Origin of the sequence: Stieleria magnilauensis (assembly GCA_007753675.1) — a bacterium.
Classification (GTDB): Bacteria; Planctomycetota; Planctomycetia; order Pirellulales; family Pirellulaceae; genus Stieleria; species Stieleria magnilauensis.
On the sequence record CP036432.1, the window covers coordinates 10,491,140 to 10,548,810 of the forward strand.

The 57,671-nt window shown below is 58.9% G+C and carries 30 protein-coding genes and 1 pseudogene (1 of these 31 cut by a window edge); 10 read left to right on the forward strand and 21 right to left on the reverse strand.

The window, feature by feature from the left end; translation table 11 throughout:
- Together TBK1r_RS37135 and TBK1r_RS37140 are read right to left on the reverse strand one after the other, a co-directional pair.
- On the reverse strand, positions 1-9,512 hold the 5' portion of the coding sequence (locus TBK1r_RS37135; RefSeq protein ID WP_145221386.1) for a tetratricopeptide repeat protein. 304 nt of this gene lie to the left of the window's left edge; 9,512 of the gene's 9,816 nt are visible here — the first part of the coding sequence; it begins with the start codon at positions 9,510-9,512; the stop codon falls past the left edge of the window.
- Between the two features lie 169 nt (positions 9,513-9,681).
- Positions 9,682-10,404, reverse strand: coding sequence for a hypothetical protein (locus TBK1r_RS37140; protein ID WP_419580762.1), 723 nt, complete (start codon positions 10,402-10,404; stop codon positions 9,682-9,684).
- Between the two features lie 563 nt (positions 10,405-10,967).
- Between TBK1r_RS37140 and tnpA the strand changes: the two genes are divergently transcribed.
- From tnpA to TBK1r_RS37155, 3 genes are all read left to right on the forward strand, one after another.
- Entirely contained in the window at positions 10,968-11,420 is a 453-nt protein-coding gene (gene tnpA, locus TBK1r_RS37145; RefSeq protein WP_145221392.1) for an IS200/IS605 family transposase, read from the forward strand.
- A gap of 461 nt (positions 11,421-11,881) precedes the next feature.
- On the forward strand, positions 11,882-12,325 hold the full coding sequence (locus tag TBK1r_RS37150; protein WP_145209012.1) for a helix-turn-helix domain-containing protein: 444 nt from the start codon (positions 11,882-11,884) through the stop codon (positions 12,323-12,325).
- Positions 12,322-13,017 (forward strand): IS630 family transposase, encoded by a 696-nt coding sequence (locus tag TBK1r_RS37155; protein WP_145209010.1) that lies wholly within the window; start codon positions 12,322-12,324, stop codon positions 13,015-13,017. The genes TBK1r_RS37150 and TBK1r_RS37155 overlap by 4 nt, the downstream gene beginning before the upstream one ends.
- A gap of 372 nt (positions 13,018-13,389) precedes the next feature.
- Here TBK1r_RS37155 and TBK1r_RS37160 read toward each other — a convergent pair whose 3' ends face one another.
- From TBK1r_RS37160 to TBK1r_RS37200, 9 genes are all read right to left on the reverse strand, one after another.
- Complete coding sequence (locus TBK1r_RS37160) at positions 13,390-15,858, reverse strand: hypothetical protein (protein WP_145221395.1); 2,469 nt, start codon at positions 15,856-15,858, stop codon at positions 13,390-13,392.
- A 13-nt stretch (positions 15,859-15,871) separates the two neighbouring features.
- The gene (locus TBK1r_RS37165) at positions 15,872-18,283 is read right to left on the reverse strand and encodes a hypothetical protein (protein ID WP_145221398.1); all 2,412 of its coding nucleotides are present in this window, start codon (positions 18,281-18,283) and stop codon (positions 15,872-15,874) included.
- Positions 18,284-18,362: 79 nt separating this feature from the next.
- The gene (locus TBK1r_RS37170) at positions 18,363-19,307 is read right to left on the reverse strand and encodes an ABC transporter ATP-binding protein (RefSeq protein WP_145221401.1); all 945 of its coding nucleotides are present in this window, start codon (positions 19,305-19,307) and stop codon (positions 18,363-18,365) included.
- A 38-nt stretch (positions 19,308-19,345) separates the two neighbouring features.
- Entirely contained in the window at positions 19,346-19,768 is a 423-nt protein-coding gene (locus tag TBK1r_RS37175) for a GntR family transcriptional regulator (protein WP_145221404.1), read from the reverse strand.
- A gap of 105 nt (positions 19,769-19,873) precedes the next feature.
- Positions 19,874-20,821 carry a zinc ribbon domain-containing protein gene (locus TBK1r_RS37180; RefSeq protein WP_145221407.1) on the reverse strand — a complete coding sequence of 316 codons (948 nt, stop codon included), beginning with the start codon at positions 20,819-20,821 and terminating at the stop codon, positions 19,874-19,876.
- A 37-nt stretch (positions 20,822-20,858) separates the two neighbouring features.
- Positions 20,859-22,619, reverse strand: a complete 1,761-nt coding sequence (locus TBK1r_RS37185; RefSeq protein ID WP_145221410.1) for an FMN-binding protein — start codon at positions 22,617-22,619, stop codon at positions 20,859-20,861.
- On the reverse strand, positions 22,619-23,206 hold the full coding sequence (locus TBK1r_RS37190; RefSeq protein WP_419580763.1) for a peptide chain release factor family protein: 588 nt from the start codon (positions 23,204-23,206) through the stop codon (positions 22,619-22,621). The genes TBK1r_RS37185 and TBK1r_RS37190 overlap by 1 nt, the downstream gene beginning before the upstream one ends.
- Positions 23,207-23,509: 303 nt before the next feature.
- Positions 23,510-27,868, reverse strand: coding sequence for a PVC-type heme-binding CxxCH protein (locus tag TBK1r_RS37195; protein ID WP_419580764.1), 4,359 nt, complete (start codon positions 27,866-27,868; stop codon positions 23,510-23,512).
- A 452-nt stretch (positions 27,869-28,320) separates the two neighbouring features.
- Positions 28,321-29,340 carry a glutamine synthetase beta-grasp domain-containing protein gene (locus tag TBK1r_RS37200; protein WP_145221416.1) on the reverse strand — a complete coding sequence of 340 codons (1,020 nt, stop codon included), beginning with the start codon at positions 29,338-29,340 and terminating at the stop codon, positions 28,321-28,323.
- An 838-nt stretch (positions 29,341-30,178) separates the two neighbouring features.
- On the opposite strand from TBK1r_RS37200, the gene TBK1r_RS37205 reads away from it, so the two are divergent.
- Together TBK1r_RS37205 and TBK1r_RS37210 are read left to right on the forward strand one after the other, a co-directional pair.
- Complete coding sequence (locus TBK1r_RS37205; protein ID WP_145221419.1) at positions 30,179-30,772, forward strand: hypothetical protein; 594 nt, start codon at positions 30,179-30,181, stop codon at positions 30,770-30,772.
- A 207-nt stretch (positions 30,773-30,979) separates the two neighbouring features.
- Positions 30,980-32,539, forward strand: a complete 1,560-nt coding sequence (locus TBK1r_RS37210) for an NfeD family protein (protein WP_145221422.1) — start codon at positions 30,980-30,982, stop codon at positions 32,537-32,539.
- A gap of 223 nt (positions 32,540-32,762) precedes the next feature.
- Here the strand turns inward: TBK1r_RS37210 and TBK1r_RS37215 are convergent, their stop codons facing one another.
- Positions 32,763-34,208, reverse strand: coding sequence for an SAM-dependent methyltransferase (locus tag TBK1r_RS37215; protein WP_145221425.1), 1,446 nt, complete (start codon positions 34,206-34,208; stop codon positions 32,763-32,765).
- 261 nt (positions 34,209-34,469) lie between these two features.
- Here TBK1r_RS37215 and TBK1r_RS37220 point away from each other — a divergent pair, with 261 nt between their 5' ends.
- Positions 34,470-40,334, forward strand: a complete 5,865-nt coding sequence (locus tag TBK1r_RS37220) for a hybrid sensor histidine kinase/response regulator (RefSeq protein WP_419580765.1) — start codon at positions 34,470-34,472, stop codon at positions 40,332-40,334.
- Positions 40,335-40,350: 16 nt separating this feature from the next.
- Here the strand turns inward: TBK1r_RS37220 and TBK1r_RS37225 are convergent, their stop codons facing one another.
- Positions 40,351-41,631, reverse strand: coding sequence for an OmpP1/FadL family transporter (locus TBK1r_RS37225; protein ID WP_145221431.1), 1,281 nt, complete (start codon positions 41,629-41,631; stop codon positions 40,351-40,353).
- Between the two features lie 230 nt (positions 41,632-41,861).
- On the opposite strand from TBK1r_RS37225, the gene TBK1r_RS37230 reads away from it, so the two are divergent.
- On the forward strand, positions 41,862-42,359 hold the full coding sequence (locus TBK1r_RS37230) for a response regulator (RefSeq protein ID WP_145221434.1): 498 nt from the start codon (positions 41,862-41,864) through the stop codon (positions 42,357-42,359).
- A gap of 117 nt (positions 42,360-42,476) precedes the next feature.
- On the opposite strand, the gene TBK1r_RS37235 is transcribed toward TBK1r_RS37230, so the two are convergent.
- Positions 42,477-45,005 carry a U32 family peptidase gene (locus TBK1r_RS37235; protein WP_145221437.1) on the reverse strand — a complete coding sequence of 843 codons (2,529 nt, stop codon included), beginning with the start codon at positions 45,003-45,005 and terminating at the stop codon, positions 42,477-42,479.
- Positions 45,006-45,238: 233 nt separating this feature from the next.
- On the opposite strand from TBK1r_RS37235, the gene TBK1r_RS37240 reads away from it, so the two are divergent.
- A complete protein-coding gene (locus tag TBK1r_RS37240) occupies positions 45,239-45,652 on the forward strand; it encodes a hypothetical protein (protein ID WP_419580766.1) in 414 nt (137 codons plus the stop codon).
- 113 nt (positions 45,653-45,765) lie between these two features.
- Positions 45,766-47,490: a hypothetical protein gene (locus TBK1r_RS37245; protein ID WP_145221440.1), complete on the forward strand. Its 1,725-nt coding sequence runs from the start codon at positions 45,766-45,768 to the stop codon at positions 47,488-47,490.
- A gap of 159 nt (positions 47,491-47,649) precedes the next feature.
- Here TBK1r_RS37245 and TBK1r_RS37250 read toward each other — a convergent pair whose 3' ends face one another.
- The 5 genes and pseudogenes from TBK1r_RS37250 to TBK1r_RS39395 all read right to left on the reverse strand — a co-directional run bounded on the left by TBK1r_RS37250 (position 47,650) and on the right by TBK1r_RS39395 (position 52,994).
- On the reverse strand, positions 47,650-48,240 hold the full coding sequence (locus tag TBK1r_RS37250) for a hypothetical protein (protein WP_145221443.1): 591 nt from the start codon (positions 48,238-48,240) through the stop codon (positions 47,650-47,652).
- Between the two features lie 1,576 nt (positions 48,241-49,816).
- Positions 49,817-50,284, reverse strand: coding sequence for a YegJ family protein (locus TBK1r_RS37255; RefSeq protein WP_145221446.1), 468 nt, complete (start codon positions 50,282-50,284; stop codon positions 49,817-49,819).
- 698 nt (positions 50,285-50,982) lie between these two features.
- Positions 50,983-51,444, reverse strand: coding sequence for an SMI1/KNR4 family protein (locus TBK1r_RS37260; RefSeq protein ID WP_145221449.1), 462 nt, complete (start codon positions 51,442-51,444; stop codon positions 50,983-50,985).
- A 659-nt stretch (positions 51,445-52,103) separates the two neighbouring features.
- A pseudogene (locus TBK1r_RS37265) lies at positions 52,104-52,361 on the reverse strand (DUF3806 domain-containing protein); the annotation flags it as partial.
- A gap of 60 nt (positions 52,362-52,421) precedes the next feature.
- On the reverse strand, positions 52,422-52,994 hold the full coding sequence (locus TBK1r_RS39395) for a DUF3885 domain-containing protein (RefSeq protein WP_419580767.1): 573 nt from the start codon (positions 52,992-52,994) through the stop codon (positions 52,422-52,424).
- Positions 52,995-54,755: 1,761 nt separating this feature from the next.
- Here TBK1r_RS39395 and TBK1r_RS39400 point away from each other — a divergent pair.
- The gene (locus TBK1r_RS39400; protein WP_419580768.1) at positions 54,756-54,908 is read left to right on the forward strand and encodes a hypothetical protein; all 153 of its coding nucleotides are present in this window, start codon (positions 54,756-54,758) and stop codon (positions 54,906-54,908) included.
- 724 nt (positions 54,909-55,632) lie between these two features.
- Here TBK1r_RS39400 and TBK1r_RS37275 read toward each other — a convergent pair.
- Together TBK1r_RS37275 and mobA are read right to left on the reverse strand one after the other, a co-directional pair.
- Positions 55,633-56,838: a molybdopterin molybdotransferase MoeA gene (locus tag TBK1r_RS37275; RefSeq protein WP_145221458.1), complete on the reverse strand. Its 1,206-nt coding sequence runs from the start codon at positions 56,836-56,838 to the stop codon at positions 55,633-55,635.
- A complete protein-coding gene (gene mobA / locus TBK1r_RS37280) occupies positions 56,835-57,425 on the reverse strand; it encodes a molybdenum cofactor guanylyltransferase (RefSeq protein WP_145221461.1) in 591 nt (196 codons plus the stop codon). Before mobA ends, TBK1r_RS37275 begins: the two co-directional genes overlap by 4 nt.
- Positions 57,426-57,671: the final 246 nt, after the last annotated feature.

Sequence of the window (57,671 nt, forward strand, 5' to 3'; positions counted from 1 at the left end):
AACCCGACCGATGCCAAGTCACCGTTGGCGATGATCCAATCCGGTGTCGTTCCCTCCGGCCCCAATCGCATCACCGTTCGTCCGATCGTCGGCGAGAACTCCGTTTCTCCGGTCTTCCAATAAAATTCGATCTCGATCGATTCCCCATTCTGAATCGGTCGCAGGTATTCGATGTGACTGGCCGACTCGCTCGCCCGGCCACCGGAACTGGCGCGCTTGCCGTTGTAGTGCAATTGTCCCTCGCGAACACTCCACCCATCCGCCAAAGGCCCCTTCGCCAAGTCCGCTTCCATCTTTTCGCGGAACTTGAGGATCGATTGCTCATTTTGCTTCGGCCCGATCGGGAGCAACATCTTTGGAATCGACTTTCCACGCGTCAGCACGCCCCAGCCACGCATCGTCGGATCGATCAAATTGACTTCGTCGGGAATCGTGGGTGATCCCGAAAATCGCACGTCACGAAACTTCGTCGTGCGATACTTGTGGTGATGGACCGAGACGAAGGGATACGACCCTGTCACTGTGTCAGTGACATAGGGCTCGCCGTTGCACAACGCTTCAACACGGTCGGCCGAAACCGAAACCGCTTCGACGTTGGGTTTGCCTTGGCGGATCGCCCCGACCTTGAACTCGACCTGTCCACGATTGCCCATCCCCAAAATCTTGGCCGTTTGTTGCCATCCGTTGCCTTGGTAGATCACACCCCCATAGGCGACGTCGGCTTCGCCCCAGCCCCCGTCTTCAATCTCCGCCGAGAACGTGAACGAACCGCTGAGCGGATACTTGAACATCAAGTGCGACTGTTCATACCCGCTGGTCCCGCTGATCCAGCCTTCGGGACTGACGGCATAGAGCGGCGGTAATCGCACGTTATCACCGCGATAGCGCGCGGAGATTGGGACGACATCAAAATGTTCCAACGGGGAATCGGTCGTCGCGCCGGCCGCGCGACCGACGCCCATCTTTGCCGTCGCGCGGGCCACCGCAGAAACCATAAAGTTTCGTTGTCCGCGAATCGCGTAGGTTTTCACGTTGCGGATCATCGGTTCCGCAATCGCGACCGGAAGCCCCGCTTCAACCGCACGAACGATCAAATGCGTCTCCAATGCCGGGAACCGAAGACTCTTGTCGTTTTGTTTGGGAAGGTTTTGGGCCATCCGATCACCAACCGCGCGCAACATCGGTGCGATTTCATTGAGCACCGCAGCGGTTTCGTCGTCGTTCGATTTGGCCGCTGCCAATCTTAATAATGCCGCGGCCATGTCAGCTTCATCACCGACGGCTTGTCGATTTCGCTGAAGATGCTCCATGACCGACTCGGCTTGCCCGGCCGTGACTGCGGCATCGATCAACATCACCAACGAATTGACGACCGGATAGTCCTCGGTGCTGGTCGGAAGATTGATGACTGCATCGAGCTTCGGGTGCTGTCGTCGCACCAGCGGCGGCGGAATCTCGTAGCTGACCAGCGCGTCGAAGTACGCGATCGGATGGTCACCGTCGCGGCCGAACGTCAACTTCTGCAATAACTCGATCTGCTTGTCAGCGGCCAACTGTGAAATCGCCAGACAAACATGGGATTCAAACCGATTGGAATAGTTGCGTTGGGTGTTGAGATGCTTGGTGATGGCTTGGCGGAAAACGGGATCCATCTGATCGGTCAAGGAGTCATCGATCATGCTGACCGTCAACCGCTCCAGGGCGCGCCGCTTGTAATCTTGCAGGTCGACTCCACTGGGGTAGGGCTGCGTCTCGATCGTGTCCAACTCGGATTGGATGTAGTCGTCGATGACTTGGATATCGCCGCTGGCCTTGGCGATCGCCACGTACCGCAGCGCGAGCCGCCGGCGGATTTCGCGGTGCCGGTTGGCGGTATAGCTGTCTGAACCGATCAACGATTCGGTGCGCCGGAGCAATTCAGCCACATGCTTCGTGACCGCCGCCAAACTTGCATCACCTTTGTTTTTCGCATCGCTGATCAAATCCGACGCAACGATCGGCCAGACGGCATGCATCACCCGATCGACCACTTCCGACTTCTTTTGCGACTCACTGGCCATCTGGCTGGTGATCGTCGTCACCGGCCCGCTGCCGGCGGGTCTTTGCCCCAGCGGAGGAAGTTCTTTGCCGATGGATTCAATCATGCGTTCCAGCGACGTGGCCAGACGCTCCATCTGACCGGCGGCAAAGGAGAGTTGAACCAACGCGATCGACAACTCCACGTTCTGGTCGGCCGATGCCAAACGTTTCTGCAGCGTCACCGCAACCTCGTCGGCTCGACCGCTGGCCGCCGCCGCAGTGGCCAGCACCATCGATGCCGAAGAGACGACGATGTCGTCATCGGATCGGATCCGGTCGTAGGAAGACGTCGCAATCTTTTGGGAATAGTCGAATACCGTGCCGGGCCGATTGGCCGGGGCGAAGATCTCCAAGTAGGCATCGGTCACACGGCTCATCGCCTGGCGATCGACTTGCCGTTCACGATCGCTCTGGTAAGAACTGAGCTTGAATTCAAATGGAACGCCCATCGCTTGGGACAACGCATCGGTCACGGCGTCAACCTTGTCGGCCAACAGATCCATTTCCGTCTGCTGTTCACGAGAGCTGAACACCGGCTGATTGCGTGACGAAGTGATCGCAAACGCATCGCCTCCGGTCGACAGTTTGCGCAGCGGCGGACCGTTTTGTAACGCCAATTGCAAGGCCCGCATCGAGGTGTCGATCTCACCGGCCTTGGCGGCGTCCTTGGCGACCTGCAAACACCGATCGACCGACGCTTGCGACAGCGGCGCATTCGGTTGGGACTGGGCGGTGATCAAATCCAAGATTCGGGAAATGGACTGCGACGCGTCTCCGCTGATCTCCGCCAACGCCAACGCGATCGACGAGTCGTTGGCGGATTCGGCCACCCTGCTGAGGTAGCCGACCAATCGCGCACCGATCTCATGGTCGGCTTTGTTCTCCGATCGACTGGCCGCCCGCGCGACCGGATACAGATCAAACAGTGCGGTCGCCTTGACGCGGTCGATGGTCTGATTGTTCTCGTCGGTCAGTTCCGACTCGGCCGGCAAACGTTCGAACAACGTGTCGGCAAGCGAGGTCGTGGAATCATCGCCCAGGTAACAGGCCGTCATCAACTGCAGCGCCGCCAAGTGCCACGATTCGCTGTGAACCTCCGACAGCTTGCCGACCTTTTCCGCAAACGCCGCGACGGTGCCCCGAGCTTCCTCGTCCGCAACCGCCACTCGGATCGCAAGCCCCAAACTCGATGGCAAGTCCGAGGCCATGATCGTTTCCGCGGACGCCTCCATCAATTCGACCGGGCTGGATTCGAAGTCCTTCTCCCAAGCCTCCACCTGACGGACCAGATGATTTGCCGCGACATCCGGTGTGATCTTCTCCGCCGCCGCTTCCGCTCCGTTCTCGAACGCCTGCTTCGAAGTGCGGCTGCCACCCCAACGCGCCGCACGTTCAAAACTTTCCGGCTTGGACAATCCCGCTTGATAAACGATCAAGGCGTCGATCGGCGAGTGACACGCGAGCAGTTGTTCGGCCACCCACTGATTCAACTGCAGTTGCTGATAGTCTCCGTAACCGGGGTTGTACTGATTTTGGCTTGAAAAATCGGTGACGCGATAAAGCTCCAGCAACAGCGCACGGGCCTCATCGAAACGCTCTGCCTTCTTGTAGGTATCGATCAAGCGATGGTCCAACGTGTACTGCGGGCTGCTACCGGACATCCGACCGGATCGCTTGGCCTCTTGATACAGATCGATCAAGAAATCGGCAGACACGCCCTCGACCTTTTCCAGCACTTGTCCGGCCTGCCACAACAATCCAGAGCAAACCGTCGGCGTCGTGGAAGTGTCGTCCGGCTCACGCTTGATGCAAGCCCGCATCGATGCCAGGCTATCGGGCACCTTCTCCGCTTTGTCGGTGTCGATCAGTGCCAACAGGAACGTCGCCCCCACCTTGAGCGACTCGTTTTCACTCGCGTTCTCTGCCGCCTGTCGGAATCTTTGATTGGCATCCGTGTCGGTTTGAATCATCACCAACGCGTCGGCGAGCGGTCCGATCGCAAACCCTCCGCTGCTGCGACTGTTGACGTTCCACAGCTGGGACTCGGCTGAAAACGAGTCGTTGCTGCACACCGCATTCAGAATCGCCTCGCGGTATTCCGGAATCTGCTTGCGTTGCTCGTCCGGCAGATTGCGAACAATGTTATAGACCTGTGCCTGGGCGGCGGGTGATTTCAACAAATGCGCGATGAACTCTCGTTGGGCATCACTCAACGTGCTCCGCGATCCCAACCGGGCCAGCTCGTCCATCCGATACGTCGGAATACTTTCCACGGGGATCTTGATCAGCCGACGATACATTTCGTCGATCGTCTCTTCCCCCGCAGACCGTGCGGCATTGCTCATCTTGTAGTAATCGTTGTTGAACCGACTGGGATCTTTCTCGAAGGCATCCAAGTACAGCTTGACGGCATCCGCGTTTCGTTTCGCTTTGACCATCGCATCGGCGCGGGCGATCATTTGCGCAGCGTTGACCGGCACGTCGTCGGACAGGTTTTCCCAGACCTGGTTGGCTTCGTCACCGCGACCCGCGGCGACATACAGTTCCGCCAGTTCCTGCTTGGGACGAATCGCTTTGGGCGATGATTCGACGCGCCGTTTGGCACGTTCGATCAGTGGCTCCAGCCGGCCGGCCGACTGCAGAATCGAAACGACTTGTTGCTGATAATACGACTGGTTGCTGCTTTGAGACCGGCCAGCTGAAAGTCGTCGCATCAGCGAATAGGCGACCTCGGCCGCGGCCTCTTTGTCACCGGCGGAAAGAAACGCGCGTGCAATCTGCAATTCGGTGTTCTCGTCGCGGACGCGGCCGCTACGGGTCCGCGCCAGCATCGCGTTGGCTTGATCATTCAGCCCCAATCGTTTCAGCTGGTCGGCCAAGGCGAGTTGCATCTGCACGTCCAAACGCATGCCGAACAACCGCTCGGCAGCAACCTTGGCTCGCTCGGTGTCCCCGATCTCGGCAGCCAGATTCATCGCAGCCATCTCCTTGCGGACCAGCATGCGACTGTCCAGCGGGCTGAAGGAATCCAACGTCTCAAGCGCCAAACGGGGTTGTTTCAGCTCGCTCGCCAAACGGGCACGCTCAATTTGCAAGTCGACATCGGCGGGGAATTCGGTGCAAAGGTCGACCAGTTGTTCGTAACACTTCTCCGGACGCCCCGCCCACCAATGGGCATAGGCGGCAACGACGCGGCGCGTCTTTCGTTCTTCCAGCGGCGCGTCGCTGAGTGGAGTCTGTAGATGCTCGATCAGATTCGCTGAGAGCGTTGGCGTTTGAGGTTGGCCGCTGAGCGTTTGAGCTTGGCTCGTTGCCCCATCACTGTTGTCCGCAGAAAACGCCAGCACCTGTTGCGCAAGTATGGAATCCAACAACCGCGGCGAGAGCGGGCCCCGGATACGGACCGACCGAAACCCGCCGCTACCGGTCTGTGCGTAGGTATTGACGTAGCCATCGCCGAGGGCCGTCGAGCGACTGGCCGCGTTGAGCGTCGACTTGGACCAACCCGCGATCACGGCATCGACCATCGACCGCTCGTGTCGTTCGCTAAACGCTTTGGCCGCTTCGCCACCGCCCATCATGATTTGGGTGATGGGACTGAATCCCTGAACCGGCGCTTTGGTTTTTTCGCGTCGCGCGGCCGGCAGCAATTGCTTGACCAACCCGTCGGCTTGCTCCGGTTTTCCCAGTCGGAGGTAAAACTGGATCGCGCCGACGATTTCGTCATAGCTGGCGTCCGCACCGGGAGTCTCGGGTGCGAACTGCGCGGCTTTTTCTTCCTGGCCGGCCAGATTAAATTCGTGACCGAGAATCGCTTGAAACATCATCTCCGCCGCGCCGGGAGGAGCCCCCATCAACGCCCCGGTCGACATTCCCGACGCTTGCACGCGCTCGTTGATCGACGCGAGAATTTCAAGCTCCTTCTCCGTCAATGGCGTCATGTCGGGTTTCCGCTCGGCGGGCATCGAATCGGACATCATCCGCTGAGAAAGGAATTGCAACAGTGGCGTCATCCCATAGTTGGGGTCGAGTTCGGCCAGCCGCCACATCATCTTCATCTGATTCTGCCGCAACGCGTCCGCTTTGGCTTTCGCCGCCGCAGAGAGATTGGGCGGCGTCGGTCCGAATGGACTTGCAACGGGCTGATTGCTGACCAACGACATCACATTCATCAGCGCAAAGTGTTCCCAGATCTCCATCGCATCGGTGACCGTGTTCCAGTCCTCGACGGAAAACTCCGAATCCAATTTTGCCTGCACCGCCTCAGACGCCTGATCGTCCGGCATGCCGATCACTTCATTCATCAAAATCAAAGATGCGGCGATCACACGGGCGTGCCCGAACGACGTGGCCTCGATCGTCGCGCTAGGCGTGGAATACGAGTAGGATGCGTTGGCGTATCGGCCGACACGTAACATTTGGGCCAATTGGTACGACGACTGACTCCAGTACATCGGGTTGGACTGATAACCGGCCGGCAATCCATTGCTCGACACGGTCGTGTTCGTCTGCTTGCGTCGCGTCGGTGCCGGGGCATCCATCGGCACGTCGGCGGCACGAATCTGCTGGACCAACTGCATCGCCCGCTCGCGGTTCGACTCGGCGTCTGCTTCGCTTCGGTCCATCAGCAACAACTGCGCGAGCGATAGTTTGATGTCCCACAAACTGTCGTCGGCTCGCAGGGCTTCTTCACAAATCGCCCGTGCCGTCTTGAGGTCACCACGTCGCGCCGCCGAACGCACCATCCCGCCCAGTCGCGAGGGATCCGACAGAAACGACAAGCGTTGCGAAAGTGCCTGGGCGACATCGATCGTGCCGGCTTCCAGTTGATACTCCACCAGCTTGAATCGGTTTTCCGGCGTGTTGGCCAGTTCGGTGATTCGCTTTTGGTACTCTGCAGCCTGCTCCACTTCGTTGGCCGCATCGGCCAGACGCACCATGGTTTCCAACAAGGCGACGTCACGCGGCTGGACGGCGAGCAACTGATCGACCGCGCTGATCGCCGCACCGAAGTCCTGCACGGACTCGTGTGCAGCGGCGATCATCAAACTGGTCGTTCGGGCGTTGCCGTCTTTGCGATTGATCTCTTCGATTCGACCGAGCAACGTCTGCAGGTCTGTCTTGCGATCGTACAAGGGTGCGAGAGCACGGATGACATTGATCTTGTCATCCAGCTTGACTTCATAGTTCAACGCCTGCCAATACAATTCGATCGCTTCGTCGGTGCGGTATTGATCGGCGAAATGGCTGGCCAACATCCGTCGCGGAGAGTTGTCGCGGGGTGCGACCGTCATCGCCCGACGCAGAGCGGCGATCGCTTCTTCGTCGCGATTGACGCCGAACGCGGTTCGCGCGTAGAACTGATACGATTCGGGGCTGGCCGGATTGGCGTCAATGACGGCTTCGCAAGTCTCGATCGCTTGATCGGTCTGTCCCAGCCGGACTTGCAGACCGGCGACGCGTTGCAAGTAATTGGTGCGGAACCGGTTGTCCGCCGTGGCGAGTTGTTCGAACAGTTCGGCGGCGTCACTCAATCGGTTCTGACGCTCGGCCAGGTCCGCCGCTACCAGCAACACGTCGGTGTTGTCCGGTTCCATTTTCAGCGCTTGCTGAATCGAGCGTTCCGCATTGACCAGATCGCCGGCCGCACTATGCATCAACGCCAATGTTCGAAGCGAGTCGGCGGACTCCGGTCCGGCTTCGACCTGTCGAATCTGTTGCTCCAACGTCCCCGATGCCTGATAGACGGCGATGCGGTCTTTGAGCAACTGTTCTTGTTCATCCGGCGTTTCCGCAATTTCGGCCGCCGCGTCCAAACGTTGCAGTGCGTTTTCGTATTGTTTGGCCTCGGTCAACTTCGACGCGTAACGTAACTCTTGCGCGAACGTCAGATCGTATTCCGCGGCCTCTCCCCACGTGTCGAGTGCCAGACCTGGCAACTTGAACGCCCCAAACACTTCGGCCAACCGGACCAACGATTCACGACCGCGGCGATCACCCTCGGCGATCGACTTCCAAACCTCGACGGCGTCGTCCTTGCGATCGAGCGAATGCAAGTACTCGCCCAAGTATTCTCGATATTGGGGCGAGCCGGGATCCAATTCGATCGACTTGCGATATAGCTCGATCGCGTCTTCGCTTCGATCGATGCCGCGCATCAAGTCGGCGACTTGCGAGAGCGTCACGGCGTCGTCGCTGCGGGTGCCGGCCAGCCGCGACCAAACGTCCGCCGCTGCGTCACGCCGTTGCTCCAACGGCGTCTCGGTGTCCTCCAACAACACCTGTCCCCACCGCACCAGGTGATCGGGATTATCCGCATCGCGCTTGGCAAGCTCGCTGAATTGATTGGCCGCTTCGGCGACGTTGTTTTGATTGATCAACACATCGATCAATGTCGATCGAGCTTCGGTATCATCCGGTGCACGAGCGACCACAGCGTCCAACAGCGTCTTGGCTTCCGACAATCGGCCCGCGGTGATCAGGATCCGGGCCAAACGCGTTTGCAGCGACAGATCATCAGGCCGATCGGCAAGTTGTTGTTTGTAGTAATCGGCCAAGGCGTCGTAGTCACCCGACTTCAGAAAACCGGCTTCGATCCGGTTGCGAACATCCGTGTGTAGCCAGCTGCCAGGGTTCAACCGTGCCAGAATCTTTTCAAGCAACTCGGTCGCCTCGTCCGCGTTTCCCATCCTGCGTCGCATTTCGGCCGCTTGGACGGCCATCGCGATCTTCTCATCGGGTTGTTTCGAACTCTTCGCGAGCTGTTCGTAACGCCGCAAGGCTTCGTCGTCATTCCCTTCTTCGGCAAGCGTCCGCGCGATCTGGCCGCCGACCCGCGTGTCACCGGGAAACAATTGTTCCAGCCGAGTCCAGACGGCAAGTGACTTTTCCCGCTGGCCGGCGCGGCTGTAAATCCTCCCCAATTGCGTGAACATCGGCAGCGCTTCGGCGCGCAACGGCCCGCGATCGAGCGCTCGTTCCATCGCGGCGGCCGCCTGCTCGGTCTGTCCGACCGCCAAGTACGCGCGGCCGAGATAGAAACTGCATGCCGCATCGTCGGGCAACTTGGATTCCGCGGCCGTCAATATCTGTGCCGCATCGGCCGCACGACCACGCTGCAACTGAACCAATCCCCAAACCATCTGACGTTCCCCGGCGTCGTCGGCCTGGGGATCAGAGAGTTGTTTCTCCAGTTCGCCCAGCGAATCGTTTTGGACGTGGTATCCATAGACGCGATCGAGCGCGACGCCGGGACGCGGCCGACGCAGCAAGACCTGAAGGTAACGCTCCGCAGCGACTCGCTCGCGATCGGAAAGTTCGTCCGAGTCCTGAGCGCCGAGCGACAGCGGAATCAACATCAAAAGCAGGCTGAGTAGCCCGATGGTGCGAACGAACGAAAGGGTCGGCGCGCAGTGGGTCAAAGGACGTGTCACAGGGATCCCCAAAACGAAGAGCAGCAAACGAATGGGGATCAGTATGAAGCCCCCCGGGCGCGGTCCGCAAGCGTTTTCGCGGCCGGGAAAGCCAAATGGGCAAAATTCCAGATGCCCTGTCTAGATTGAGGCGGACTCTTGGGCCTCAGCGCGCCACTACCGCTCGCAACTACCGCGCTAACGTCCGTAACATCGGTAAGAGATCTTTGTACAGATCGTCGTGCGGATGGTGTCCACAGGAGTCCGAGCGGAGCACAAAATCACGATCGATCAACTGGAACCCCGGAATCATTTCGTAGGTTTGCCGGCTGAGCATGGAGGGATCGCCGCGGAGCACAATTTGATTCGCATCGCGATCCATGTGGAAGTGTTCCGCCCAACCGGCGACCTCGGCTTGCGTCGGGGCCGACACGGACCGCCCGTACAGCAAAACTTGAACGAACACGACCTCTTCGCTGCCGAGCGTGACACCGGCGTATTGCCGTGCATAGTGTTCGATCGATTCCAGTCCGGCCTGCACCGTGAAGTTGCCAAACGCGCCGTACTGTTTGCCGCCGGCAAAGGCTTGGCAACCTTCACACGGAATCGCGGCGTATTCCACCAAGATGATCTTGCCGGCGAAGTCCGACAGTTGAACCGTTTGGCCGGTCTGATCGGTCAGCATCAAATCGGGGAACGTCTCGCCCCGAACCGGAGGCCATTTGCCGAGCACGACCGGATCGGCCGACCGTAAACCGACAGCGGATGTCAATTCGATCGGCAGACGATTGACCGCATGATCGACCAGCGGTTGCGGCAAGTTGCCAGTCGCCTTGAGCGCCGCAAGCGCGATCGGGATCAACAGAATCGTCGCGACAACAATCGTCAATACCGATTTGATCAAACGTACCATCGATCGATTTTCCGTTTCGGGCGGTTGGACAAGAAGCGTCGTCAAGCATAGGTCGCGTTTAGATCCTCGCGATGCATTGTGCACGCCACGCGATTTTGGCCAACGGCCATGCATACCCATAGCCTGGGGCAACGCCCCAGGACCCGCCGTCAAAACAACCGCATTGGCCAACGGCCATACACAACCGCACCGGTGGACGACGCATTGTCCATGGCCGTTGGCCAAACCCAACCCGTTGCGTTACATATTCCTAGGGCGTTGCCCTAGGCTACGGATGTCCACGGCCGTTGGCCGAATCGGTCCGTGCGGACCGATGTCCTTTGAATCCCGCCCGACCAATCGCCCATGTTGCCACCGGCACGCACAAGTTTGGCAACGGTGTGCGTGTAATTGATTACCGCCACGCGATCTTGGCCGACGGCCATGCATACCCGTCGGCCGGCGTAACGCCCCAGAAACCCGGCACCAAAACACGCCTTGGCGAACGGTCATTCGCATGGTTCAATACCAGCACTCGAGAGGGCCCTCGTGACACCACCTTTTGTTCGCTCAAGGAGGGACTCATGCCTCAATCGCACGCTTGTCTATATGCTCATCTGATCTTCAGCACCAAAGACCGTTACCCGTTTCTGGACGCTTCTGTTCGAGATCGTGTGCACGCCTATCTTGCTGAAACGGTTCGCAACATGGGATCATCATTCTCGCTCGTCGGTGGCGTCGCCGATCATGTCCACCTCTTGTTTGACATGGGCCGCATCCATGCGGCAAAGGACTTTGCCGAAGAAATCAAACGCGAATCTTCGAAGTTCATCAAAACGTTCGGCGGCAAACATGCGAAATTCTATTGGCAACGTGGGTACGGAATTTTTTCCGTCTCGCCACCTCACCGGCCAGCTGTCGAATCCTACATTCGCAACCAAGAAGAACATCATCGCGTCAAGACGTTCCAAGAGGAGTACCGCGGATTTTTAAAACGTTACGGTATCGACTACGACGAACGTTACGTGTGGGATTGACGACGCATTGTCCATGGCCGTTGGCCAAACCCAACCCGTTGCGTTACCCATTCCTAGGGCGTTGCCCTAGGCTACGGATGTCCACGGCCGTGGGCCGAACCGGTCCGGACGGACCGGCGTCGTTTGAATCACGCATCGACGATCATGTGGATGATCACCGGCAAACACGAATTGCAAACGGCAAACACGAATTGCCAACGGCCATGCGAATTGGCCAACGGCCATGTATACCCATAGCCTGGGGCAACGCCCCAGGACCCGCCGCAAAACGATCGCGTTGGCCAACGGCCATACACAACACCATCGGTAGAGGACACCTTGTCCATGGCCGTTGGCCAAACCGGGACCCATTGCGTTACCCATTCCTAGGGCGTTGCCCTAGTGGTGCGTCAGCTTCAAGAATTAGGGTTGGTCTAATCGCGTAAAAGCTTCATGCTTTGGGGAACACGGAGGGTTTTCCAATGCAGAAAAAGTACATCGTTCGGTTGAACGATCAGGAGCGTCGGACGCTCGATGCAATCGTCAAGAAGTTTAGCGGTTCTAGCCAGAAGGTGCGTCGTGCCCAAATCTTGCTTGCTGCGGATGCAGACGATTTGGCATGGACCGATGCGGCGATTGCTGAAGCTTATCGTTGCCGCACCAAGACGGTCGAAAATATACGACAGCGGTTTGTCGAGTTTGGCTTTGAGCAAACACTGCAGGGAAAGAAACGTGCGGAGCCTGCCAGACCTAAATGCCTCAGCGGTCAAGAAGAGGCGAAAATCATCGCCACTCGTCTAGGCAAACCGCCAGCAGGCTATGCCAACTGGTCGCTGAGATTGCTCGCCGAGAAAGTCGTCGAACTGGGGATCTGCGATTCGGTCTCGCATGAAACCGTTCGCCAGACGCTAAAAAAAATCGCATGAATAATCGCAACATCGAGTACTGGGTGATCCCGCCACAGTGCGATGCGGAGTTCGCCGCGAGCATGGAAGATGTGCTAGAAACTTACGAAAAACCGTACGATTCGAGTCATCCGGTGATCTGCATGGATGAACAACCGGTCCAACTGATCAAGGACGTCAACGTTCCGATCGAAGCGACCACCGAACATCCCCGCCGGGTGGACTATGAATACGAACGTGCCGGAGTAGCGAACATTTTCATGTACACCGAGCCGCTGGCAGGATGGCGAGAAGCCTACGCCAGAGAGACCAAGACCAAAGCGGACTGGGCCTTGCTAATGGCTGAGCTGCTTGAGGGACGTTACGCCGATTGCGAGACGGTGACGTTGGTTTGCGACAATCTCAACACGCACACTCGCGGGGCTTTCTACGAAGTGTTTGAGCCGTCTCGAGCACGGGCGTTGGTGAAGCGAATCAACTGGTGCTATACGCCCAAGCACGGTAGCTGGCTCAATATCGCAGAGAACGAGTTAAGCAGCATCACCCGTCAATGTGTTGGCGGGCGACGCATTGGAAGTATTGAGGAGTTGGCCAGAGAGATTGCAGCATGGTCATCGGACATCAATGCAAGACAACGAGGCGTTGACTGGCAGATGAAAATTGACGACGCCCGGGTTAAACTCAAATCCGTCTACCCTAAAATTAGACTTTGACGCACCACTAGCCTATGGATGTCCACGGCCGTTGGCCGAATCGGTCCGGACGGACCGGCGTCGTTTGAATCGCGCATCGACGATCATGTGGATGATCACCGGCACACACGAATTGCCATCGGCACGCGTGCGAATTTGGCCAACGGCCATGCATACCCATAGCCTGGGGCAACGCCCCAGGACCCGCCGCAAAAACGATCGCGTTGGCCAACGGCCATACACAACACCATCGGTAGAGGACACCTTGTCCATGGCCGTTGGCCAAACCGGGACCCGTTGCGTTACCCATTCCTAGGGCGTTGCCCTAGGCTATGGATGTCCACGACCGTTGGCCGAAACGGCACAGACGGGCCGACAACGCCGGATCCGATTTCAATCCGCCACTTGCCTGCGCAACCGATCCATCCACGCGTCGGCATCGACGGCGATCGCGATACGGTCGCTCAGCTTCGGGTCTTCGAAGTAGTTCGAAATGGCTTGTCCGCCGACCAGGTACGCCTCACGCTCCAACCTCTGCAACTCGGCCAACTCGCCGCCGAACGCCGAGTTCTCACCACTCAACCACCGGTCCAACAAAAATCGACAAAGCTCGTCGACGTACCGATCTGCCCGTGTCCGTTCGACCGCCAACCACCACTGCGTCGGCTTGTGGCTGTACTCTCCTGCAAATCGTTCGCCGAGCGTCTGGGACTGATACCGACGCCAACTGCGGATCAAACTGTTGCGCCGAGACTCTCGAACAAGTTTCTCATCGGGCACCAATCGAATCAATTCCTTCAGTTGGGGCGTCACCCCGTCCTGCTCGACATAGGCCGTCATCACGCGGGCCGCGATCAGGTCTGCGATCTCTGCCACTCCCATCACGACGTTGAAATCCGCTGCACCATCGACGGCTTGCTCCCGCGTCACGCGCGACCACTTCACCAACACACCGACCGCGTCAAACTGTTTCTCGCGGGCATCAGCGAACTGCGGCGTCGGCGGAAACACGTGCGGCTTCAAATAGGCATCCAGGTTAACTCGTGCTAAGTCTTGATGAAGGTGAAGTGGGTAATCGGATCTCACCTTAATGATCTGCATCACCTCCTTGAACGAAAGGTGCTGGCCGATGCTATCGGTTGCCGACAATTCCTTTGCAATCCGATCGTCACGTCCTTCCGGACTCACGGCCGCTTTCATGGCCAAGGTCTCGATCTGTCGCACGTATGCCGGGTCTAAAATCGCAACCTTGTCGGCGGTCGGATCGACGCGGGGCAGTTCGATGGAATACATCTGTTGTCGCCATGTGATACGTGGAGCCGGCGTGGTGGCGTAGCGTGCTCCGAGCACCACGACATACGGCAAGAACAACGCAGCAACGATGAAACCGATCATCGGCACCACGTATTCTTTCCCCTTCTCCCCAGCCATCCATTTCGGCGTCAGTCTCCACGACGCCAACAACAGGATCACCGACGACAGCAGCAACACGGCAGAGGCGCGCGTGTAAAACATCAACAAGCCGGCGAGAACGAACGCAGCCAGCTGAACAAACACCGGGCCGGCGAAGAACGCCAACGTCGGTCGCGGCGACCACTGTGAAACCAACTGCGTCAGCGCAAATCCCGCGAAGACCACCATGACCGTGATCGTCAACCGGTTGTCCCAGCTCCATCGCAGCTCACGGTCCGCATCCGACGCCTCACGGTACATTCCGGCCAACACAATGATTGCCAAGATGATCGCCGTGACACACAGTGTCGGTCCGACGCGCGTCAGCCAGACCATCGTCGGCGAGATGCCGCGGTCGTACAAGAACAAGCAACGCTGGCGTACCGAGTCGCCGTAGAACGTCAACGCGGCGATCAGGAACAGCGGCAAGATGTAAATCGAATGGCCGACCACCAACATCTCGTCACTCGACGAACCGGTGATCAGGGCACCGGCGATCGCCACCATCGTCAGCAAGACAAGCTGCCAACGAATCGGCCGCATCTGCAGCCACAACAGCGCGAGCAGCGGCCGCGGCCGACCGAAAATCATCGCCCCGGCGAGCTTTGACGACGTCACCTCGGGAGGCGGCCGAAACGCGCCGGTCGACATTTCTCCCATCGCTCGCCCGGCTCGCCGTGATTCCGGCCAAGTCAATCGTCGCCAAGCGGCAAACAGACTGAGCCCCGTCAGCACCAATAATGCCGACACGATCAGCAGAGCGAACGTTCCGAAGTTTTGCTCAATCACACGGTGCGGCGGACCGTGAAATTGTGCCGCAGGAAGAATGACCACGGCCAGGTACGTCACGCCCCAAATCGCCGCGATCACCAGCGGAACCAACGCGACCAAGGCCGTGATCGGGGACCGAAACCAATAGGCCGTCGTAAAGCTGGACAACATCACCGCGATGCTTAACGCCACCGCACCGGCGCAGTGAATCCAGAACGGTTCGGGCAGGCCGCTACTCTGGCGAATCCGATCGATCCAATAGTCGCTCATCGCGGACCAGTACGCCAGAAAGCAGAGCGTTGCGACGGCCCACGCCAACAACAAGCAAACGCTCGTGACCAGCAGCTTGCTCGCCGCGATCGTCTTCCAGCCGGCGGGCAATGTTTGCAGCCAAGCCAATGAACCGCTCTCCTCCTCACCACCGATCAAAACGGCCGGCGCACCGCAGGCGATCAACATCGGCAGCAACATCCAGATCGCGTAGGCTAAACCCATCCGTTCGGTGCCGACGTGGGTCAACCCGGTGAACAGTTCCAACACCACGAAAAAGCCAACGACCAATGCCGGCGTGGCGATCGCCAACGTCTTGACCGTGCGCGCGTCTTTCCAAATCATTCGTTGCATTACTTTTCGATTCATCGTCATGCTCCGCTCATCTGACGCGATTCTTCAAACGTTTGATTGACTGATGGGCTTGAAATTCGTACAGCGGACGCATCATTGGTGACAGTCCCGCTTGCTCCGCCGAGTACAGAAAGTTTGGAACCTCCCAGACGCCGCTCATTGCGCCCGACCGCCAATGCTGTTCGGCCAGCTTGACCGTTTGATCGACAAAGCGGTCCCGTCTTAAATCTTCGATCCTTGCGATGAACTCGGTGTGCGGCCGCGGTGACCGGTCACCCAACGACATCGGTCGATCGAAACTGGCCGCGCCTGCCTGCCACTTCCAGGACGCGATCAAGCTGTTGCGGCGGGATTCCAAAACAAGCGAATCCTCGGGAAACATGCCGACCAATTCCTTGATCTCCGGTGTCATGCCGCCTTCATCGAGGTGCCGATGCAGGATATCGGCCGCGATCCATTCGGCGTACTCGGAGATCTGCGCCAGCCGTTCAAACGACGAATCGCCGAAGCGAGCTTCGTGGCGAACCATCCGAGACCATTTCAGCAACACCCTCGCGACACGCAATTCCACGTCAAGCTGATCGGCTCCGAAGCGAACCGATGAACTCGCTCCCGCACTGGACGCATGCCCTTCGGGCCAATAGGGAACACGTGCGATCAACTCATTAAACGACACAAATTCCCCGACCGACGTCTCCGACGCCAACTCTTGGTCCAATCGTTCGTCGAATTGATCGCTCTTGGGTGGCGAGAGCAATTCATCGCGTCGAAACCCGTTCCAAAAGTAGGCTAGCTCCGGAATCGCAGCGTGATGGACTTCGACGAGTTGATCGTCTGAGGGTCGTTGCGGGAACTCGTACGCCAACATCCGCGTTCGCCACTGCGTCTGCTCCGCGGGGATCGTTGCCGTTCGAATGCCGAGCACCAACACGTAGGGCAAGACGATCGCTAGTGCGAAATACCCGATGAATCGCGCCGTGTAATCCCGCCCGGTCAAACCGGACAACCAGCGTGGCGTCAGCCGCCAGGAGGCAAACAAAAACACAGGGATCGACGCCATCGCCGCCCACAGGGCTCCAGCGCGGTACGCATCGAACAGCGGGTAAAACAGCAAAAACGCCAACACGCAAATCACGGGCGACGCCAAAAACGCGAACACCGGCCGAGGCGCCCACTGCGACACCAATTGGCACAGCGCGTAACCGACAAACATCAGCATCGTGCACATCAGAAATTCATCGAACCGCAGTCCGTTTCGGTAGATCACATCGCTGATCAGCTGGTTCACCAACAGGGCAATGAAAATCAATCCGACCGCAATCGCCGTCGGCATCAACCGCGTCCGCCAGATCAATGAGGGAGAAACTCCGCGATCAGCCAAGAACACACAACGCTTGCGGACCGAATCCCCATAGAACGTTGAACCGGCGATTCCGAACAACGCCACCGCGGCAACCAAACTCGCCAATTCTTGCCCGCTGCTTCTTCCCCAGACGGTGACGGTGACGCCGAGCATGCCGACCAGCATCAAGCTCAATAGAATCCAAACGTTCTGTCGCGCCGCCTGCCACAACAGGGCGTGCGTCTTCGTCGGCCGCCGCAACGCCAAGGAAACGCCGTACCACGACATCGGCACGGTGCTGGGAGGCCGGAAGGCGTCGCCGGAAACACGTTGCTTGATCCGCCGACCGAGCGATTCATCGGGGCCGGCGATCCGGCGCTTTGCCATCCCTTGATGGAGAGCGAATAGCACGCCGATCGCTGCAACGGTTGGGACCCCCAGTACAGACCAGAACTGCAGGGCAGAGATCGATTCCCATTGCGGTTGCCCCCACAACCTCGTATCCAGCAAGGACTCCTCGACGCTGACAAACGCAATCGCAAACACAACCATCGCCGGCAACACAGACAACAGCGCGTTGATCGGTGAACGGAACCAATACGCCAAACTAAATCCGGTCAGCAACAGGGCCAGACTGAAGACCCACTGGGAAAAGACCGCGACGGCCGACCAGTCCGGCGCATTGCGAGTGTTTTCGGCCCACGCAATCACAGGGTCCGGCAGAATCGTCCACTGCAACCAATACGAAATGCTGGCCAAGATCCACACGGCCACGAGCGCCGCGAGGGCGACCAACAACTTGCTCAGCGCGACGCCACGCCAACTAACCGGCAGCGTCTTTAACCACGTCAGCGATCCACTCTCCTCTTCACCCCCGACCAGCAGCGCCGGGGCACCAAAGGCGAGCAGATTCGGCAGAACGATCCAAATCATCCGCGACAGGCTGAGTCGGGTTTGGTTCTCCACGTCCATCACCGCTTCGGCCAACAGCCACAACAGCGCGTTGAATCCGAAAATCGCGATCAGTGTCGCGATTGCCAGCGGAGCGAGCGTTCGAGCGTCTTTCCAGATCAACCGCCGCATCACTTTTTGATTCATCTTTCCGTCTCACGTTGGCAATGATTCTCCATCAAGTCACCGTCCTGGCAGTAGAGTGACATCACTCGTTCATGTTCCCTCACACCGGTGAAGCACCCGCCGCCGGCACCACCTTCTCCCGTTGCTGCGACGGTCGGACCGCGTTGGTGTCACAGACCGCCACAAAGATCTCTTCCAGCGTCGGCGTCTCCTCGTCGACCTTGATCACGCCCGACGCGTCGCCATAGTCGCTGCGCCAGTCGTCGGCCAAATCGCGGACGATCCATCGCATCTGGCGACCGTTCTTGGCTTCGGTCAGAACTTCGCCGCGAGGCATCAGCACGGTCGCATCGCCGTGCTCCAGCGTCGCCGTGACGACACGCGTGGAATCACGCAGCGCCTGCAACGGCTGAACAAGTTTTAAATCGCCTTGATGCAAGATGCCGATCCAATCCGCCACGCGTTCGACCTCGTTGATCTGGTGGCTGGAAAGCAACACCGTGCGGCCCAGCGATGCCCGGTCGACCATCGATTCCAGAAACTGCCGACGGACCATTGGATCGAGTCCGCTGGTCGGTTCGTCGAGAATCAACAGTTCTGGATCGTGCGAGGTGGCCAACGCAAGCGCGACTTTAGCACGCTGCCCCTTACTCATGTTTTTCAACTTGACGCCGGGCGGGACGTCGAAACCCATCAGCGTTTCCGCATAACGTCCGGGAAATTCGTCATCGTAAAACGCCGACGTGAACCAGCCGATTTCGTCCGCGGTCATCCATTCGTACATCGCCGGCGAATCCGAAACATACCCGGTCTGTTGACGAATCTTTTGGCCGTCCTTCAAGCACGACAACCCCAGCACCGTGGCGGAACCGCTGTCCGGCTTGAGTGACCCGGTCAAAATCCGAATCATCGTGGTTTTCCCGGCACCGTTTTCGCCAAGCAACGCAAAGACGACGCCCTTGGGAATGTCTAACGTCACGTCGATCAGGGCACGATTGCGACCGAACGATTTACTGATGTTTTGCAAGGAAATGACGGCGTTCATGTCAGGATGCTTCCCTAGGAAAGACAAGTGGAGAAGGGTCAGGAATTGCCGTTGCCAGAGGCGTGTTTGGCGTTTTCAATCATTGCGGATTGGCGGTCCAATTCCGCGTCAAACAATTCTCGCAGCTCCGCGGTCGTCATCCCGCCGGCCAGCGCATCGCTCAACGCCCGCCGAACACTTTCGGCGACCAAAGAATTACGGGCCTTGGTGCAACGCTTCATCGCGTCACGGCGGACCACCATCCCGCGGCCCCGCAACGGCTCGAGCACGTGATCGGACTGCAACTCTTGATAGGCCCGGGCGATCGTGTTGGAATTGATCGCCAAGTCATTGGCCAGCTGCCGAACGCTGGGGACCATTTGCCCGCCGACCAAAATCCCGTCGGCCACCGCCAGTTTGACCTGACGTACGATTTGCTCGTAGATCGGTAGATCGCCATCGGCGTCGATTGAAAAGAACATCCAAGCCATCCCATGTGAATGCGGCCTTCGGTGTACCCGTGTCATGGTACACCGCGTCGCCTCGTGCTGTCAAGCAAAAAAAGGTGGGAAAGCCTTGCCGCTCCGCTACAGCTCTTCGCGGTCGAACGCCGGGATCCCGCGCCCTTGGATCAATCGCAAAGCCACGACCAACGCCAGCGCCGCGACCGGAATCGCCAAGGGCAACCCGAGCCCGAAGACGCTGAAACCGAATCCGACGAGAAAGAACACCCCGACGACCAGAAAGAATGAGGTCATCAGGTTCGACCGGGTCATTTGCAGTGATTCCCGCACCACGGCCCCGCCGAAGCGACCATCCATGGCCAGCGGAATGACCGGCCACAACCGCATCGCCGTGAGTGTCAGCAACAGGATCGCTCCCACGAACGCCCCGACCGTCATCAACAGATGGATCTCAGTCGCCTGGACGTTGCTGCCGACATTCATGATCGCGATGGCCAGCCCGATGACGACTGCCACGTACGTGATCGCGATGGTCATCGCAGCCAACAGCGAAAGAAACACAGCGGCCGTGGGAACGAACCATGACCGAGTCTTCTGCGGTGGATCGTCTTCCAAATCAGGACCGGCGTCGCAAACATCCAGCGACAGGTTCAGTGCGAACCAGACCGTATAGACCGTTACCAACACGAACCACGGTGACGCGACCGCCAGCCACAGCAACGCCTGCGTCCGATTGGTACTCGCCAAGTCACTCAAATACACCAGCGGCAAAAGCAGCCCCAACACCATCAGTACCGATGGCATCAGAAACGGCATCAATAACGGACGACGTCTTTCGACAAACACCGACTGCGTGTCCGCAAAGATGTGTTCGATCGGGATCTTGCGATAGCCTTTGACCGCGACCGGTTGCGGCGTCACCACCGCGGTCGGCTTGCTCTCCAATGCCGGTGGTGCCGCGGCGATGAATTGAGTCTGACAGGACGGGCAAACCGCCGCCTTGCCGTCCGCTTCGATCGGCAATTCGAGCGACGCGTTGCAGGACGGACAGGATTGTTGAAAGGAGCTCATCGTCGCAGTTTAACATCGCACGGACGTGCGCGGTGCGCTACCGCAACAACACCGCCGCCACCAGCAACCCGATCGCAACGCCATCGGCGACCTGCACCCGATCGCTGCCGGCGCTGCGTCGCAGATGATCGAGCAAACGGCCGGTGGGACAGCCCAGACGGCAGTAGCCCATCGGCACAAACGCCGAAAACAACAACGTGACTCCCGCCAACGTCAACGCCGTCCACGAAGCGATGCGATAAAGATACGCATGGAACGGCTCCCACGACGACAGGTCGGTCGTCGGTGACCACAACAGCGTCAGATAGCCGATCACCAGCGTCGTGCCCGGCAGGAACTTCAACACCGCCATCATCCGCGCCGGCGGCTTCCAATATCGCTTGCTCTTGTGGTGCGGTCGCAGCAATTGCTGCAACGCCCCGTGCGGGCAGAGATGATTGCAGTACGGATTGGATTTCCAGCCCACCGGCGCGACAAACGCGACGATCGCGATCGCGGCCAGCGCGGGCGCCAATCGCCACGCAATCCCTCCTCCGCTCCAACCCGCCACCAGTGCCATCGAAATTAAATTACCCGACCAAATCCCGATCACTGCGATCACGGCAACCAACCAGAGCCTACGGATTCGATGATGGCGAAACCAACCTCGCATCCGAAACAGCGGGATCAAACACAAGACGAGCACGCAGCCGATGTCCGCGGCCGTGATCCGCATCTCCAGCGCATCGATCACCCGATGACGCCAGTTGCTCCAAGTCGATCCGCCTGCCTGGACCGCTTGTTCCCGCTGCTGCTGGCGGACTTGGATCCGGCCCGCGGATGCGACCAGGGTTTCGGCGATCGCCATGCTGGTCATCGTCGCCCCGGAAACACCTTCGACCCGTTCGGCTTCCAAATCCATGTCGGCCAGTCCCGCAAGTGTTCGGCCTTCGAACAGTGCCCAAAAACCATACTCCGTTTTGCAATAGCGGACGTAGGGTTCGTTGTCGAACGACGATCGGATCTTGATGTCGGCGACCGTCATCGGCGGTGGTTCGCTGTCTTCGGCTGCTCCCGCCGGCTCGACTTGAATCAATAACTCGGTCGGTCCCTGGTATCCGATGATCGAATCCGAGAGCGGTCCGGTGCGAATCACCGATCCTAGTTCCTGGCCGGCTCGATCAAGGGCGATGACGCGATCACCTTCCACGCGACGTGCCGACGCGTCGGGAAACCATTCCTGCAATTCTTCCAGGGTGACGGCATCGGGAAAGACCAACGAAGGCAGGTCACCCCCGATTCGCCGCAGCACTCCCTTGGCCAAGGCCAACGAGGTCAGCGTCGCACCGGAAACCGCGTCGACGTTCGTGCCCGGTTCCGGCCCGGTCCATGTCCAGTTGCGAAACTGTTCGAAGAACGCGTCGTCGTTCTCCACCGCCGTGACGTGTTCCTCGGTGTCGGCGCTATCGATCAGGTCGACTCCGATCAACTGGTAATCGCGGTCCAACAAGATCATCGCTTCGGTGGGTCCGCGATAACCGATGACGTCGGCAGCCTCGGGCAGGGTTCTTGCGACGCGAGCCAGCGACACGCCCTCGGCGTCCTTGACCGTCCAAAATCCATTGGCGTCCTTTGTACCCTCGACCACGCTCGCCGTCGGCAGGAAGGGCTGAATCCGTTCGATCGACGGCGGTGACGCTCCGTCATCCGATCTGGGCCGATCGCGTCGCGGCGAGGGAATCAGCAGCAACAGTGCGGCGACCGTTGAAACCCGGACAGTGTGCACCGCGATCGCACGAATTTGACGTCGGCGTTCCATCAGTGCAGCGGCAACCGTTCGTGGTGATGTCGAACTCGGTTCACCCACGTCAACGCCGGGGCGTACGATCGAACCAGCGCAACAATCTTGCTGGTCGACACCGACCACGTCTCGGCGATCAAACTCGGTTGCCCGCCGGCCACCCACAAATCGTTCAATACCAACGCCAACAGGGCCGGCTTGTCGGCATTGGATTCGTTGAGCCGAAACGGATGATTGGCGTAACGCTTGCGAATCGTCGCTTCGTTGCCATCGGCTTGCCAGTCGGATGGATCAAGCGGGCTGGGCGTGCGGACTTCGATCGCCAACAAGAACCGCAATCGCTGCAGGGCGACCTCGCGGTTTTGTGCCTGACTTCGTCGTTCGGTCGCTTCGCCTACCAATCCCGTCGAGCGATGCGTCAAAAACGCGCCAGAACTGGTCTTGTTTCGGTGCTGCCCGCCCGGCCCGCTGCGCCGCTGGGTACGAAGTTCACAACCATCCAACAACCGATCGCAATCGATCACCGCCGGGTGAGGCGGATCGACCACACGGCACGCCATCCGCAAGCTCGCGTCGGGAACAATCGCGGTCGGTTTGGAAGGCATGACGGCGCAGGTTGTGAGTTGAAGAAGCTAGCCCGAGGAGTATACGGGATTCATCCACATGTTGGTGTCTAGCCTTAGGCGATCCTCGTTGAAGTCCAGCCTTGAGACGCTCTGGTCCCATCGATTTTGCTCGAGGATCGGCTAATGCCCAATACCGCTAAGTGAAGGCCCGGACGCTGGCGCGAACCGGCTGATGTCAAACGATTATCAGCCGTTTGGCGCGAGCCTACGGGCCCTCCCGAGAGGAAACGACGCTTAACTTAGCGGTATTGGGCCAATGCCTCGACACCAACGCACCCCGAATCACTCGCTGACGAACGTCACCTGCTCGCTGCGAATCGCGATCGATTCGGGTAACCCCCTGCCGTCGATTTGCAGCAACAGGGTGTGCTTGCCCGGCGAAAGCTTGATCGGATCGGCAATCGTCCCGACGGGCTGACCATCGATCCAGACGTTCGCCCGATCGAGGTTGTCGATGGCAAAGGTGGCGGCCGTGTCCGAGCCGACTTCGATTTGCGTCCGCAGGTAAATATTGACCAGCGACGTGTGCCTGGGTTGGGCGGTCAGTGCTTCCAACGTCGCTTTCTCGATCTTGCCGCTCACGCGAGCCTGCAGCGGTTTCCAACCCTTGATCGGTTCGCCGGACACGATCGCCTCGTTGCCCTGCTGTTCGATACGGTGCGACCCGGCGAACACTTCCAAGACTCGGGCGACGGTCTGCCGACTAGCGTCGTACTCGCCAGGTTTTCCGAGCCGGGTCAGGAAGCTGATCAAATCCAATTGATCTTGTTGCGAAACGCGGTCGAGCAACCCGGCCGGCATCAGTGACTTGCCGGGTTTGACTTGAACGATTTCCGCCTCGGGAATTCGCACCAGTTTGTTCGACGCATCACGAAGCACCATCTCTTCCTCGGTGCTGCCCGATTCGATCCCGGAATACACCTGCCCCTCTTCGGTCAACACGGTCACCGCGTGATAGTTTTCTTTGATTTTGGCATTCGGGTCGAACAGCGATTCGATGATGTAATCGACCGGAGCGCTGGCGCCCAAGCTGGTCATGTCCGGCCCGACTTTGCCTCCCACACCGCCGATCGCGTGGCAAGTCGCGCACTGCAGACTGCTTCGGCGGTAAATCATTTCGCCCCGCGCGGGGTCGCCCTGGAGCGTCGCCAGTTTTCGCAGTTCCGCGCCGCGCTCGGGCGACCATTTGTCCGCCGTCATCGTCAACCCGCTCATCGGCATCAACGCGTCGATCAAGGATTGCGCGTTGCGACCACTTTCTCCGGCTGCACGAACGCCGGCGCGGGCGGCGACTTCCGAAAGACCTTCGGCCGGCAACGAAGCGGTCAACAATGCTTCACCGTTTTTCGCCGACAACATCGCTCTCCAAAGCCCCAGCGCCGCTTGTTCGTCTTCGATGCCGGCCAACGTGTCATAGAATGGCTGGACGGCCAGCTGCGGGTTGGTCCCGGCGAGTGCCCCGACCAACGATGACTTGATCGCCGGCGATGCATCCTCACGAACCAGCGACAGCAACGCCTCGGTCGCCGCCTGTCCGCCACAGGATCGCAGCGCCGCGATGGCTTTGACGCGTGTGGCGGAATCGAGTTGGTCGTCGGCGGCGAGATCGGCCAACGTGGGGATCAGTTTGCGAAGCTGCCAGGCACCGCTCAGCTCGATCGCCGCGGCCTGGACCTGCGAATCCGAACTCGACAACAACGGCTTCAACTCGTCGGCCGGTTGACCGCTCAATTCCGGTTTCAGACGCCGCAATCGTTTGGCATCCTGGAGAGCTCCAAACGCTTTGGCAGTCGCGGCGGGTTCCAACTGGCCGCCGATCACTTGCCGATACAGGATTCCCAGTTCTTGGGGGCTGCCCGCTTTGGCGATCAGATCGATCCATGGCCCGCCACCGTCGCGCGGGATGGGATTGTTTGCGAGAAAGGCGCCTAGAAACTCAGTCGCCTTGGCCGGCTCGACGCTGGTCAGAACATATTCGAGCTGCTTTTGGTTCTCCACCGTGCTCCACATCGGTTTGCGAAGGTCCTTGATCAGGGCAGCCGAGTGTTCGTCGACGTTCAAGAACAAGGCGTGATCGATAAATCGGTCAACCGGATGATCGAGCGCCCGCAGCGAAAGCCGGATCGCGTCGACGCCGCCCAGTTTTGCCAAACCACGCACCGTTTCCAATCGCACGCGCGGGTGTGAATCGACCACGCGCTCGGCAAACCATTCCATCGCTTGCGCGCGCTCGATGCTTGCAGTCGGGTCGGTCGGATCAGACCAGTCGGCCAAGATTCGCGTGGCGGCCGCGCGGACGGAACCTGCCGAATCGCCAAGCACCGTCTGCAACCACGCGACATCCGGCTTGCCGACCGATGCCGAGAGACGCACGGCAGCCAATCGATCTTCCGATGTTTTGGCCGAGCTCCATACTCGATCCAACTTGGCTGCGGTGTCGTCGCCACGCTCGATCAGAACGCGACGCGATTGATCGGCCAGATAACGATCGCCTGAGTAAAGATTGGTGATCAACGATTCGATCGATTGGCCGGTCAAGTCAACGGGCTGGCGCAGCGGTCGACCCTTGGCCGTCACGCGCCAAATCCGACCGTGCCAGCGATCGCGTCGCGGATCCCGGAAATCGACTTCGCCATGATTGATGATCGGGTTGGACCAGTCGGCGATGTACAGCGCCCCGTCGGGGCCTTGTTTGATATCGATCGGGCGAAACGTGCTGGCGCTGGTGCGGATCAAATCGGCCTGCTGCGTCGTCACAAATCCCGCATCGGTTTCCGACAGCGAGAACCGCGTCACACGATTGGCGCGAAAATCACAGGTGACGAAGGATCCTTGCCAGTCTTCGGGAAAGCTTTCGCCTTGAACAATCTCACCGCCACAGAACTTGGGATAGTTGCCGGGGCTGATCAGATCCAACTGGCGTCGTGCGCCGGGGGTGGGATTGAAGGTCGCACCGGGAAAGACATAGGCGATGCCTGCGAAGCCTGCCCCGTCGGTCATGAAGGAGTTGCCGCGTGGATCGAACTGGTGTCCCCAGGGGTTCCACAGACCGCGAAAGAAGACATCCATGCGTCGGTTTTGGGTATCGAATCGAAATCCGCCGCCGGCTTTCAACCGCACCACGCCGTAGGGCGTTTCGGCGTCCGTCCGGGTGTACACCGATTGGTTCATGTACAACCGGCCGTCGGGACCAAACAGCAGGGTGTGCAAATTGTGGTGGGTGTCTTCGGTGCCGAATCCGCTGAGCACGCGCTCGCGACGATCGGCCTTGCCGTCCCCATCGGTGTCCTCGAGAAACAGCAAATCGGTGCTTTGGGCGACATAAACCCCGCCGTCACCGGGCGCCACGCCGGTGGGAATCAACAACCCGTCGGCGAACACGGTCGACTTGTCCGCCTTGCCGTCGTGATCGGAATCTTCCAAGACCAGAATCTTGTCGGGCATGGCCTGACCGACTTCGATCATCGGATAGGCTTCGCTACTGGCGACCCACAAACGACCTTGCGGATCAAAGTTCATGTGAATCGGTTTGTTCAACATCGGGTTTTCGGCCCACAACGAGACTTCCAAACCCTCGGCGACGACAAAGTCCGGCGTCGGCTGCGGCGTGAATTCCGCGTACTTGGATTCCAACCGTGGCGCCGGTTCTTCCACGCCGCTCGCTTTCAACTGCCGCAGCGACGCAATTTTGGCTTCCTCCTGTTCGATCAACGGATCGAACTGGGGAATCTCAACGGCGTTTTGGCCTTGTTCGTGTTTTCGAAATCCGAACACGTACGCCATGTTGGCCGGCCGCGAACGGTGAAACCAAAGCCGGTTCTTCTCCAGGATCACACTCCTCAGCGGCTCGGTTTGCGGGCTGTCTTTCCAGACGCCGCGATCGATGCCCAACGAGGCGCCGATCGCGTCGGCCAAGGCTTTGTATCCGTCACCGTTTAAGTGAACGGGATCCTTGCGCTGACTTGGCTTGTCGGCCACCCCGGTCAGATCGACGAAGTGACCACCATTCTTGGCACTCACCTGTTCAATCAGTTTCGTGTACACCGCGGCCATTTCAGCAGTCAACACGGAGGGCCCGACGGGTGAGATCGGGGACAGGAACACGAAGCGGCAATCAGGATTGATCTGCCGGATCGTGTCGGCCAATCGTTGCAGGTCTTCGGTGAACTTGATGATCGATTGGACCCTTGCGTAGTCCGTTTCCTGGGTCCAAGTTTCCAGTGCGTTTGCCATCCCGTAGCCCAGCACGGCAACCGTCGGCCGGGTCATTTCGAGTTGCTTTTGCAACTGCCGCCAGCCTTCACCGTCGGGTTCTCGGCCGGCCTGAAGCAGACTGAGTCCGAATCGCGAATCACCCGCCGGGGTGTCGCCGTTCCAACCGAGATTGCGATAGGTGACATCGGCATCGGGGAACGCGGTGGTCAGCATGACTTCGACCCAGCCGAAGTATTGTTCTTGCTCGATCAGACCGTCGCCGATCAAGACCACCCGATCGCCGTCGCGAAGCTGCAGCGGATCATCGGCCGCCGCGGCGGGAGAATCAGCCAGGGTGATGGCGGCTGAAGAAACCAGTAGAAGAAAACACGCCAACGAAGCAAAGGGTTCGCAGACGGAGAAGACACGAGGGCCAGACGAAATCATCAAGTCGGTCCGTGGTGGGAAGCAGCGAGAAAGGGTGTGACGATGGGAAGGCGGGGAGCGGCTATTGTATCTGGACTGCAAAGTCATTCCATCGGTCCGCCGGACGGATCGCCAGACACCTCCTTCAGTGTTTGTTAGCGGCAGGGCGCGAGCCCTCCGGTCTTTCACGGTGTTCTCATGCTGAAACCGGACGGCTCGCGCCGTTCCGCTACCTCTGCCAGTGTTTGTTAGCGGCAGGGCGCGAGCCCTCCGGTCTTTCACGGTGTTCTCAAGCTGGAACCGGACGGCTCGCGCCGTTCCGCTACCTCCTTCAGTGCCAAAATACGCTGCCGGCGACGGTGGCAAGCAGGATGCTTACCCCACTGCCAACGAAAAGAACCCGGCAACGGATGATCCGCTGCCGGGTTCTGTATCGTTTCATTCACGGGCGGGATCACCCGAGGCTTGATCCGCTAGGCGGGAACCCCAGCCGTTTTCACGGTCGCGATGATCGCGCTGGCGACCATGTACGGGTCGGCGTTGGAGGCGGGACGTCGATCTTCCAACCAACCCTTCCAACCGTTTTCGACGGTTCCGATCGGGATTCGGATGGACGCACCACGGTCGGAGACGCCGTAGCTGAACTTGTCGATCGACTGCGTTTCGTGCAGACCGGTCAAACGCTGTTCGTTGTCGGCACCGTAGACGTCGATGTGCTCCTTGATCCGCGGCTCGAAGGCCTGACAAATCGCTTCGTAAACCTCTTGGCTGCCACAGGTCCGCAGCGTCGAGTTGGAGAAGTTGGCGTGCATCCCGCTGCCGTTCCAGTCGCCGGGGACCGGTTTGCAGTGGTAATTGATGCCAACGCCGTGGGCTTCCGCGACCCGATCCAGGATGTAGCGGCCCAACCAGACTTGGTCACCCGCGTCCTTGGCACCCTTGGAGAAGACTTGAAATTCCCATTGGCCCATCATCACTTCGGCGTTGATGCCTTCGACGTTCAAGCCGGCTTCCAAGCAGGTCTCGAGATGTTCTTCGATGATTTCTCGTCCCACCGCTTTGCCGTTGCCGACGCTGCAGTAGTACGGTCCTTGCGGTCCGGGATAGCCTTCGGCGGGGAATCCGAGCGGCCGGTTGGTGCCGGGATCCCAAAGCGTGTATTCCTGCTCGAAACCGAACCAGAAATCGCCGTCGTCATCGTCGATCGTCGCGCGGCCATTGGTGCGGTGCGGCGTGCCATCGGCATTGAGCACTTCACACATCACCAAGTATCCGGTACCCATGCGGCCCGGATCGCGGACGACTTTGACGGGTTTCAGCAGACAATCCGATGCTCCGCCGGGCGCTTGCTCGGTGGAGGAACCATCGAACGACCACATCGGGGCGTCTTCGACGTTTCCACTGAAATTCTCAATAATCTTGGTCTTGCTTCTCAAGCTTTGCGTCGGCTGATAGCCATCCAACCAGATGTATTCCAACTTGCACTTGGTCATAAATCAGATTCTCCCTAGGTGAATCAAACGAGTGGACCTGGGAAAGCACGTGTCGTTTCAAGTGCGACGTGCCTTCATGTAACAACAATGTCTACGTCTACCTAACGCATCCGAGAGGGCGTTGCGAACCGGTCACCGCGGATCCAAAGGACCCGCCCGACCATTCACTCCGCCATCCGGCCAGCGCCCAGTTGCAAGTGTGGTATCAACCGCCTCTGAGCAATTACCGACCCCGATCTTTCGATCGAATTACCGCAAGAACCGTGCTCCTGATGTTCTACGGTGCCCCCGTGGACGGAACGCCGCCAATGTCAAATCAATGACGTGCCGTCGACCTCCCAGAGAACATACGATAACCCAACTCTTCTACCACGAAAGAGTCAATTCGTCACCCCGTAAGCCTGACTTTCGCGGGGATCCGAACACGAAAGTTGACCGGTCTGGCCGCGGCCCCCAGATCCCGACCGCCGCCGCCCCACTTCGCTGGCCGTTCCGCCGCTCGCGCCACCCTGCCGGTTGCCGGCCTGTGGACTGAACCCCGCATGCACAGCCAAGGGGCCGCTCGGCACCCGTCGCTCCCCGTTCGGGCGATTACCCTCGCCTTGACTTCGGAACCTCGATCCGATCGACCGGCCGCAACCGGGCCAAACGAAGCGCGCCGAGGTCCAGCGGCCAGTCGCCACGGAGGTCGACGCGGATCGGCACCGCCCCGAACACCCTTCCGGTGGCAAATAATCCACCCACAAGCCCCAGCTCTTCCGGCCAGCCCTGAGGGGCGTTCTAATGATTCACGGAATTCATCCCGTTTGCACCCCGGCACGACCAATCCGCTCCATCCATGTCACGAACTCCACACAATCCCTTCGAAACGGCCCCCGACCAGTTCGGCCGACCGGCTGCTGAGAGCAGCAAGACCTGGTTGTGGGTGCTCGGCATCATCGGAGCCGTTTTTCTATTTGGAGCCGTGCTCTGCTGCGGCCTGATGTTCTACGCCTGGGACCAGGCATCGGGCGTGATCGCCCAAGTGGCCGTGGAGGAATACGCCGATGACCCGATCCTGAAGGAGAAGATTGGTACGATCCAAAGCAGCGAGATGAGCTTGAGGGAGGCGATGGAGGAATCGACCAAGGACGAGACGATCACGGCGATGGTGTTCACCATTGAAGGCGACAAGGGTCGTGGCAAATTGGTCCATCGCACCAACAATCAAACTCAGCAAGTGACCGTCAAACTGGTGATGGAAAACGGCGACGAGTTTGACTTGGAAGTCCCCGAAATGTTCGGTGACTTCGAGACCGAGCTGGAGGGTGACGGCGAGCTGGAGGAAAATGGCGAACTGGCCGAACCGGCAGAGCCCGAACCGATCGCCCCTGCCGAGACCGAAGTGGAGCCCGAAGTGACCGCCGAAACCCCCGAAACGGACCAGCAGTAAACGGCCGGTGGAATGCGAAGCTGACGCGAGCGGAAAAGGGGTCAGGTACCAAAAACCAAATGGCCCAACGGGTGCTTCGCATTTTTGGTACCTGCCCCCTTTTCCGCGGCACCCTCACTCTAAAAGTTGACAGAGCACTAGGCGGACTGTTTTGAGCCTACAATAGAACCTCGGTTTCTTCTGTCTCTCGATGGTTTGAATTTTGCCATGGTTCGCCCCAGCTCCTTCTCTGTCCGATGTTCGACCCTGCTGCTCTCGATTGGCCTGGTACTCGGTGCGGTCCCCACCCCGATCCCCTCTGCCGCCCAAGATCCGGCTGCCGATCCAGAGACGGCCGAGGTCGCCAAGCCGGCCGAGCGGTCGGCGGTGATCATTCCGCTGCACGAAGACATCAATCCGCTCAGCGGGGCGCTGCTGAAACGCAAGTTTGCCGAGGCGGTCGATTCGGACGTCGACGTGATCATTCTGGACATCCACAGCCCCGGCGGGCTGGTCTACGTGACGTTCGAATTGATGGACATGATCTTGGACGCCAAGGATGTCGAGACGGTCGCCTTCATCCAAAAAGACGCCATCAGCGGCGCCGCCCTGATCTCGCTGGCCTGTGACAAAATCATCATGCTGCCCGGAGCCCGCATGGGCGATGCCGGTGAGATCGTGATGGGTGCCGACGGGGCATTTCGATACACCGAAGCCAAAAGCCGCAGCGTGCTGGCCCAGAAGGTCCGCGACACCGCCCGCGCCACCGGCCGACCCCTGGCGCTGGCGGAAAAGATGACTGACAAGGACATGGTCGTCTTTCGCGCCGTCCACAAAACCGACGGCACCGTGCGTTACATCAGCGACAAAGAATGGGAGTCGATGGAAAACACCGACCAGTGGGAACAAGGAAAACCGATCCGCGAAGCCGGCAAGGAAATGTTCTTCACCGTCAACGGTGCCCGCGCCGTCGAACTCGGCATGGCCGACCAAACGGTTGAAAATGAAACCGAATTGGCCGAGGTGTTGGGCGTCAAAACCCCGATCCCGGTGATGGAACGGACCGGCGTCGACACCGCCATCATGATCCTCAACTCAGGCTTCGTGACGTTCCTGTTATTGGTCATCGGCATGGTCGCCCTCGTGATCGAACTCGGTGCCCCCGGCATCGGCATCGGCGGACTGACGTCGCTGCTGTGTTTCGGACTGTTTTTCTGGAGCCGGTTTCTGGGCGGGACCGCCGGCTGGTTGGAAGTCACCCTGTTTGTCCTGGGTCTGATCTTCATCGGCATGGAGATCTTTGTGATTCCCGGTTTCGGCGTCGCCGGCGTGGGCGGACTGGGATTGATGCTGGGCTCGCTGGTGATGGCCTCGCGGCGGTTCCTCGTCCCCGGCAGCACGCAAGAACTCGCCAGCCTGGGCTGGGACCTGGCCACGGTCATGGGCGCGTTCGTCGGGTTCATGATCGCCATGCTGATCCTGGCCAATTACATCGGGGACATCCCCGGGCTGGGACGGCTGACACTGAAACCCCAGATGGCCATGGTCGGAGCCGACGCGGGGCCGGGTGAACCCGCCGACGCCGATGCCGCCGCCTTGCTGCCCGGCTGGCAACGCGTTTCGGTGGGCGATGTCGGAACCGCCACCAGCCCGCTACGTCCGGGCGGAAAAATGATGGTCGACGATTACAGCGTCGATGTCGTCACCGAAGGCGATTTCGTGGACAACGGCACGAGTGTGAAAGTGATCGCCAAACAAGGCACACGGATCGTCGTCCGCCCCGTCTAGTGCAACGCTTAGATTGAGGGAGCCGCGAAAAAGGGTCAGGTCCCCGAATGGCATGGGCTGAAGCCTCAAGGGATTCAGCAATCGTTGGTGTTTAGCCTTTAGGCGATTCCCGGTCGCTGCGACGCAGCGACCGTAGGCGGCTAAAGCCTGCACACCAACACTCACGCCCATGCCATCCGTGGGCCAAGTGATATCCGCACCGAACACGCGTCGACGCGTCTCGTCAGTTCAGATCCCGCACATCCTGATGGGCCGTCAAGAAACGGTACTCGCCGAGCGTCGGATCCTCGCTGCCGAGATAGTCCTGTGCCGTGTCGTTGCTGCAACCGACAAGACCGCAGCTGCGCAGAAACGCTTCGGGGTCCGCCGGGCCGTACACGAAACGCTCTCCGATCAATTCCATTCGATCGACGAACTCGTGAATATTCGGGTCACAGGTTCCTTCATTGATGACCGCCGGCGTGACGCAATCCATCCACAGCATGCTGTCGGGGTGTCGCATGCGTCGCCGGATCGACTGCAATAGACGCCGGTTCTGCTGCTCGTCGAAGTACATCGAACAGCCTTCGTAAACAAACAACGTCAACGCGGTCTCAGAAAACGCGAAGTGGCGTTGCAACAACTCGCCCACATCGTCCTGCAGGAAGTCCGCAGCGATCTGGTGTCGCTCTGGCGCCGCGGCGGCACTGCCGAGTTGCGACTCCAACCGCTCGATGACATGTTGTCGCTCGGCCAACATGACGGGCAAATCCAGTTCAAACACGGTCACGCCGGAAAGCTCCGCTGCGCGGCGCAGCGGCCGCATATCCAACCCCGCGCCGAGCATCACGAGCTGTTCGATACCCGCGATCGATCGCAACACTTCGTCACAATGCCGGGTGCGAGCCCCGACCATCGCGCCCAGTTGCGGCAACACCTTTTGCAATCGTTTCGCTTGCAACAAGCCGTGCGTTCCCGCAGCGACCTTGTCATGCGGGGCGTCGATTCGAAGCTGCCGTCCTTGGGAATCCGCAATCGTCTTCGCCCCCGCCGGACTGTCCATCGCCCGCAACCCCGCGATGATCCGCGCCGATGTTTTCAAGTTCAACTTGGTCATCGTCGATCGCTCGCCGCCGCTGCGATGTTCCAGCAATCGCTGGGTCGCTTGGGCGAAGTAACGCATCACCGCGGTGGCGACACGCTCGCCGTCTTCGGACCAGAACTCGACGTTGATGGTCGCCAACACGACGCGACCGGAGAAGTAACGCGACTTGATCCGCCGCGCGGTTTTCGGATCGACACGGCTGACGGCGCGCAGATGGCTGGTGCTCGGATTTTCGTACTTGACGTCCATCCCGACCAACCACAACGACGCCGATTCGTCCGGACGCCCGCGGTGAATGCCGGTCAACGGTGTGCCGGTCAACAGCGTCGTCAACGCCATGCCACCGGTATAATCCGCCGAGAGTGAAATCAAGGCGGCCTGGTGTGTGCCGTGTTGATTGGTGGTCTCGATCGCCAGCGGCAGCACCGATTCGCAAAACCCGGGTCCGACCCGGGTGATCTGCCAACCCGTCCAAGCCAGCACCGGCACCGCGCGGTGCAGCAGAGTGTTCATCAGTTCGGGATTGATACGGTCCGCATAGTCTTTTTCCCAACTGACCTCTTTATCAGTTTCGATCACAGCCATTGTTGCCCCCATGTGGTGTGTGAACTCGAGAATCGAGCACCCACTATGGAGGTTTCAAAAGTACGTTCAATGCGGCGACCACTTTTAATGCGACCCGAGAGGGCAAACCCTCACCAAAGATGCCGCTTCGGCAAGGCAGGGCAGACCTACTGTTGGATAGATCATTCTGTCCAGATGCCGTGTTGAGCGATCCACATGCAGTCCGCCGAGTCCACTACGTACCGCTACCGAACTCTACGGGAGTTGCCGGATGTGGCCGGAGTGCACTGCTGGCTTGTACAGGACCTGCAGGGCGAAGGCCGCTTGGTGATCCGCGATTTGCCGACCGCGATGTTCAAGGAAGGACTGCGAATCCGGTTCCAAAACGAAGCCCGGCTGCTGAGCGAAATTGAGTGCGACAGCTACAACTCGATGGTCTCCTATGACATCGACGACGATCGCATTCGATTGGTCTATCGCTACCGAGATGGCATCAGCTTATCTCGCCTGGTCGCGGAATCGGCGATGTCACCCAAATCGACGTTGCGGTTGGCGTGTGACCTGTTGCAGGCGCTGATCCTGATCCACCAACAGGGTTGTGTGCATCGCGATTGGCGACCGTCGCACGTGATTCTGGCTCCAACCGGCGAAGCGATCCTCTCCGGCTACGGGCCGGTGTGGCGTGCGAACTTGGCTGCCGGCGACAGTCCCATCGGGATCGAAACAGTCCGCTACGCCTCGCCCGAATTGGCGGGAATCATTCGCCATGATATCGGCCCGGCGTCCGACCTCTACTCGCTGGGTTTGATCCTCTATTGGGCGCTCGCCGGCGAACCGATGTGCGACGCGACCACCGTCGGCGACATCCTGCTGCAACACTCGACGTCCGATCTGGACACCGACCTCTTCCCCAGCGACACGCCGCCGCAACTGGTCTCGATGATCGAGCGGTTGACACAGAAAGAGCCGCGTGAGCGCTACCAATCGGCGGCCGCCGCGTTTGCCGATGCGTCGGCAATATTGAAGATGATCCAAGACGGTGCTTCGGCCACGCCGGTGGTGATCGGTCGATCGGACGCCCGTTCCGATCTGGTCGACCCCGCATTCGTCGGCCGTGAATCACAACTGCAAACCTTAAAAGAAAACCTGACCGAAGTCGCCGCGGGAAGTTGGCGTCAAGCCTTGATTTCCTGCGTTTCGGGGATGGGCAAAAGCCGGCTGAACCAGGAAATCACACGCCTGGCCACGCGTCACGGTTTTCTCGTCTTCCAGGGCGAATCGATCCATCAAGCGGCCGCCGAACCCAACGCGCCGTGGATGCAGGTCGTCAGCCAAGTGGCGAATTACTGTGTCTCTCATCCGGACATCCGACAGCGTCTCGAAAAAACGATGTCGGACTACCGCGAAGAAGTGATCACGGCGATGCCTTCGTTGGCGGGCGTGTTCGGATGGACCGGAAGCACGCTCTCCGGTCCGGACGAACTCGGCCAAGGCCGCATCGTGGCGGCCTTCGCCGCTCTGCTGACCCAGCTCGGATCGGGCGACTGCCCCGTGATGATCTCGTTGGATGATTGCCAGTGGATGGACGATCAATCCATTCGGATTCTGCAAGGCGTCGCACGCTCCGCCGCACCCTTCCAATTGCTGCTACTTTCGGCACGTGCCGACGAAGGCCAAACGGCTCGTGTCCGCGAAGCCGCACAGCTGGACCACGTGCTGAACTTGGGACCGCTGGATGCCGATAGCGTTCGTCGGTTGAGCGAATCGATGGCCGGCAGGCTTCCCGACGAAGCCATCAAAGTGATTCAGGAATTCGCCGAAGGCAGTCCGTTCATGACCGCCGCGATCCTGCGTGGCATGGTCGAATCCTCAGTGTTGGTCTCCGACAAAGAAGGTTGGGTGCTGGACCGAGAGCGTTTGGAAAATTTCCAAACCACCGCCGAAGCCGGCGAAGTCCTGGCGGGGCGACTGGACAACCTGCCGGCCAAGGCGAGGCATTTTTTGGATGCCGCCGCCGTGATCGGCAGCGAGTTCACACTCGACGCCGTCGTCGAACTCTCTCAAATCGATCTGTCGGACAGCTTCGAACTGCTGGCGGATATCCGTCGCCATCGGATGCTCTGGAGCAAACCCGACGGCAGCTACGCCTTTGCCCACGACAAGATTCGCGAAGCCGTACTCGCGCACTTGAAGCCCGATGTCAAACAACGCATGCACGGGCAGATCGGGCAATACTACGCCAAAACCCAACCGCACCGTATCTATGACCTGGCCTACCACTTCGACGCTGCGGGCCTGCACCGCGAAGCACTTCCGCATGCCTTAGACGCCGCCTCCAAAGCACGCCAAGAATTCTCCCTCGGCAGCGCGCGGCGACAACTCGAAATCGCCGCCCGCGCGTTCCACGTCACCGATTCGGCAACACGCCATCAAGTCGAATCGATGATGAGCGAAGTGCTGATGTTGCAGGGAGAATACGACCAAGCCCAGCAATGGTTGGTCGCAGCCTCCAAGACCGCCACCACGGACATGGACGACGCGGTCGTCGCCACGCGGCAGGGCGAACTGGCGTTCAAACGCGGTGACAAAGTCCAAGCGGTGGAATTCTTCGAATCTGCGTTGACCCGCTTGGGGCAACCCGTCTGCCGCAACCGCTTTCAATTGTTCACCAACCTGCTGCGAGAAATCGCCGTCCAAGCCGTGCACACCGCGGCACCCTGGCTGGTCCGTTCGCGGACGCGTTCACCCGACGCCACCGAACAGCTCCGCTTGCGGCTCTACAGCAACATCGCCCGCGGCTACTGGTACACGCGAGACAAGTACTACACGCTGTGGGCGCATCTGCGTGGCATGAACCGCGGCGAAGGTTATCGCCCCTCCGCCGGCCTGGCCCACGCCTACAGCGAACACGCCCCCGCGATGACCTTGTTGGGTTGGTACCGACGCGGCATCGATTATGCCAAGCGTTCTCTGCAGATCCGCAAAGAGCTGCACGACGTCTGGGGACAAGGGCAATCGCGCAACTTCATGAGCATCCTGCATTACTCGTTCAGCAACTACGAGCAATGCATCCACGAAGCCAGCCAGGCCGTTGCGATCCTGGAACGCACCGGCGACTATTGGGAAGTCCACATCGCCCGCTACCAATACGCCGCCTCGCTTTATCGACAAGGCAACTTGCGCGAAGCGCTCGATCAAACCCGCATCAATTACCGCTCGGCGGTTCGCCGCAGTGATTTCCAAGGCACCGGCAACATCGTCGAAGTCTGGGCCCGCGCGGCACTGGGGAACATCCCGCTAGATGTGCTGCAAATCGAACTCAAACGCAATGTCGACGACGCCCAGCGAATTTGTGAAGTCAAACTCGCCTACGGAGTGTATCACTACTACCAACACGGTTACGCCGAAGCCGTCAAAGCGTTCACCGAAGCGGTCCAGATCGCCGAAGACGCCTCGGTCGTCAACGCCTACGTCAGCCCCTGTTACGCATGGCGTGCCACCGCGCTCCGGCGACTGCTGGAAACCGATCCCGCCAAGACGAATGCGATCCGGCGGAAGCAACTCCGTGAACTCCATTCGGCCTGTAAGCAAGCCGTCCGGCTGGCCAAACGCTATACCAACGAACTGCCCCACGCGTTACGCGAACTCGCCGCCGTCTCGGCACTCAAAGGGCGAACCCGCCGAGCCCTCCGCCAGTTTCGCGCGTCCATGCGGGTCGCCAATCAACAAGGCGCCCGATTGGAACAAATCCAAACGACGCTTCTGCACGCACAATTGGCGAAAGAAACCGGCTGGACGGTCGACGAAGCCCTGGTGCGTGAAGCGACCGAAGCGCTGCAACAACTGAAGACCTCCGTCGGCGCGGTCGAAGACGGCGGATCGCTGTCCTTGGTCGATCGATTCGATTCTCTCCTGGAAGCCGGACGTCGCATCGCCGTCGGTACCGAAATCGATGTCATCCGCCAAGAGGTCATCGCGGCGGCATCGAAACTGCTCCGCGGCGATCGGGTCCTGTTGATCCAGCCGGCGACCGGAAACGGCGAGGCGACCACCATTCCGCCCAATACGGTTTTTGATCCCGAAATCGTCAAGCAGACCGAGGAAAAGGGAGCCGCGATCATCTGTGAATACGAACGGAGCGATCTGTGCGATGTCCGTTCCCGACATAATGACACACATCACAACTACGGAACCTTTCTGTGTTGCCCGGTCTTGGTGCATGGAAAAATCCACTCGTACCTGTACATCGCCAACTCCTACATGATGGGAATGTTCGGCGACGACGAACTGCGGATCGCCAACTACCTGTCCTCGGCCGCGGGAGCCGCGTTCGAAAAAGCGGACGGCTTCACACAACTCCAAGAACTCAACCAAACCCTCGAACGCAAGGTCGCCCAACGCACCGAAACGCTGCAATTGCGTAACGAAGAAATCGAACGCACCGCCGACCGACTGCGCGCCACGCAGGTCAACCTCCGCGAGGCGAAAGAACTCGCCGAGCACGCCAACCGTGCCAAAAGCGAATTCCTGGCACGAATGAGCCACGAGATTCGCACCCCGATCACCGCCGTCCTCGGATACACCGAACTGATGCTCCGCGGAATCGTCACCGATCCCGATGAACAACGACAACACCTGGAAACCATCCACGGCAACGGAAGCCACTTGCTGCATCTGCTCAACGATATTCTCGATCTGTCGAAAATCGAAGCCGATAAGATCGAAGTCGAACAGATCCACTGCGTGCCGGCAAAAGTCATCGGCGAGGTCATCAAATCGCTGCAAGGCAAGGCGGCGCAAAAGAACATCACGCTCGGCATCGATTCCGAATCGCAGATCCCCGAAACGATCACCAGTGATCCGACTCGGCTGCGACAGATCGTCACCAACCTGATCGGCAATGCGATCAAATTTACCGACCGTGGCGGCGTGACCGTCCGGCTCTCCACCCGCTCGGATGAAACCACCGGGCTGCCCAATCAGATCGCGGTCGCGATCCGTGATAGCGGCATCGGAATGGACGCCGATCAACTCGAACGAATTTTTGACCCGTTCGCCCAAGCCGACACCTCCACCACGCGCAAGTATGGCGGCACCGGTCTGGGACTGTCGATCAGCAAACGACTGGCCGAATCACTCGGCGGCGGGCTGGAAGTGGAAAGCATCCCCGGCGTCGGCAGCACCTTCACCGTTCACATCGCCGCCGACACCCGGCCCGGTGACCGGCTGCTGAGCGATTCGGAAGTGATCGAACTGGCAACCGGTCGTCACGAAGCCCAGTGGCAGCGCGTCGATTTGACCGGCGCCCGTGTGCTGGTGGTCGATGATGCCGAAACCAATCGCGACCTGATCCACCGATTGCTGACCAGTGCCGGCGCCAGCGTTCAATCCGTCGCCGACGGCCAACAAGCCGTCGATTTCTTTCTCGACTCCAACGGCAACCCCAAATCCCACTCGATCGATCTGGTATTGATGGACATGCAAATGCCCGTCCTGGACGGTTACTCCGCGACGCAACAACTGTGCAGCGCCGGACTGAAAACCCCGATCGTGGCCATGACGGCCAACTCGATGGTGGGCGACGACAGCAAATGTCGCCAAGTCGGCTGCCGAGACTACCTTTCCAAACCCATCGACTTGGACGCGCTGCTGGAAATGGTCCGCTCCTGGTGCGCCGATTCCATCGCCACACACTCCCAGCACTCCGACCGACAACCATCCCGTCCCTCGGTTCCCGCCTCATCACACCCACAGCCGCCAACAAACAAAACCATGCTGCACGAGTCGATCGTCGACGAACCACTCACGCCCCAACTGCCATCGGACTGGTTGAGACAATTCGCCGTCGATCTGGTCGCCAAGGTTCACTTCCAAATGCCGGCCATCAAAAACGCCTATGACTGCGCAGACTACAACGAAGTGGCGAGAAAACTCCATTGGATCAAAGGATCCGGCGGGACCGTCGGATTGAATACGCTGACGGAGTTGGCCAGATCGTGTGAACAAGCGGCCAAAGCGGCCGACACCGATGCTTTGACCGAGCGGTTGAACGCCATCGAATCGTATGTCAACCTGCTCGTCGACGAGTGCGGTGAGGAACTGCCTAACCCGCAGGCTGCCGAAAACGCCGGGCCTCACCGAGATTGAGAGACCACTGGCGGGATTACCGCATCCGCGCCCGCTGGAAGCTCAGTGAAAACTGGTGGGCGTTGACCGAGTGCCAGCCGTTATCAAAGTCGCCCCCCATGAAGTCACTGGTGTCGACCGATTGGGTCGGCCCGAACGACCACTGATACGCCGCATCGACGGCAATCCCGCGCCACGTGCATCCATAGCCAAAGGACAACGCATGCTCCAGAATCGTCTGGATGTAGGGCGTGACCGTGGCGTCGGGAATCGGGTTGCGATGGTAGGCGTATCCGACGCGAATCACACGGTCGTCCCTGAGTTGTTGTTCGATCCCGAATCGTAACGACACCGTGTCACGCCAGTTGAGCGGAAACGATTCCAACAACGTCGGCGCGACAAACTGGTAGACCGGATTGAGCGGATCTTTCAACGACAGATCAAAGTGATCGTAAGCGCTCGACCAGTCGTACCAAATCGCATCCGCGGAAAACGTCCGCCGCCGGTCGGTTCGATGTGACAAGCCGACACCTAACGAACGCGGCCATTTGACATCCAACATCGAATCGTATCGGGACGCGCCCAGTCCGGGAATCTCGACCACCGTTGTTCCGTCAAGTTCCATCGTGGTCTCGTGTTGATAGTTGACCCCGACGGTGGTTCGTTCATTCAAATCGTATTGCATCCCGATCGACCAACTCAGCCCCGCACCGGTCCCCTGCAGGTCCATCCGCGTCGGAGTTCCGGCGAACGCATTGGGGCCCTGCAGCGTGTACGGCCCTTCCAACTCGATGTGATTGATCGCCGCCCCCAGCGTGGTTCCGATCGAAAGCCGCTCGGTCAACTTGAGCGAGAGCGTGGGCAACAGACGCGCCAGTGCGCCGATGGACTTGTAGTGCTGCGGACCGGAGAAGGGCGCCGGACCATTCATCATGTACTCGGCGGCAAATCCGGCGTGCGAAAACGCGCCGAAACCGATCGTGATCGTGTCATCCAATTTCTTGGCGATCGCAAACTCGCCGATCGGAAACGGATTGTCGATGTCACCGACACGTGAATTGTCCGCGTCGTCGTATTCCAAATCGGTCAACAGCAGGTGGCCGCCGAATTCCAGCAAACAATCCGCTTCGTTTCGAACCAAGCCCGCGGGGTTGTCCAACATCACGTGCGCGTTGTCGCTCATGGCAATGTTGGTTCCGCCGCGGCCGATGCTGCGGGCACCCACCCCGTCGCGGATCGTGCCGTCGGCCAGGGCGACCGAACACATGACCAACCCGGCAAGCGCCCCCATGCCTGCCGTCCATCTTGATCGATCCATCGTCCTGCGTCCCACGGTTTGCAGCTCAGAAGCTTACCCTTGTCCATATTAGGGGTTTTTCGGGTCAGCGCTTGACCGGACGTGAACAAAGGTCGCGACGGAGGGAACTCCCTCACACGCGGCGGGGCGGAAACACGTCGCTTTGACCTAGTTTTACCTGAAGAGTCGTGACGCCGATCACGACAACACGCGCTGATGGCTCAGTGGTTTCCGATTACCGGTGCAATTCAATGTTCGACGGCCGACAACAAATCGTCAATAGCAAGATCCTGGTCATCGACGATGAACAGATCATCATCGATGTGATCACCGCCCACCTGAACGTCGCCGGGTTTTGGAACGTGGTCGGGATCAGCGATTCGATCGATGCCGTTCAGCGCATGAAACAAGAAAACCCCGACATGGTGCTGTTGGACATCTCCATGCCGGACGTCAGTGGAAACTATCTGATCCAGATCGCCCGCGCCGATCCGAACCTGAAAACGGTTCCATTGATCGTCGTCACGGCCAGTGACTCCGAAGAAACGCATCGTCGCGCGCTTGAACTAGGTGCCGACGAAGTACTGACCAAACCGTTGCAACCCGGCACCCTGGTCCAACGCGTCGAGCACGCCCTCAGCCAAAAACTGGCGCTCGATGTCTCCACCCTGCATCAACGCCAGGTGCGGTGCAAACCGGTCAACGAGAAATACAACGAGCTGCGCGGTCTCGGTGGCCGCATCCCCTGATCATTCTCAGACCTCCAGCCAGTCGTCTCCGGCGACCAGCCGATCAACCACGATTGCCCACAAAACGATCACGTCGAGCGCCGAAACGCCCCGACGAACTTTGGCCTATGGCGCGGCTTATAAAACCGCCAACGGGTTCCGCTTCGACTCCAGCGTTCCGCGTGTCACACCCATCCGGTTGGTCGCGCCGAGCGTCTTCCAGACCTGCTCCGCCGTCAAACGACCACTCAACAGATCGCGGTACAACGACACCGTCTTGATCACTTCCGCCGGCGATTCTTCGAGCATCTCTAATCGGAACCAACCGATCCCGCGCTCCAGCAATCGACCGGCCGTTTCCGCGCCGCTTTGCGGAGTCGCATTGTAGAGCGTGTTGCGACAGGCGACGTCGGCCTGCAACGTGTGCTCGGCCCCCACCCGATCGCGCAACTGCACGACGTGGTCATCGCAGGGCCGACCGCAATTGGTCTTGTTCGTCCCCGGCGACAGCACCGAACAGAACACGCAATGCTCCATGTGGAACATCGGTATGTGTTGATGCAACACCACCTCCATCCAAGCCGGCGGCACCGAATCGATCAGATCGGCCAGTTGATCGCAATTCAAATCATACGACGCCGTCACCCGCCGTGCCCCCAGCGAGCGAATCCATTCGGCCGATCGATGATTGGCAACGTTCAACGAAAAATCGGCGATGGTCTCAATCGAGGATTCGCGAAAGTGCTCCAGCGCCGCGAGGTTTCGCGCCAGAATGAAATCCGGCCGGTGACGCGGCAACACCCGCAACAATCCCATCTCCGCCGGCTTCTGGATCCGCACCGTCGCAATGCCAAACGGTATCGATTCCGCCGCAACGATCTCCGACACCTTTGCGTATTGCCGGACGTCATGAAAGTCGACGTAGATCAGATCGACCGCTGCTTCGGTCGCCGCCTTTACCTGATCGAGCGAACGACACAAAACAGCGATCCGGGGTTTTTCCACGGGCGGATCGCCGGATGGGATCGGATCCAACATCGCTTCGCCGGCCGCCACGCGAATCGATCGTGGCGGAGGCTGTTCGATCCGCCGGCCGAGTCGCTCCATCACCCGCCGGCGCAGCTCATTGATCAAGCTGGCCGGAACCATCGGCTCCCCGCTGATCACCGCATCAAGCTTCCGCATCCGAAATGCCGTCGCCCCCAAACGCGACAGTTTTTCCGCCAACATCGATTCGGTCGCGGGGTGCTTGTTCGCCCGTTCAAGCGCCCCATCGGAACAAACCGTTTCGGTCAACCGGGCGGCATCGGACAACGTCGCTGTTACCCGCAACGGCTCACCAGTCACCGCAACGACGTTGAAATCGACGTCACGACGCGTCACCGGATCGGCGACGTTGAACGACGCACGCAATCGCCGGTTCAGTTTTGGATCATCGTTCTTGAACACCGAGCCATTCTCGGCAATCTTAGACCAATCGATCTCGCCGCGACCGAAGCCGATCCAAGCCGTCTGGCCGGAACGCATCGTCTTTTGTTTCTCACCGCGGTTGCTGTGCAACGAATACACCCGCCCACCCTGCATCGCCTGATCGCTGCCATCGGTTTCGGTAGACTCGATGCCCAAACCGTCACCGAGTGAAACGTCGGCTGCCAAACGCGTTTGGATCCGGTCACCGTCGATCTGCAGCACCCGTCCGAGCAGGATGCCGCGTTTAGCACTGTGGCGGCCGGGAACCAATCGTTTGTGATCATTGCCTTCCAACCAGCCCGGTGTGAAACCGCGCGAAAACGAAAGCTCCATCTCTTGCTTGGCCTTGTCGCTGACCGTGACCCGCCCCTCCGCGACGGCTTGATCGATCGCCCGGCGATAGTGCTTGGTCAGATTGGCGACGTACTCCGGAGTCTTCAATCGCCCTTCGATTTTCAGCGAGGCGATGCCGGCTTGCATCAGCGCCACGATCGAATCGTAGCCGGCCAGATCTTGGGGGCTGAGCAGGTAACGCACGTCGTCCAGGTCCACGTCCTTGCCATCACAAATCACTTCGTACGGCAATCGACACGCCTGGGCGCACTGTCCGCGATTGGCGCTTCGGCCGCCCAGCGATTCACTGGTCAAACACTGGCCGGAATACGCGACACAAAGTGCACCATGGATAAACACCTCCAACGGCATCTCCGTCGCGGCGGCGATCTTGCCGATCTCGGCGACCGACAATTCCCGCGCCAACACCACCCGTTCGAGTCCCAACTGTGACGCCACCGCGATCGTCTCGGCGCTGGTCAGACTCATCTGCGTGCTGGCGTGAATCTCCAGCTCGCCGCAGATCTCGCGGACCAGTCGGGCGACGCCGAAATCCTGCACCAGCACCGCATCGACGCCGCTCTCGGCGATCCGCTCGATCACCGGAACCAGCCGCGGCAATTCCGACGGAAACACCAGCGTGTTCATCGTCGTGTAACCCCGCACGCCGCGGCTGCGAAGCAGGTTCATCAATTCGGGCAGATCATCCAGATGAAAATTCTTCGCGCGGTGGCGGGCGTTGAATCCGCAATCGAGACCGAAATAGATCGCGTCGGCCCCGTTTTCGATCGCCGCCCGCGCGCAATCCCAGTCCCCCGCCGGGGCGAGCAATTCGGGTGGGAAAGTTTCTGCATGTGAGTTCATGGCCGAAAGTATGGCGCAGGCCGCGACGGATTCGTAGGGGCATTTTCTGCGGTCCCTCCAGAGAATGCGCCCTGTGAGGGAACATCAATGCGGTCGGTCAAGCCTCGATTTGCCAGCCCCCCGCCGGCCGCGCTGCGGTTCGACCGGGCCGCCCGATGCACAAACTGCGCGACAATCCATACGATAAGATTGCCTCCGATCCAACGCCCCCCATCGACGAGAGCTGATTCGACGTGAGCGATACTGTGAACTATCCCGCCTCCTGGTTGATCTGGTTCCTGCGGCTCGTGGGGATCGTTTCACAGTTGGCGTTTGTTGCCGCCGTGATGCCAGAATCGTGGATCATCGCGATCACCGACGCACTGAAACTGGAACGATTTCCAGAGACGCCGCTGGCTTTTTATCTGGCTCGACATCTGTCACTGCTGTACGGATTCATCGGCATCGCGTTGATCGTGGTTTCCTACCGGTTGGCTCGTTTCCGCGAATTTGTCGGCATGCTCTCGGTCGGCATCATCGCCTTCGGCCTCTTGCAGGGTCTGATCGATTTCCAGTCCGGAATGCCGATCTGGTGGACCGCCGCCGAATCGATCAGCACGATTGTCGGCGGCGGATTGATGCTCTGGTTGCACCGCCGCTGTGACTGATTTTTAGCGGTCCGCAATCAATCACGACCTATCGTTTGAAGGTTTCCCGGAATCGCCCCGTTGTGATCCGGGTGGGCCCCCACCTTCCGATACGCGTGATTGATGCGAAGAAGATGCTTAAATCCCTGTTGATTCCACTCGGCATCCTGTCGGCTATTGTCCTGGCAGTCCCCGATCTGGTCGTGATGGGTTATTTCTTCCTGGTGATCCCCGGGCTGATTTTGACAATCATTCCGACTGTATTTGTCTATCTGCTTGCCACGTTTCTGATTCGCCCCATCGTGCCGTTGTCGTCGCGGGTCGGGGCAAACGTGATTGCATTCGGCTTGGCGCTTGTCCTGGGTTTCGTTGTCATGTTGCCATGGCGAATGATCGAGATCCGTCGCTTTGAACAAGCCGCACTTTCCGATATCGCCGCGTCACCGACGTTACGATTGACCGGAAACGTCCTGGTCGATTTTCCTCCAAACCGCTATTGCTCGACCGCGGCCATGACCTGTGATCATCGCTGCACGGCGTTGCTCGATACGCCCGGTGTAGAAAGTGTCACCAAGGTCAGCGGCTACGACGCGGCAACCTTTCGACGCGGTCCCCATGCACCCGGTACGCTGGCGCAGCCCGATCAGCCGCAAAAGATCATGGATGCCTTCGACAGAATCTACGGACCTCATGCGATGCGTCGCATTGTGGGACGCAGACATCTGGATCGGACTTTGCAGGCGGACTGGGCATTGCGGATCGCTCAAGGCGACACGCTTCGAGAGCACACATCGCTCGGCCGCAAACACATCGACTGGCGCGTGATCTACCAAGAGGATCACAGACCGGGTGAACCAAGCGTTCAACGACTGGAAATTCGAGACCCTACCGACGCGGTGAAGGCTCGAAGGTCATTGGTGCAGCACCGCGTTCCTGCGCCCTTGTTTTACTTCGGATTTCATGGTGCCATGAACAACGCTCGGTTTACCGTCGGTAGTTCCACCTATTCCAATCAGCCCCGTCACTTCGACTTCGATCCCGATGTCGAACTGCTGCGATTGACTCAGATTCCGCGCCCGAATCCGGCCCCGGACTCGGTCGAACGGATGGAACAGAAACTGGCTGAAACGCTGGACGATCCGAACGCGACCGACGCGCACCTGCTGCTGGCGCCGATGTGGTTGAAACTGTTCCAGTACGAGGCGGGACAAGACCAGATCGACACCATCGCAAAGATCTTGCTGGATGATCGAATCGCTGATCCGCACGAACTGCTGCGGACGACACTGCGGGGCAACACGGATTTGACCGCGTTGCGAGCGGGTCTGGCCAAGCGTTGCTTGGCGGCAGAGGAACCGCAAGCTCGATCATGGTACGTCTCCGAATTGGTTGGCTTGCCCGCGGCAACCTTTGCCCAACCGAGCGCCGACGAACGAGCGATTTGGGACCGCGCAACATCTGTCCCGGAAGCGGCACCTTTTTTGGAACGATTGGCGGATCAGGGCGCAGTCGTTTTGCCCGAACTGTTGGGGATTCTGGACCAGGTCGTCGAGAAGCCGTGGCACGAACGTTTTCGAGTCGTCCATGGAATTCGAGAAGCATTCATGCGTCTGGGACCGAATGCGGCGATGGCAAGTCCGCACATCCGATCGCTGTTGGCCGAACGCCCTTCGCCACTGACCCAATCCGCTGATGATCGCCTCCAATGGCTCCTGGCCCTCGCCAGGATGGGTGTGCCTGTCGAAGAACTGCCCTACGACAGTTGGGTCACGGGACCATCGGACTTGCAGCGACACTCCAAGCGGATTCACCGTCAACTCAAACGCTACAACGCCGAACATCGCACCGAACCGGGCTGACAAACAAAGGGGTCAGGCCTCTTTGTTGAGCGAACAAAGGGGTCAGGCCTCTTTGGACAAACAAAGGGGTCAGGCCTCTTTGTTGAGCGATTTAAGGACAAACAAAGGGGTCAGGCCTCTTTGTTGAGCGATTTACATCAAAGAGGCCTGACCCCTTTGTTACGCGGCGATCTCCGCTGGCGAACTGGTAGACTCTTTTTCGTCGACAAGGTAACCTCTGGCCCGGTACTTGAAGGAATAGTCGGACAAGAAATAGTAGTAAAGGAAGCCGCCGCGGATCACGCGTTTGGTTTGAATTGCATGCAGTACAGGTGTCATGATCCTGCTACTCTTCAGTCCGAATTGAAAATCGCCTTCGCCAATCGACCCGCTCCACTCCAGTCGATGATTTCGAATCACTGCAAAGGTATACCGACACGAGTGCTCTTCATCGTGAAACGGCATCAACCGATCCGGATCAAGATCAAGCTTCAGTTGAGCGATAAACCGCTCCAACCGGCTAGACTCAAGCTCAAGCGTTCCTGACGACGTTTCAGGAAGCGTGCCGTCACCTCGGATCTGCCAGAGCACTGTATTGTCCTTGCAGTCCAAGAACAGAGTTTGCGTGATAAGGTGTTTACCTCGTTGCCCTGTGCCCGTGATGATCATCTGGACTTCCTCAGGCGACTGTGTCGTCTGCGCGAACAGACATGAGGGCAGCACCGTCGTACTCAGCAATAGAAGCAACGAATACACAATGAAGTTATGCACGCCAAGCCTCTCCGAGTTGTTCCCAAAAGCAGAAAGCCCGCCGTGCACCACGGCACGGTGAATAACATGGTATTTTCAATTGACATCGACTCCGTGCTCGCACCTGCGGCGAATGGGTCTACTCAGATGGTGTCGGGGTCAACTCGCATCGGAGTATAGATTGTCACTGGGTTGAGTGCACGGTACAACATGCCACCCGCAACAAGTGCGCACCCCGAATACGCGGTCAACGCGAGAAAAAACACAACGAATGCAATGGGAAGTCCGCCGCGATCCCAGCCAATTCTTGGACCTAGCGTCAAGTTTGCCCATGCGGATGCGACCGATCCGACCACCAGCAGCGCCACAACGAGCGATTCAGGCATCGCAGTACGCGAGATCGCGAACACAGCGCAGAGCACTGAATAAACAGTGACGACTGCCACCAACGCTTTTAGGTTGCGAACCCAAACCGATTCAGGTGGTTCGGGCGTTGAGTCCCGTTCACGGTGTGTCAGTTCTGTCGGGGAATAGGGATTGGTGTACTGCACGTCAAAGAGTTGCGATCGTTAGCAAACCGAATTGCGATCAATCCGCGAATCTGGAGACACATGGATCCATCGAACACCACAATTTTGCCGGCCTTCTGATGTCCCGGAAAGGGAATTTGATTAGAGCGAATCCCGGTAAAGAATGCCAGCTTCTCGTGCTTATCCTGCTGTCCATTTTGTCTTGTTTGCTGGCATTCTCCCGGGTTCGCATCGCTCGCTACGCCACCGCCTTGCTGCCATCGCTTCCAGTATGCAAAAGCCCAGCGGGCAGACAGCGTTTGCCAGGTCCGTCAGGGCCCACTACCGCTAAGTTAACATCAATGAGGGGTCGCTCGCGCTGGCGCGAACCGACTGATATCAATCGAATATCAGCCGTTTGGCGCGAGCCTACGGGCGTCGGTGCGCATTCTTGGTGGTTGAGGCCCGTACGCGCGCGATACGGCTAACCCCACGTGCGATCGGATTAAATCAACAGGCCGTCACACCACCGACATCCACTCAGTCTGCCCACCGGGCATCATCCAGCCCCGCGCTCGTTGCATTTGCTCACTGCACTCGTCGCCTCTTCTCCAAACCGTCCGCTTCGCTAATCACCTGCACGCAGTTCATCAGCGTCGCGCAAGCAATGGCGTCTTGATCTCATGGGTGAACTTCCAAGATCCGCGGGCGCTCGACTCCCCAGAACCGGCGCGTCGTGTGTTCGGCCGGATTCGTCTTTCAATCAAAGAAAAACACCCTCGGACCACACGACGCGAGTGACGGGGGAGTCATGCGACTGCGGATCACACAAAGGGACACAAGAGATCAAGACGGCGTCCGCATCAAAACGCTGACGACCTGCGGCCAGAGGATTTAAGAAGCTGGCGTCAGCCTTGCCGGCTGGAGTCACGCGCAACGCCGCCGAACCGTGACCGCACTTCAAGCGTCGAAGCGGAAAGCAACTCGATTAGGTTCAACGTCAGACATCACGGGGCACGGAGAGTTGACTTCCCATTGCAGAAAACGCCGCCAGCCGTGCTCCGTGTGCACGGCATGGTTCCCCGCAACTACGGACTCGCAAGGATCGAGCGATATTGATCTGCCTCAGCCTCTGGCATAGTGGCCAATAGCGGACGCAATGTGTAGTTGCCATGCATCTTGCCATCACGCATGAACATCCAATCGGAGATTTCAGTTTTGCCGAGGGTATATTGTTGGCCCATGGTCACGTTCGACACCATCCCCGGCTCATTGTTGATCGTTCCAGTAAACTGGTTGTTGGCGAAAGTAACGCCGATCAGCCAGAAATGCTCAGTCTCACCATTGTCTTCGATTGGAGCCTTGACCGCGTAGTTTTCCGAGCGGCCGGATTCTAGATCAGCGATGAAGGTGTCAACCTCCGCAATCGCTCGTTCAGTGGCAGCAGCCATCTCGGCTTCATCATAACCACCTTCAATAAGGGTGTCCGGGCTGGAAGAGCAACCGATCGCAAGTGCGACCATTGCGAGAAGCAAAGTAAGACCGTTGAGTTTCATTGTGCGTATCTAGCGTAGTGAGATGTTACTTTAGTCGGGGAAAGGCGGTGGACACCGCAGCGGCGCGATCGGCCTGAACTCAAAAACAAACTCGACTCACCGACTGCGGCGCACCATATGGTTCGCGCGGATCGGCCACGACGACAGTTTGAGCGATCATCGCTGATGGCCAATGTACTCAATCCGAAACGCCGTGGGAAATCGAGAGTCCCAATTTGCGGTCGGCATGTCACGCGTCGGATGTCGGCATTGGTATCAACAGACGTCGGTTTGTCTCATTCGGTCGAGTCGACCGAGCACCAAGAGAGTCAAGGCTCACGCAAAGACGCCAAGCCGCAAAGGGACGGGTTCAAATCTTTGCGGCTTGGCGACTTTGCGTGAGCTCCTTCCAGCAAGTACGCCAGCGCACCTGTCGAACCGCGACATCAGGAGCGAATCCTAGGAAACAGAGGTCTGCTGAAATCTGGTGAGCGTATTCTGATCGCACCCATCGCAGTCGGGATGTCAGGCGTTGGGCATTCACGCAACCAGCGGAAAAGAGATTGTCCACGAATAGCACGAATGACACGAATGGAATTGCTGCGGCGCAACTGGCGTCGGTCGACAACGTGAACGGCCAAGTTCGCGGGGAACTCGCGTGAGATTAACCATGCCAAAAACACCGACTCGCGTTATCCCGTGCAACTTTTGGTTCTGCCTCAGCATGTCAAGTATGACCCGATAGATTGTGCGGACGGTTCCATGAATGCGTCGGGGTCAAAACGCGGATCATTGTGATATCGTTCCTGGACCGCCACGAACATGTAGTCCGATAAAGTACCGTCTTCTTCTAGGAAATAGCCAGTCGGGCCATATTCGTTATCGATGAAGGGAAAAAAACGATCTGCAATGTGTTGATGGTCCGCGCCAAGCCAAGTTCGCGATGAGGAGATGAAACTTGGGATTTGCTCGACCGGAACCAGCAACAACCGATCGATTCCGAATCCGTTTGCCGCGAGGTAGCAGTCGTGGAATTCCGGCGGGAACTCCAACCCAAGTTCCAGCTCAACTTTGCGAATCGCTTCGTTTGTCGTCCCGGGAAGACGTATCCGATTTCCGCTGAACGATGGATCGTACATCTCCCAATGTTGCTGAAATATTGCGTCCCAATAAGTCTTCATGTCAACGAACGAATTGCGATCTATCCGCGCAGCGTAGGAGTGGGGATAGATCGGGCGCCAGAACTTTGTCGGCCTTCAACTGGGCCGGTGAGGGGACTCGATTAGAACGGATTCTGATTTCGAGGGCCAGCGTTTTACTCCCGGGCGAACACGAGTTGAATTGCGACGGTATAGTCCGCTTCTGAACTCTCTTGCACGCAGTTCATCCGCGTCGTGGCTCAAGCCCCGTTTTGATCTCATTGGTGCACTTCCAACACTCCAATGGCGCTCGACTCCCAAGGATCGGCGCGTCGTGCGTTCGGTCGGTTTTGTCTTTCAATAAGAGAAAAACACGTACGACCACACGACGCGAGTCGCGGGGGAGTCATGCGCCTGCGGATCACACGATGGGCCACAAGAGATCAAGACGGCTGCCGTATCGAAACGCTGACGACCTGCGGCCAGAGGATTTAAGAAGCTGGCGTCAGTCTGACGGCCCGGAGTCCCACGCAATGCCGCCCCATCGGGTCCGCAGATCAACCATCCAAACGGAGAGCAATTCGATTCAGTTCAACGGTACGCGTAACCGGGTACGCGAGAAAGATTATCACCATCAAAAACGCCGACTCGCGTATCACGGTTCACGCGATGGTTATTTGGCTCGTTGCGTACAGGACGCGCTACTGCGACGGTTGGCGAACCTGGTACTCGCCGTTTGTTAGCATTTCCTTCACGGTGAAGTAGACGCCGTGAACAAAATCGTATTTCTTGTCCTCGATGCGTTTGAGTACCGTGGAAAATGGAAAGCTCATTACCTCGACTTTGGCACTGCGGACAGCGTCGTCCGTTCCGTACTCGTCAGCAACTGTGATCCACTCCAGGTCGAAATCCGTGACACCCTTGTTGCCGAGGCAACCGCCGGTAATCTGGATCACTCGTTGGTCATCGTTTCGCCGCGATTGATCTTATTGCCATGCACGGCATTGTAATTTGGCGACTTAGAGTCCGTCGGAGCGTCGCGAGCGCCAATGCTTGAATTTGCGAGAGAGGTCATCACGTTGTTCTGTTGAACCAAGGATGACATCCATGCCCCCATCATACGGATGAAATAGCCACGAGTCATGGGCATCGAGAATCATGACGTTCGATATGTAATCGTCTGCGACCAAACGAATCACGTCGTCCAGTGCGGTGCGTTTCCAAGCAATTGATGATCGAAAGATGTGCCAAAAATTCGGGTTAGGGTCTCCATCAAGCTCGTGCATTGCGACGGTTCGCCAATGTTCGGTAGAAATCTGAAGTTCGCAGAACCGCTCGTGCGGAAGACCGGGCGAATCCGAGTCGGACCAGTTTGTCGTGAGCAAATCCAGTTTCGAGCCGTCGGATGCGAGAGCAGTAACGACGGCGTTGTGACGCTCAAGCAACGTTGTCCATTCAGGCGTAGACTCCGCGTACCGCTTTGATTCAGGCAGCGAGTGGAACCGGACCCAGCAGTCGCGTTGTGAATCGCGGAATGCATGCGCGATAGGCGGTGCATCGTCGAATCGTCGGGTCCAGTATTGGTCAAGCATCAGTCTATATAACGCCACGCGTCACACGGTACGCGCGAAAGATTCTCAATGTCCAAACCGGCCAGCTCGCGTACTCGGGTGCACGCGATTGTTCCCCGCTAATGCTCGTTGAAGCATCCACCAAGGAGGAATCATTGTAGCGGCAATCGTCGCCAACAATAGCAACACTTGCCCTGGTTTTGGGTCCGTGACGGTCGTGGCACCGTACGACAATCCTCCGCCATCTCCAAATCCGGCGATGAGCAGAATGCTCGCTAGAACGAGACCTATCAACGTAAACGAACCGATTAGTCGCGTGAACGCTATTGCGATTCGGAGTTGAATTGCAACCAAGAAACCCAGTCCGGTCAAGACAAGCGGTGTCCAATCTAGCCTCCATAGGGACGTGAACTCAGTTAGCGCGTTGATCGCGAAAAAATGCAGGATCCCTGAGACGATAAGCCACGCTCCGGCGAAGCGGTGACGTTGCGTTACGGACCAATTTCGCTGACGCGAGTCATCGACAGTCGAAGGACGGTAAGGATTTGCCAAAACGGATGGATTGATTCGACGAACGAATTGCGATCTATCCGCGCATTCGGAGGAACGCGGATCGATCAACGCCAGAACTTTATCGGCCTTTAGTTGGCCCGGTGGTGGGACTCGATTAGAACGGATCCTGACTGTGGGTGCCAGTGTTTTAGTCTCAGGCAAACTCGAGTTGGGTGCGACGGCAAAGTCCGCTTCTGAACTCTCTTGCACGCAGTTCATCGGCGTTGTGCATGCAATGACGTCTTGATCTCATGGGTGCACTTCCAATCTCCGCGGGCGCTCGATTCCCCAGGGACGGCGCGTCCTGTGTTCGGTCGGATTCGTCTTTCAATCAAAGAAAAACACCGTGGACCACACGACGCAAGTGACGGGGGAGTCACGCGCCTTCGGATCACACGATGGGCCACAAGAGATCAGGACGGCTGCCGCATCGAAACGCTGACGACCTGCGGCCAGGGGATTCAAGAAGCCGGCGTCAGCCTTCCGGCCCGGAGTCCGACGCAACGCTGCCCCATCGTCACCGCAGATCGTCCGTCGATGCGGAAAGCAATTCGATTAAGTTCAAAGTCTACGACCAACCGGCGGCAACAGTCGATCTTCCACTTCGAAACGCCCGACTTCGCCGCTCGGTTTCATCGCTTGGTTCGCCGCCTTACCAGTAGCCAGCGCTGATGTATGTCTCACCAGTAGACGGTACGTGCCACACAGTATAACCGCCACCTCGGTCAGAGCGGCTCACCTGCACCTGCAGCATTGACGGGTCGTAAGTCCATCCAGTCTCCGGAAAACGGTCGCCGAAAATCTGCTGGTTCAGTTTGAGCCTATCAGGCCGTTGGTGTTCGGAGGCCATTGCCAACCATTCATCGTCGTCATGATGTCGATTCAAGTCTGGCCGTAACGACCGACGTTCGTTGATCCATGAGCGTAACGATGACAAGTCGATTGCAAACTTTGCCCAGTGCCCAGCGCCATTGCGGTAAAGCGTAATGTCCGTGGCAGTTGCCGGAAGTTCAATGTATCCATCGTCTGGAATTTCTGACGCGGTGGCGTAGTCGAATCGTCCGTAACGTTGTAAGTCGACAATTACCATCACGCCGGCGCAGGATGGAATGAAGAGGAGTACGGCGGCAAGTGAAAGCCAAGCAATCCGCCTTGGTTTCCGAAGTGTCAATGCACCAACGCACCAAAGAACCGTGAAGGCAGTGACCGAAACTTGAAAGGGAAGGACGAGTGGCGCAAGCATTCAGTCTGTCGGGGAACGGCAGTGGTCACCGCGTCGGCGCGATGGACCTGAACTCAAAAACAAACTCGACTCGCCGACTGCGGCGCACCACTTGGTTCACGCGGATCGGCCACGACGACAGTTTGAGCTATCGACGCTAATTGCCAATGTACTCGACCGGAATCGCCATGGGAAATCGAGTCACGCAATCAGTAGTCGGCGCGTCAGGCGTTGGTTGTCAGCGTTGTATTCGACCGGCGTCGGTTTGTTTTCTTCGGCCGAGTCGACCGCGCACCAAGTGAGACAAGAGTCACGCAAAGACGCCAAGCCGCAAAGGGGCGGGTTCAAATCTTTGCGGCTTGGCGACTTTGCGTGAGGTCCTTCAAGCAGCTACATCAGCGTACACTTCAAACCGTGACATCAAGAGCGAATCACAGGAAACAGAGGTCTGATGAAATTCGGTGAGCGCAATTCGAGCGCACGAATCGCAGTCGGGATGTCAGGCGTTGGACAACGCTGGGAACCGTGGAAGAGAGGGGACCACGAAACAGGCCAATCACACGAAAGAGAAATCGGCAATGTCGCCAGACGTCGGTCAGCAGCGTGAACAACTAATTTAACGGTGGTTCAACCGGGAAAAAAACTGATAATCCCGGGACGGACCGCGGAATGTCACGAACCAACCGACCTTACGGGTTCCGGTTGGGCGAGTCAACAATGTTGCTCGATCGACGGTTCGCGAGGCGATTGGAGATTACGTCGCGTGATGGATGCGGAATGAATCCGACCCACCGGGGCAGGACGCCCGGTCGGCCAACGTCAGCGCCCGTTGTGTCCGTTTTCGCCACCCCGGGCCGGTCGATCTTTTTGAAAGCCTCGATGGAGTCACCAACGAAACATCGGCCAGGGGCCGGTCGTGGTGGTCATCGGCGGGACGGCGACGTAGCCGTCGCTGCGACCGAGCGCGACGAGGTCGCCGGATCCCTTGGCGGCGACGAGTTCGGCAGCACCAATGTCCGTCATTCGTACCAGCAACATCGTGTGCAGCGGGATCGCTTTTTGCGGAGTCTCGGCCAACGTCACCATCGATGGCTTGTCCGCCCAGGATGGCTTGCCGGCGATACGGCGCAGCAAGGGCATCAAGAAGCGATGGCAGTTGATCGTGGCGCTGACCGGATTGCCGGGTAGCCCGAGAACCAGTTTGCCGTCCTTCGTCGCCGCGCCCAAGATCGGTTTGCCGGGGCGAATCGGCAGCCCGTGAAAGACGATTTCGGCGCCAAGATGCTCGATCGTGTCGGGCACGTAGTCGTAGTCGCCCATCGACACGCCGCCGGTCAGGACCACCACGTCGCAAGCGGCAATCGCGGCGTCGAGCGATTGCTGCAGCGAATCACGATCGTCTTTGACGTGTTCGACGATTTCCAAGATCGCCGACGGGTACTGGCAAAGCATCGCTTGGACGGCGGAACGATTGCTATTTCGTAATTGCCAAGGTTCCAGTGCCGGCGTCGCAGGATCGACGACTTCGTCACCGGTCGTCAGCACGGCGACTTTGACGCGGCGGTAACAGAGCGGCGTGGTGCAGCCAAAATTGGCCAGTGCTGCGACGACGGCCGGTGTGACTTCGGTCCCGACGTCCAAGACGTTCGAGCCGACCGGTGCGTTTTCACCGCGGCGTCGAATGTGGCTTCCGGGGACCGTCGATTCGATCGCCGCCGGCAGGAAGCGAATCGATGCCTCAAGTTCCTCGGTGTCTTCGCGTTTGACCACGGCCTGGCAACCGTCGGGAATGATCGCGCCGGTAAAGATCCGTACGACGTGGCCGTCTTCCATCGCCGGAGGTGCGGCGCCGGCTTGACTGATACCGCTGACCGGAACAACCGAGTCCGATTGCACGTCGGACATCCGGACCGCGTAGCCATCCATCGCCGAGACATCCGCCGCCGGGCTGTCGCGATCGGCCACGATGGGTTCCGCGATGATCCGCCCGACGGGTTCGTTGACGGGCTCGGTTTCACCAACGACCGACAGTCGCTCGGCCAAGGCCGCGATCGCCGCGTCCGGGTCGGAGTATTGAAAGGGTTGTTTCATGGCTTGGGTGGATGGAGGTCGAGATCCGAAGGCGTATTGATGTTGCGGCAAGATGCCGCCGAGAGTGGGACGGTGATGATCGGTAATGATCGCAGCAATCGTCGTGGGCTGTATTGTCCCGCATCAATCGACGTGCCGATGATGTCGACGAGCGCGACAGGATAAATCGCGATCAATGGTTCAATGTGTTCGGGCGTTTGGTCCGAAACGGCGCACACGACTTGATCGCGATGGCCGGCAAAGGCATCGATCAACGTTTGAAGGTCGCGGGAGGTGAGTGATGGCGTGTCGACCGGTGTGAAGACGCAAGCATCAAAGCCATGATCGCGCGCGTAGGACAACGAGGCATGGATGCCGGAAATCGGGCCGTGAGATTCAGGCGGGTCGGGGATGCGGTGGAAGTCGGTTTCACGCTGTAGCGAAGAGGAAACGCAAACGGTGCCGCAGTGTTCTTGCAGTCGGCGGCCGGCATGTTCGAGAAACGACTGCCCTTGCCGGGTCGTCAACGCCGCCTTGTCGCGGCCCATGCGTTTGGAGGCCCCGCCGCAAAGGACGACGCCGAGCAGTTTGGGGTCAGGACTGGGCATAAGCGGGAAGCGAAGGACGTCGGTGAATGTGGGGCAGCGGAAACCCTCCCGTCACTGCGCTCGACCCCATACGCATCAAGTTAAGCCGTCGGTTCGTCATTGAACTGAAGTCACCCTCCCTTTGGGATGTCGATTTAATTTCTGACGGATATGGCACCCTTCTCCCCCGCAAATCGTGAACAAGCTTGCTTGTCGATTTGTGGGGGAGAAGGGTCGCCGAAAAGTTTGCGACGACACGGGAGGGTG

Coding starts and splice junctions, on each gene's coding strand:
- TBK1r_RS37170 (WP_145221401.1), bottom strand. CDS start 19,307: ATGAACGCCGTCATTTCCTTGCAAAACATCAGTAAATCGTTCGGTCGC.
- TBK1r_RS37205 (WP_145221419.1), top strand. CDS start 30,179: ATGTCACGAACTCCACACAATCCCTTCGAAACGGCCCCCGACCAGTTC.
- tnpA (WP_145221392.1), top strand. CDS start 10,968: ATGCCTCAATCGCACGCTTGTCTATATGCTCATCTGATCTTCAGCACC.
- TBK1r_RS37275 (WP_145221458.1), bottom strand. CDS start 56,838: ATGAAACAACCCTTTCAATACTCCGACCCGGACGCGGCGATCGCGGCC.
- TBK1r_RS37175 (WP_145221404.1), bottom strand. CDS start 19,768: ATGTTCTTTTCAATCGACGCCGATGGCGATCTACCGATCTACGAGCAA.
- TBK1r_RS37180 (WP_145221407.1), bottom strand. CDS start 20,821: ATGAGCTCCTTTCAACAATCCTGTCCGTCCTGCAACGCGTCGCTCGAA.
- TBK1r_RS37165 (WP_145221398.1), bottom strand. CDS start 18,283: ATGAATCAAAAAGTGATGCGGCGGTTGATCTGGAAAGACGCTCGAACG.
- TBK1r_RS37140 (WP_419580762.1), bottom strand. CDS start 10,404: ATGGTACGTTTGATCAAATCGGTATTGACGATTGTTGTCGCGACGATT.
- TBK1r_RS37255 (WP_145221446.1), bottom strand. CDS start 50,284: ATGAAACTCAACGGTCTTACTTTGCTTCTCGCAATGGTCGCACTTGCG.
- TBK1r_RS39395 (WP_419580767.1), bottom strand. CDS start 52,994: ATGCTTGACCAATACTGGACCCGACGATTCGACGATGCACCGCCTATC.
- TBK1r_RS37200 (WP_145221416.1), bottom strand. CDS start 29,340: ATGACCAAGTGCAAGTTGGAATACATCTGGTTGGATGGCTATCAGCCG.
- TBK1r_RS37230 (WP_145221434.1), top strand. CDS start 41,862: ATGTTCGACGGCCGACAACAAATCGTCAATAGCAAGATCCTGGTCATC.
- TBK1r_RS37210 (WP_145221422.1), top strand. CDS start 30,980: ATGGTTCGCCCCAGCTCCTTCTCTGTCCGATGTTCGACCCTGCTGCTC.
- TBK1r_RS37150 (WP_145209012.1), top strand. CDS start 11,882: ATGCAGAAAAAGTACATCGTTCGGTTGAACGATCAGGAGCGTCGGACG.
- TBK1r_RS37225 (WP_145221431.1), bottom strand. CDS start 41,631: ATGGATCGATCAAGATGGACGGCAGGCATGGGGGCGCTTGCCGGGTTG.
- TBK1r_RS37185 (WP_145221410.1), bottom strand. CDS start 22,619: ATGGAACGCCGACGTCAAATTCGTGCGATCGCGGTGCACACTGTCCGG.
- TBK1r_RS37215 (WP_145221425.1), bottom strand. CDS start 34,208: ATGGCTGTGATCGAAACTGATAAAGAGGTCAGTTGGGAAAAAGACTAT.
- TBK1r_RS37160 (WP_145221395.1), bottom strand. CDS start 15,858: ATGAATCGAAAAGTAATGCAACGAATGATTTGGAAAGACGCGCGCACG.
- TBK1r_RS37195 (WP_419580764.1), bottom strand. CDS start 27,868: ATGATTTCGTCTGGCCCTCGTGTCTTCTCCGTCTGCGAACCCTTTGCT.
- TBK1r_RS37155 (WP_145209010.1), top strand. CDS start 12,322: ATGAATAATCGCAACATCGAGTACTGGGTGATCCCGCCACAGTGCGAT.
- TBK1r_RS37235 (WP_145221437.1), bottom strand. CDS start 45,005: ATGAACTCACATGCAGAAACTTTCCCACCCGAATTGCTCGCCCCGGCG.
- mobA (WP_145221461.1), bottom strand. CDS start 57,425: ATGCCCAGTCCTGACCCCAAACTGCTCGGCGTCGTCCTTTGCGGCGGG.
- TBK1r_RS37190 (WP_419580763.1), bottom strand. CDS start 23,206: ATGCCTTCCAAACCGACCGCGATTGTTCCCGACGCGAGCTTGCGGATG.
- TBK1r_RS37260 (WP_145221449.1), bottom strand. CDS start 51,444: ATGAAGACTTATTGGGACGCAATATTTCAGCAACATTGGGAGATGTAC.
- TBK1r_RS37245 (WP_145221440.1), top strand. CDS start 45,766: ATGCTTAAATCCCTGTTGATTCCACTCGGCATCCTGTCGGCTATTGTC.